Origin of the sequence: Aeromonas sp. 1805 (assembly GCF_013085525.1) — a bacterium.
GTDB lineage: Bacteria > Pseudomonadota > Gammaproteobacteria > Enterobacterales > Aeromonadaceae > Aeromonas > Aeromonas hydrophila.
In genome coordinates this window covers 1,962,844-2,018,645 of the sequence record NZ_CP038515.1, presented here as the reverse complement: position 1 = coordinate 2,018,645, position 55,802 = coordinate 1,962,844, and the positions used below count along the sequence as shown (strand labels likewise).

The 55,802-nt window shown below is 62.6% G+C and carries 55 protein-coding genes, 1 pseudogene and 1 riboswitch (2 of these 57 only partly in view); of the genes and pseudogenes, 30 read left to right on the top strand and 26 right to left on the bottom strand.

Annotated features, from left to right (window positions below; translation table 11 throughout):
* Positions 1-746, bottom strand: the 5' portion of a protein-coding gene (gene metA / locus E5E96_RS09630; RefSeq protein WP_171282029.1) for a homoserine O-succinyltransferase. It extends 208 nt beyond the left edge of the window; only the first 746 of its 954 coding nucleotides appear in the window; it begins with the start codon at positions 744-746; its stop codon lies off the left edge, out of view.
* 144 nt (positions 747-890) lie between these two features.
* On the opposite strand from metA, the gene E5E96_RS09625 reads away from it, so the two are divergent.
* The gene (locus E5E96_RS09625) at positions 891-2,129 is read left to right on the top strand and encodes a DUF3391 domain-containing protein (protein ID WP_016349264.1); all 1,239 of its coding nucleotides are present in this window, start codon (positions 891-893) and stop codon (positions 2,127-2,129) included.
* Positions 2,130-2,189: 60 nt separating this feature from the next.
* Entirely contained in the window at positions 2,190-3,347 is a 1,158-nt protein-coding gene (locus E5E96_RS09620) for a CinA family nicotinamide mononucleotide deamidase-related protein (RefSeq protein WP_171282028.1), read from the top strand.
* Positions 3,348-3,385: 38 nt separating this feature from the next.
* Here E5E96_RS09620 and E5E96_RS09615 read toward each other — a convergent pair whose 3' ends face one another.
* From E5E96_RS09615 to E5E96_RS09605, 3 genes are all read right to left on the bottom strand, one after another.
* A complete protein-coding gene (locus E5E96_RS09615) occupies positions 3,386-4,480 on the bottom strand; it encodes an ABC transporter permease (protein WP_011704459.1) in 1,095 nt (364 codons plus the stop codon).
* Positions 4,481-4,589: 109 nt separating this feature from the next.
* Complete coding sequence (locus E5E96_RS09610) at positions 4,590-5,519, bottom strand: ABC transporter ATP-binding protein (RefSeq protein WP_041217707.1); 930 nt, start codon at positions 5,517-5,519, stop codon at positions 4,590-4,592.
* Positions 5,512-6,486 carry an HlyD family secretion protein gene (locus E5E96_RS09605; RefSeq protein WP_171283221.1) on the bottom strand — a complete coding sequence of 325 codons (975 nt, stop codon included), beginning with the start codon at positions 6,484-6,486 and terminating at the stop codon, positions 5,512-5,514. The genes E5E96_RS09610 and E5E96_RS09605 overlap by 8 nt, the downstream gene beginning before the upstream one ends.
* Before the next feature lie 285 nt (positions 6,487-6,771).
* On the opposite strand from E5E96_RS09605, the gene E5E96_RS09600 reads away from it, so the two are divergent.
* From E5E96_RS09600 to E5E96_RS09590, 3 genes are all read left to right on the top strand, one after another.
* Entirely contained in the window at positions 6,772-8,442 is a 1,671-nt protein-coding gene (locus E5E96_RS09600; protein WP_367396509.1) for a DUF342 domain-containing protein, read from the top strand.
* Positions 8,443-8,546: 104 nt separating this feature from the next.
* Entirely contained in the window at positions 8,547-9,356 is an 810-nt protein-coding gene (gene yidA / locus E5E96_RS09595) for a sugar-phosphatase (protein ID WP_085734306.1), read from the top strand.
* A 361-nt stretch (positions 9,357-9,717) separates the two neighbouring features.
* Complete coding sequence (locus E5E96_RS09590; protein WP_139389310.1) at positions 9,718-10,488, top strand: gamma-glutamyl-gamma-aminobutyrate hydrolase family protein; 771 nt, start codon at positions 9,718-9,720, stop codon at positions 10,486-10,488.
* 7 nt (positions 10,489-10,495) lie between these two features.
* On the opposite strand, the gene E5E96_RS09585 is transcribed toward E5E96_RS09590, so the two are convergent.
* On the bottom strand, positions 10,496-10,909 hold the full coding sequence (locus E5E96_RS09585; protein WP_171282027.1) for a hypothetical protein: 414 nt from the start codon (positions 10,907-10,909) through the stop codon (positions 10,496-10,498).
* 115 nt (positions 10,910-11,024) lie between these two features.
* Here E5E96_RS09585 and E5E96_RS09580 point away from each other — a divergent pair, with 115 nt between their 5' ends.
* A complete protein-coding gene (locus E5E96_RS09580) occupies positions 11,025-12,551 on the top strand; it encodes a mechanosensitive ion channel family protein (protein ID WP_039212899.1) in 1,527 nt (508 codons plus the stop codon).
* A 41-nt stretch (positions 12,552-12,592) separates the two neighbouring features.
* Entirely contained in the window at positions 12,593-12,994 is a 402-nt protein-coding gene (locus tag E5E96_RS09575; protein WP_171282026.1) for an STY0301 family protein, read from the top strand.
* Between the two features lie 97 nt (positions 12,995-13,091).
* On the opposite strand, the gene E5E96_RS09570 is transcribed toward E5E96_RS09575, so the two are convergent.
* The 6 genes from E5E96_RS09570 to E5E96_RS09545 all read right to left on the bottom strand — a co-directional run bounded on the left by E5E96_RS09570 (position 13,092) and on the right by E5E96_RS09545 (position 17,916).
* Entirely contained in the window at positions 13,092-13,802 is a 711-nt protein-coding gene (locus E5E96_RS09570) for an HAD-IA family hydrolase (RefSeq protein WP_171282025.1), read from the bottom strand.
* Between the two features lie 40 nt (positions 13,803-13,842).
* Positions 13,843-14,820, bottom strand: coding sequence for a tyrosine recombinase XerC (gene xerC, locus E5E96_RS09565; RefSeq protein ID WP_301271281.1), 978 nt, complete (start codon positions 14,818-14,820; stop codon positions 13,843-13,845).
* Entirely contained in the window at positions 14,813-15,493 is a 681-nt protein-coding gene (locus tag E5E96_RS09560; protein ID WP_016349251.1) for a DUF484 family protein, read from the bottom strand. Before E5E96_RS09560 ends, xerC begins: the two co-directional genes overlap by 8 nt.
* A gap of 80 nt (positions 15,494-15,573) precedes the next feature.
* Positions 15,574-16,404: a diaminopimelate epimerase gene (gene dapF, locus E5E96_RS09555; protein WP_011704447.1), complete on the bottom strand. Its 831-nt coding sequence runs from the start codon at positions 16,402-16,404 to the stop codon at positions 15,574-15,576.
* Between the two features lie 65 nt (positions 16,405-16,469).
* Positions 16,470-17,720 carry a diaminopimelate decarboxylase gene (lysA, locus tag E5E96_RS09550; protein ID WP_042066089.1) on the bottom strand — a complete coding sequence of 417 codons (1,251 nt, stop codon included), beginning with the start codon at positions 17,718-17,720 and terminating at the stop codon, positions 16,470-16,472.
* Positions 17,707-17,916, bottom strand: coding sequence for a lipoprotein (locus E5E96_RS09545; protein WP_241876833.1), 210 nt, complete (start codon positions 17,914-17,916; stop codon positions 17,707-17,709). The genes lysA and E5E96_RS09545 overlap by 14 nt, the downstream gene beginning before the upstream one ends.
* A gap of 73 nt (positions 17,917-17,989) precedes the next feature.
* Here E5E96_RS09545 and cyaY point away from each other — a divergent pair, with 73 nt between their 5' ends.
* Positions 17,990-18,304, top strand: coding sequence for an iron donor protein CyaY (gene cyaY / locus E5E96_RS09540; RefSeq protein ID WP_011704445.1), 315 nt, complete (start codon positions 17,990-17,992; stop codon positions 18,302-18,304).
* Positions 18,305-18,318: 14 nt separating this feature from the next.
* Complete coding sequence (locus E5E96_RS09535) at positions 18,319-18,972, top strand: alpha/beta hydrolase (protein WP_171282024.1); 654 nt, start codon at positions 18,319-18,321, stop codon at positions 18,970-18,972.
* 123 nt (positions 18,973-19,095) lie between these two features.
* Here the strand turns inward: E5E96_RS09535 and E5E96_RS09530 are convergent, their stop codons facing one another.
* Positions 19,096-21,630 (bottom strand): class I adenylate cyclase, encoded by a 2,535-nt coding sequence (locus tag E5E96_RS09530; RefSeq protein WP_171282023.1) that lies wholly within the window; start codon positions 21,628-21,630, stop codon positions 19,096-19,098.
* Positions 21,631-21,953: 323 nt separating this feature from the next.
* Between E5E96_RS09530 and hemC the strand changes: the two genes are divergently transcribed.
* From hemC to E5E96_RS09510, 4 genes are read left to right on the top strand one after another with little or no spacing between them, the layout of a single operon-like run.
* Positions 21,954-22,883, top strand: coding sequence for a hydroxymethylbilane synthase (gene hemC, locus E5E96_RS09525; protein ID WP_171282022.1), 930 nt, complete (start codon positions 21,954-21,956; stop codon positions 22,881-22,883).
* A complete protein-coding gene (locus tag E5E96_RS09520; protein WP_171282021.1) occupies positions 22,880-23,614 on the top strand; it encodes a uroporphyrinogen-III synthase in 735 nt (244 codons plus the stop codon). The genes hemC and E5E96_RS09520 overlap by 4 nt, the downstream gene beginning before the upstream one ends.
* Entirely contained in the window at positions 23,611-24,684 is a 1,074-nt protein-coding gene (locus E5E96_RS09515) for a uroporphyrinogen-III C-methyltransferase (RefSeq protein ID WP_171282020.1), read from the top strand. The genes E5E96_RS09520 and E5E96_RS09515 overlap by 4 nt, the downstream gene beginning before the upstream one ends.
* Positions 24,685-24,694: 10 nt before the next feature.
* The gene (locus E5E96_RS09510; protein WP_158198135.1) at positions 24,695-25,858 is read left to right on the top strand and encodes a heme biosynthesis HemY N-terminal domain-containing protein; all 1,164 of its coding nucleotides are present in this window, start codon (positions 24,695-24,697) and stop codon (positions 25,856-25,858) included.
* Positions 25,859-26,014: 156 nt separating this feature from the next.
* Here the strand turns inward: E5E96_RS09510 and E5E96_RS09505 are convergent, their stop codons facing one another.
* Both E5E96_RS09505 and glpX read right to left on the bottom strand, forming a co-directional pair.
* Positions 26,015-26,266, bottom strand: coding sequence for a YkgJ family cysteine cluster protein (locus tag E5E96_RS09505; RefSeq protein WP_171282019.1), 252 nt, complete (start codon positions 26,264-26,266; stop codon positions 26,015-26,017).
* Between the two features lie 168 nt (positions 26,267-26,434).
* On the bottom strand, positions 26,435-27,445 hold the full coding sequence (gene glpX / locus E5E96_RS09500) for a class II fructose-bisphosphatase (RefSeq protein WP_171282018.1): 1,011 nt from the start codon (positions 27,443-27,445) through the stop codon (positions 26,435-26,437).
* A 220-nt stretch (positions 27,446-27,665) separates the two neighbouring features.
* On the opposite strand from glpX, the gene E5E96_RS09495 reads away from it, so the two are divergent.
* The 7 genes from E5E96_RS09495 to E5E96_RS09465 all read left to right on the top strand — a co-directional run bounded on the left by E5E96_RS09495 (position 27,666) and on the right by E5E96_RS09465 (position 35,191).
* Positions 27,666-28,730 (top strand): porin, encoded by a 1,065-nt coding sequence (locus E5E96_RS09495; RefSeq protein ID WP_171282017.1) that lies wholly within the window; start codon positions 27,666-27,668, stop codon positions 28,728-28,730.
* Between the two features lie 117 nt (positions 28,731-28,847).
* Entirely contained in the window at positions 28,848-29,759 is a 912-nt protein-coding gene (locus tag E5E96_RS09490) for an ABC transporter substrate-binding protein (protein WP_171282016.1), read from the top strand.
* Between the two features lie 227 nt (positions 29,760-29,986).
* Positions 29,987-32,029: a TonB-dependent siderophore receptor gene (locus tag E5E96_RS09485; RefSeq protein ID WP_171282015.1), complete on the top strand. Its 2,043-nt coding sequence runs from the start codon at positions 29,987-29,989 to the stop codon at positions 32,027-32,029.
* 65 nt (positions 32,030-32,094) lie between these two features.
* Positions 32,095-32,715, top strand: coding sequence for a PepSY-associated TM helix domain-containing protein (locus tag E5E96_RS09480; protein ID WP_171282014.1), 621 nt, complete (start codon positions 32,095-32,097; stop codon positions 32,713-32,715).
* A 176-nt stretch (positions 32,716-32,891) separates the two neighbouring features.
* A complete protein-coding gene (locus E5E96_RS09475) occupies positions 32,892-33,929 on the top strand; it encodes an acyltransferase (RefSeq protein ID WP_171282013.1) in 1,038 nt (345 codons plus the stop codon).
* A 129-nt stretch (positions 33,930-34,058) separates the two neighbouring features.
* Positions 34,059-34,631: a hypothetical protein gene (locus tag E5E96_RS09470; RefSeq protein WP_171282012.1), complete on the top strand. Its 573-nt coding sequence runs from the start codon at positions 34,059-34,061 to the stop codon at positions 34,629-34,631.
* A 125-nt stretch (positions 34,632-34,756) separates the two neighbouring features.
* Entirely contained in the window at positions 34,757-35,191 is a 435-nt protein-coding gene (locus E5E96_RS09465) for an N-acetyltransferase (RefSeq protein ID WP_171282011.1), read from the top strand.
* On the opposite strand, the gene E5E96_RS09460 is transcribed toward E5E96_RS09465, so the two are convergent.
* Positions 35,188-35,553: a helix-turn-helix domain-containing protein gene (locus tag E5E96_RS09460; RefSeq protein ID WP_171282010.1), complete on the bottom strand. Its 366-nt coding sequence runs from the start codon at positions 35,551-35,553 to the stop codon at positions 35,188-35,190. The genes E5E96_RS09465 and E5E96_RS09460 overlap by 4 nt on opposite strands.
* Positions 35,554-35,674: 121 nt before the next feature.
* On the opposite strand from E5E96_RS09460, the gene E5E96_RS09455 reads away from it, so the two are divergent.
* Positions 35,675-35,980: a monooxygenase gene (locus E5E96_RS09455; RefSeq protein WP_085734317.1), complete on the top strand. Its 306-nt coding sequence runs from the start codon at positions 35,675-35,677 to the stop codon at positions 35,978-35,980.
* Here the strand turns inward: E5E96_RS09455 and E5E96_RS09450 are convergent.
* The gene (locus E5E96_RS09450; protein WP_171283218.1) at positions 35,961-36,503 is read right to left on the bottom strand and encodes a GNAT family N-acetyltransferase; all 543 of its coding nucleotides are present in this window, start codon (positions 36,501-36,503) and stop codon (positions 35,961-35,963) included. The genes E5E96_RS09455 and E5E96_RS09450 overlap by 20 nt on opposite strands.
* Before the next feature lie 5 nt (positions 36,504-36,508).
* A complete protein-coding gene (locus tag E5E96_RS09445) occupies positions 36,509-37,129 on the bottom strand; it encodes an outer membrane beta-barrel protein (RefSeq protein ID WP_039212918.1) in 621 nt (206 codons plus the stop codon).
* 250 nt (positions 37,130-37,379) lie between these two features.
* Between E5E96_RS09445 and E5E96_RS09440 the strand changes: the two genes are divergently transcribed.
* The gene (locus tag E5E96_RS09440) at positions 37,380-38,018 is read left to right on the top strand and encodes an exopolysaccharide biosynthesis protein (protein WP_016349228.1); all 639 of its coding nucleotides are present in this window, start codon (positions 37,380-37,382) and stop codon (positions 38,016-38,018) included.
* 63 nt (positions 38,019-38,081) lie between these two features.
* Here the strand turns inward: E5E96_RS09440 and E5E96_RS09435 are convergent, their stop codons facing one another.
* Positions 38,082-39,356, bottom strand: a complete 1,275-nt coding sequence (locus E5E96_RS09435) for an amino acid permease (protein WP_024945675.1) — start codon at positions 39,354-39,356, stop codon at positions 38,082-38,084.
* Positions 39,357-39,813: 457 nt separating this feature from the next.
* On the bottom strand, positions 39,814-40,719 hold the full coding sequence (locus E5E96_RS09430) for a sensor domain-containing diguanylate cyclase (protein WP_171282009.1): 906 nt from the start codon (positions 40,717-40,719) through the stop codon (positions 39,814-39,816).
* Between the two features lie 370 nt (positions 40,720-41,089).
* On the opposite strand from E5E96_RS09430, the gene E5E96_RS09425 reads away from it, so the two are divergent.
* The 3 genes from E5E96_RS09425 (at position 41,090) to E5E96_RS09415 (ending at position 42,792) form a co-directional block, all read left to right on the top strand.
* Positions 41,090-41,407, top strand: a complete 318-nt coding sequence (locus tag E5E96_RS09425; RefSeq protein WP_158198148.1) for a hypothetical protein — start codon at positions 41,090-41,092, stop codon at positions 41,405-41,407.
* A gap of 112 nt (positions 41,408-41,519) precedes the next feature.
* Positions 41,520-41,933 (top strand): N-acetyltransferase, encoded by a 414-nt coding sequence (locus tag E5E96_RS09420; protein ID WP_171282008.1) that lies wholly within the window; start codon positions 41,520-41,522, stop codon positions 41,931-41,933.
* Between the two features lie 256 nt (positions 41,934-42,189).
* Entirely contained in the window at positions 42,190-42,792 is a 603-nt protein-coding gene (locus E5E96_RS09415) for a DUF642 domain-containing protein (protein ID WP_171282007.1), read from the top strand.
* Positions 42,793-42,890: 98 nt separating this feature from the next.
* Here the strand turns inward: E5E96_RS09415 and E5E96_RS09410 are convergent, their stop codons facing one another.
* Positions 42,891-43,472 (bottom strand): hypothetical protein, encoded by a 582-nt coding sequence (locus E5E96_RS09410; RefSeq protein WP_010635332.1) that lies wholly within the window; start codon positions 43,470-43,472, stop codon positions 42,891-42,893.
* A gap of 222 nt (positions 43,473-43,694) precedes the next feature.
* Here E5E96_RS09410 and E5E96_RS09405 point away from each other — a divergent pair, with 222 nt between their 5' ends.
* The 4 genes and pseudogenes from E5E96_RS09405 (at position 43,695) to E5E96_RS09390 (ending at position 47,025) form a co-directional block, all read left to right on the top strand.
* Positions 43,695-44,330, top strand: coding sequence for a Vat family streptogramin A O-acetyltransferase (locus E5E96_RS09405; RefSeq protein ID WP_171282006.1), 636 nt, complete (start codon positions 43,695-43,697; stop codon positions 44,328-44,330).
* 28 nt (positions 44,331-44,358) lie between these two features.
* Complete coding sequence (locus E5E96_RS09400; protein WP_171282005.1) at positions 44,359-44,775, top strand: GNAT family N-acetyltransferase; 417 nt, start codon at positions 44,359-44,361, stop codon at positions 44,773-44,775.
* Positions 44,775-45,089, top strand: a pseudogene (locus E5E96_RS09395) (GNAT family N-acetyltransferase); the annotation flags it as partial. The gene E5E96_RS09400 and the pseudogene E5E96_RS09395, both read left to right, overlap by 1 nt.
* Positions 45,090-45,222: 133 nt before the next feature.
* Positions 45,223-47,025: a tetratricopeptide repeat protein gene (locus E5E96_RS09390; RefSeq protein ID WP_171282004.1), complete on the top strand. Its 1,803-nt coding sequence runs from the start codon at positions 45,223-45,225 to the stop codon at positions 47,023-47,025.
* A gap of 544 nt (positions 47,026-47,569) precedes the next feature.
* Here E5E96_RS09390 and thiH read toward each other — a convergent pair.
* From thiH to thiC, 6 genes are all read right to left on the bottom strand, one after another.
* On the bottom strand, positions 47,570-48,784 hold the full coding sequence (gene thiH, locus E5E96_RS09385; protein ID WP_171283217.1) for a 2-iminoacetate synthase ThiH: 1,215 nt from the start codon (positions 48,782-48,784) through the stop codon (positions 47,570-47,572).
* Between the two features lie 17 nt (positions 48,785-48,801).
* Positions 48,802-49,569, bottom strand: coding sequence for a thiazole synthase (locus E5E96_RS09380; protein ID WP_171282003.1), 768 nt, complete (start codon positions 49,567-49,569; stop codon positions 48,802-48,804).
* A gap of 85 nt (positions 49,570-49,654) precedes the next feature.
* Positions 49,655-49,861, bottom strand: a complete 207-nt coding sequence (gene thiS, locus E5E96_RS09375) for a sulfur carrier protein ThiS (protein ID WP_171282002.1) — start codon at positions 49,859-49,861, stop codon at positions 49,655-49,657.
* On the bottom strand, positions 49,858-50,616 hold the full coding sequence (locus E5E96_RS09370) for a HesA/MoeB/ThiF family protein (RefSeq protein WP_171282001.1): 759 nt from the start codon (positions 50,614-50,616) through the stop codon (positions 49,858-49,860). Before E5E96_RS09370 ends, thiS begins: the two co-directional genes overlap by 4 nt.
* On the bottom strand, positions 50,606-52,213 hold the full coding sequence (gene thiE, locus E5E96_RS09365; RefSeq protein ID WP_171282000.1) for a thiamine phosphate synthase: 1,608 nt from the start codon (positions 52,211-52,213) through the stop codon (positions 50,606-50,608). Before thiE ends, E5E96_RS09370 begins: the two co-directional genes overlap by 11 nt.
* Positions 52,210-54,201 carry a phosphomethylpyrimidine synthase ThiC gene (gene thiC, locus E5E96_RS09360; protein ID WP_301271280.1) on the bottom strand — a complete coding sequence of 664 codons (1,992 nt, stop codon included), beginning with the start codon at positions 54,199-54,201 and terminating at the stop codon, positions 52,210-52,212. The genes thiE and thiC overlap by 4 nt, the downstream gene beginning before the upstream one ends.
* Positions 54,202-54,479: 278 nt before the next feature.
* Positions 54,480-54,593: riboswitch (TPP riboswitch) on the bottom strand.
* Between the two features lie 87 nt (positions 54,594-54,680).
* On the opposite strand from thiC, the gene E5E96_RS09355 reads away from it, so the two are divergent.
* Positions 54,681-55,802, top strand: partial view of an aryl-sulfate sulfotransferase gene (locus E5E96_RS09355; protein WP_171281999.1) — the 5' portion only. It continues 408 nt past the right edge of the window; only the first 1,122 of its 1,530 coding nucleotides appear in the window; it begins with the start codon at positions 54,681-54,683; its stop codon lies off the right edge, out of view.

Genomic DNA, 55,802 nt, shown 5'->3' with positions numbered 1-55,802 from the left:
CGCTGGTATTCGCCATCCAGGGTCAGCGCATCGTATTCCGGGTGACCGGTGACAAACACCTGACGACAATCCTTGGTGGCCGCCAGATAGACCCCGGCCTCTGCCGATTCGGCAAAGATCTGCAGATCGGTATGGGCGCGGATGAGATCCCCGTCGAACGCCGCATAGCGGGAGTGAGGCGCCACGAACTCGTCGTCGAAGCCGCGCAACAGCGGTTCGTGCTCGTCGAGCCGGTGGTGGCGATAGACCCCGGACAGCTTCTCGCCGTGGGTCTGCTTCTCCATGCCGTACAGGGCTTTCAGCGCCGCCTGCACCGCCCAGCAGAGGAACAGGGTGGAGGTCACGTGCTGATGTGACCACTCGATGATCTCGACGATGCGCGGCCAGTAGACCACCTCCTCGAACTCCACCAGCCCGAGCGGCGCCCCCGTGATGATCATGCCGTCGTAGTTGTTGCCACGCACCTGTTCGAAGTCGTGATAGAAGTTCTCCAGGTGCGCCTGGGGCGTGTTTTTCGACTCCCGATCGTCGATGCGCAGCAGATCCACGTCCACCTGCAACGGCGAGTTGGAGAGCATCCGCATCAGCTGGATCTCGGTTTCAATCTTCTTGGGCATCAGGTTGAGGATCAACACCCGCAGCGGGCGGATGTTCTGGGTGACGGCCCTGGATTCCGTCATCACGAAGATGTTCTCCTGCCCCAGCACTTCGGCGGCGGGTAACTGATCCGGGATCTTGATCGGCATGCTTACTCCCTGTACTGCATCGGTAAATATGTCTGGACATCCAGAAGCCTATAATAAAGCACCCACCCTGTCATCAGATACCTTTTGTATTCACCCCCACCTTTGACTAGCATACGGCTCAGTGTGTCTCTCGCATCCAAGACAATGACAGGTATCAAGATTTCAGTAGACCGGCTGCAAGTCGGCAATTACGTTTCTCTGCCACTTGGCTGGCGCGAACACCCCTTCCTGTTTTCCAGCTTCAAACTCAAGAATGAAGAGGAGATCGAGCTCATTCGCCGGCTCGGTCTCAAGCTAGTGACCATCATCCCCGACAAGAGCGATGCGCCGCCCAAGCCGCTGAACCAGATCCAGGCCCAGCCGGTGGAGGCGCCGGATACCTCCCAGCGTCAGGCCGAAATGCAGCTGGAGAAGGAGCGCCGCATCGAGCAGCTGCAGCAGTATCGCCGCGATCTGCAGCAGTGCGAGAAGCAGTTCCAGCAGTCACTGGCCCAGGTGCGCAACGTGATGAGCAAGATCCAGTCCCGCCCCCTCAATGCCATCGGCGAGGCGCAGGAGCTGATCAACGCCATGACCGAACAGCTGCTGTCGGTGGACGAGATGGTGCTGCACCTGGTCTCCGACAGCGAGGACGGCAACAACCTCTACTTCCACTCCCTCAACGTCAGCGTGCTCAGCATGCTGCTGGCCAAGGAGTGCAACATGTCGGCCGACGAGATCCGCCAGGTCGGCATGGGGGCCCTGTTCCACGACATCGGCAAGCTGAAGATCCCGAGCCAGATCCTGCGCAAGACCGAGCCGCTCACCAAGCCGGAGCAGAACCTGATGGCCCAGCACCCGCGCTACGGGCTGGATCTGCTCAATCTGGCCAAGGACTTCCCGGCCGAGGCGAAGGGCATAGTGCTGCACCACCACGAATACCTGGACGGCAGCGGGCCGGAGGGGCTCAAGAAGGGGCAGCTCGACCCGCTCACCCAGATTGTGTCGCTGATCAACGAGTACGATAACCTCTGCCACATGCAGGCCAAGGTGCCCTACTCGGCCCTGAGCGGCCTCTACAAGCAGCGCAAGGCCCAGTTCAATCCCGAGTATCTCAGCATGCTGATCCGGCTGATGGGGATCTACCCGCCCGGCAGCGTGGTGCAGCTCTCCAACGGCCAGGTGGGGCTGGTGATGTCGGTCAACGCCTCCCGCCTGCTCTACCCCTCGGTGCTGGTGTACGATCCGCGCATCCCGCGCCAGGAGGCGGCCATCATCGACCTGCAGCAGGCCGAATTGTCGATCGCCAAGGTGATCCATCCCAAACGGCTGCCGCCGGCGGTGTTTGAATACCTCAACCCGCGCACCCGCATCAGCTACTACTTCGAACACACCAAGCCCTGATCGACCCGGCCACCCAGGTGGCCGCCCCCCAGTCCAGCCGTCAGCCCCGAGGAGCCCGCCATGCGCATCGAGATCATCAGCACCGGAGACGAGATAGTGACGGGCCTGGTGGTAGACACCAACGCTGCCTGGCTCAGCGCCCTGCTGCTGGAGCAGGGCTGGCAGGTGCGCCGCCGCGTCACCGTGGGGGACAACCTCAAGGACTTGAAGGCCGTGCTGGCAGAGAGCGCCAGCCGCGCCGAGGTGGTACTGGTGTGCGGTGGGCTCGGCCCCACCGCCGATGATCTCACCGCCCAGGCGGCAGCCGAAGCCTTCGACCAGCCGCTCACCCTGTTCCCGGACTGGCTCGCCACCATCGAAGCGCGTTACGCCAGCCGCGGCAGGCCCATGCCCGCCAGCAACGCCAAGCAGGCCTGGCTGCCGCAGGGGTGCGAGATCCTCGACAACCCGGTCGGCACCGCCTGCGGCTTTGTGGTCACCCACACAGGCCATCAGGGCCCAAGCCGGCTCTTCTTCACCCCGGGCGTGCCGTTCGAATTCAAGCAGATGGTGCGCGAGCAGATCATGCCGTGCCTCAAGGTACTGGCTGGCGCGCAGACCGACACCGAACTGCGCCGTTTTTATACCTTCGGCATCTCCGAGTCGGCCCTCAGCGACATGCTGGATGCCGCGCCCTGGCCCGCCGGCATCGAGCTCGGCTACCGCTCCTCCATGCCGCTCATCGAGCTGAAGCTTATTGGCCACGGCGCCAGCACGGCGGACATGGACGCCGCCAAGGCGCGGCTGCTCGCCGCCATCGAGCCCTGGCTGGTAGGGCGGGGCGATGAGGAGCCGGCGCAGCAGATTCTGGATCTGTTGGGGGATAAACCGCTGACGCTGCTGGAGGGGGAGAGCCGGGGCGCCCTGCTGGCCATGTGCCACCCGCATCCGGCCCTGACGGCCGGCTTCAGCCACGCCCTGGCCCACGAGCTGGCGCAACTGGCGGCGCCCGCGGCCCCCCTCAGCCTGACCATAGGCAACTCGGGCCCGGACGGCGTGCCGCTGCTGCTCTGCGTCGACGGGCAGCTGCACGGCCAGACCCTCAAGGTCAGCCACCCGGATCCCGACAGCGGCCGCCGGATCCTCGCCTTCGCCGCCCTCGACATGCTGCGCCGCCAGCTGCAGGGGCTGCCGGTACTCGGCGACTACCGCACCCTGGCCCGCACCGCCAGCCGCTAACGGCCAGCCGCAGCCAGGTTCTCACCCCTCGCGGGGCATCAATCCAGACTCTTCTTGAAGCGATGGGCGGCCAGGGTCAGCACCAGCAGGGTGAACCCCGCCAGCCAGAGCACGTCAGGCAGCAGCTCGGAGAGCTCGCCACCGCGCAGCACTATGCCCCGGATCAGCCGCATGAAGTGGGTGGCCGGCAGCACCTCGGCAATCCACTGGGCCGGCAGCGGCATCCCCTCGTAGGGGAACATGAAGCCCGACAGCAGGATGGAGGGCAGCAGGATGAATACCGTCATCTGCATCGCCTGCAGCTGGGTCTGCGCCAGGGTGGAGATGAGCAGCCCCAGGGTCAGGCTGGCGGCGATAAACAACAGGGTCGCCAGCAGCACCTGGCTCAGGGCGCCGTTGATGGGCACGTCGAAGATGAAGTGGCCGAGCCCGAGGATGATGGCCACCTGGATCAGCCCCACCCCGATATAGGGCAGGATCTTGCCCAGCATCAGCTCCATCGAGCCGACCGGGGTAGTGATGAGCAGCTCCAGATTGCCGCGTTCCCGTTCGCGTACGATGGCCGCCGAGGTGAACATGATCATGGTCATGGTGAGGATCACCCCGAGCAGGCCGGGCACTATGTTGACCGCCGAACGGCGCGCCGGGTTGAAGTAGAGCACGGTCTCGAAGGTGGGGGGGGCCGTCTTGAGGTCGGGTTTCAGATCGGAGAGCGGCATGTTGCGAAGGCCGAGCAGGGCCCCGGCGATCATGGTGTCCGAGCCATCCACCAGCCACTGACCTGCCGTCTCGCCGGCGCTGAGCCGGCGGCTCAGATCGGCGGGCAGCACCAGCACGGCGCGCACCTCGCCCCGGGTCAGCGCCGCCTCGGCCTGCTGCACCCCGACATATTGCTGTTTGATGTGCACCACCTGGCTCGCCTTCACCGCCTCCACCAGCAGCCGGCCCGGCACGCTCTGGCTCATCTCCACCAACCCCACCGGGATCTGGCGCACATCGGTGTTGATGGCGTAACCGAACAGCAGCAGCTGGATCAACGGGATCATCACCACCATGCCAAACGTGAGCCGGTCCCGTGCCAGTTGCCTGAGTTCTTTCTGGGTAATAGCCCAGAGCCGTCGCAGACTGTTCATCGACTCACTCCCGTCGGGATCATCACCGCCACCGCACCGAAGGTCAGCCGGTCTCGTGCCAGTTGACTGAGTTCTTTCTGGGTAATGGCCCAGAGCCGTCGCAGACTGTTCATGCCCTCGGCTCCTGACCAGTACAGCTGACGAACACATCCTCCAGACTGGGCCTGACCAGCGCCAGACTAGCCCCGGCCAGCGCCGGGCAGGCCTGCTGCAGCCAGGCCACCGGCTCCGCCAGCTCCTTGTCCACCAGTACCCGCAAGCGCTGGCCGAGCTGGGCGGCGGAGCGCACCGGCGCCAGCTGCACCAGCTGCTGTTTGAGCAGCCGCAGATCGGCGGCCAGCACCTCCACCACCCGGGTGCTCATGGCATCCATCAGCGCCTGCGGCGCCCCCTGGGCGCGCACCCGGCCCGCCTCCATGATGGCGAGCTGATGGCAGCGCTCCGCCTCGTCCATGTAGTGGGTGGTCACCAGTATGGTGGTACCCCCTTCGCTCAGATCGAACAGCTTCTCCCAGAAATCGCGCCGGTTCTGCGGATCCACCGCCGAGGTGGGTTCGTCCAGCAGCAGCAGCGCCGGCCGGTGGATCACCGCCGCCGCCAGCGCCAGCCGCTGCTTCTGGCCGCCGCTCATGGCGCCAGCCCGCTGCCGGGCCAGCGGCGCCAGCTCATAGGTGGCCAGCAGCTCGTGCAGGCGGGCAGCCAGCACGGCGCCGCCCATGCCGTGGATCCGGCCCATGAATTCCAGGTTCTCCCAGGCGGTCAGCTCGTCATAGAGGGAGAACTTCTGGGTCATGTAACCGATCCGCCGGCGCAAGGTCTCGGCCTCGCGAGGGATGTGCAGCCCCAGCACCTCCACCTCCCCTGCCGAGGGGGTGAGCAGGCCGGTCAGCATGCGCAGAGTGGTGGATTTGCCGCAACCGTTGGGGCCGAGAAAACCGTGGATCTGCCCCTTGGGCACGCAGAGATCCAGCCCGTCCACCGCCAGAAAATCGCCGAAACGGCGGCTCACCCCCAGCGCCCGGATCGCCAGCTCACTCATGGCCCTCTCCCTGCGCGGCGGGTTCGGCCTGCAGCGGCAGGCCGCTCGGCAGCTCCTGCGCCCCCGCCGGCAGATCGATCTCGGCCAGATAGACCAGCCGGGCCCTGTCCTGCTCGTTGAGGGCGTAGTAGGGGGTAAAGGCGGGTTCTTTCGAGATCCAGCGCAGCCGGCCGGTGAAGGGCTCCGCCACCCCGTCCACCTGCACCCGCACCGGCTGACCGACCCGGTAACCGGCAAGGGAGGGCTCGGGCACATAGACCCGGGCATAAGGCGCCTCGTCCGCCTGAATGGCGGCCAGCACGGCGCCGACCGCAACGCGCTCACCGAGGTGATAGGGCAGGCTGTCGAGCCGGCCGCTGCGGGTGGCGACGATGGAGAGATCCGCCAGCTCCCGCTCGGCCAGCGCCACCTCGGCGGTGGCGGCCAGCAAGGCGGCCTGCGCTTCGTCGATATCTTCGCGCCGCACCCCGCGCGCCAGCTTGTCGAGCTGCTGGCGGGCGCCGTCCTGCTCGGCCAGGGCACTGTCGCGCTGGGCGCGGGCCTTGTCGAGATCCGCCGGGCTCACCAGCTTGCGGCGCACCAGCCGGTCGATCCGCTCAAAGTTGCGCTCGCTCTCCCTGACGCTGGCTTGCGCCTTGTCGAGGCTGGCGCGGGCGGCGGCGATGTCTTCCGGCCGCTCGCCATTGGTCAGCCGGGCGAGGGCGGCCCGCGCCTGTGCCTGTTGGGCCCTGGCGCGGGCCAGCACCGCCTGCTGACGCCGGTCATCGAGCCGGGCCAGCAGGGTGCCCTCTTCCACCCGGCTGCCCTCCGCCACCGGCAGGGCGCGGATGATCTCGCCGGCGGTGGCGGTCAGCAGCACCCGGTCTCGTTCCAGGGTGCCGAGGGCCGTGGTGGATGCCTGTGGCTGGCAGGCGCTAAGCAGGCCCGTCAGGGCCAGGGGCAGCAGACAATGACGCAAGGTCGACACTCCTCTCACGGTGGCGGATCCGCCCGGGGGCACTCCCTTCACCCGCCGGACGGCAGCCGATAGCGGCTGGCAGACGGGCTCATGGTGCCGTCAGCATACTCCCTGTTACTTTTCATTTCCTCGTCCCAGTTCACCCATTTGTGCTTAGCTCATTGACCAAAAAGGAGAAATGTCTGGATACTGCAGACCAGCACCATGTTGATGATTCGCATTTTTAACAAAATGCCGATTAACTGAAAACAAGCAGCCGTTCCAATTGGGATGCGGACGAAGGAAGGGATCCGGGTGTTAAGCAAAGAGTGGTTACTGTTGTCAGCCGATATGGAATACGCCTGCCTGCGCATCGCGCCCGGGCTGACCAACCCCATCTCGGAGAGCGATATCCAGACGCTGCTGCTGGCCTCCAACTGCCGCCGCTATCAACCGTTGACGGAGGGGATCAAGCAGGCCATCAGCCTGCTCAACACCCTGCTCAGCAACCCGACCGCCCCCCTGCCCGGTAATCCGGTGCCCATCGCCCAGCGCCACGATGCCAGCGTCCTGCTGGTGGTGGAGAAGGACCGGATGAGCGCCACCGCCCAGATCACCGCCGACTGGGGCGGCAAATACCTCACCAGTGAACAGCTGGAGCAGGCGATCCAGAGCAGCGAGATCAGTCAGGGGGTGCAGGCGCCGCTCATCGCCGCCGCCGTGCTGGCCGCCAAGGAGGCGACGCCGGGCACCCTGCTCAGGCTGCCGGTGGCGCAGGGCAAGGCCGCCGTCAACGGTCAGGACACCCGTTTCGAGCGACTGGTGGAGACCCCGGCCGAACGCATTCTCAAGCCTCAGGAGCTGGATCACGGCCGGGTCGACATGCGCGACCTCGGCACCATCCTCACCGTCAAGGCCGGCGCCCAGCTGATGCGCCGCCACCCCGCCACCCAGGGAGTGCCCGGTTTCACCGTCACCGGCCAGGAGCTGCCCGCCAAACATGGCAAGGACAGCCCCATGGTGGCCGGCGAGGGTACCTTCCTCTCGCCGGATGACCCCGATCTGCTGCTGGCCAGCCGCCCCGGCCTGCCGCGCCAGGAGAAAAACGGCATGAAGGTGGACGACGTGCTGAGCGTCAAGCAGGTGGATATCCGCCACGGCCACGTCATCTTCGAAGGGGCGCTGATCGTGGCGGGCGACGTCACCCCGGGCATGAAGATAAAGACCAGCGGCGACGTGGTGATCGGCGGCTTCGTCGAGGGGGGCTACATCGAATCGAGCGGCACCATCACGGTGCGCAACGGCATCATAGGGCGCAAGAGCGAACAGAGTGACGAGTTCCTCTGCCACCTCAACGCCCAGGGGGAGATCCACGCCAGCTACGCCCAGTACGCCAAGCTGGAGGCTGGCGGCGACATCCACATCCTGACCCAGCTCAGCCACTGCTACAGCCGCAGCGGCCAGGATCTCAAGGTGGGTGACAGCAGCATGCGCAAAGGCCACCTGCTGGGGGGCATCAGCATCGCCAACCGCCTCATCATGGCGCCGATCCTGGGGGCCTCGGCCCACAACCAGACCCGGCTGCAGATCCTCGGCGGCTACTTCACCCACAAGGAGCAGGAGCAGGCGCTGCGCCAGCGCAAGCAGGAGTGCCGGGAGCAGCTGGACAAGCTGCAGGACCTGCTGCTCAAGCTGCTGCAACTGCCGAGCGACAAGCGCAATCCCCAGACCCTGCAGAAGATCAAGCTGATCCGGACCCAGCGCCTCGAGGAGAGCAAGCTGCTGGATGAACAGCTGGAAGCGGCCCAGGAGGAGCTGCAGAAGCTGATGGCGGAGATGGACATCATCGCCACCCAGCACGCCTTCCCCGGGGTCGAGGTGGAGATGGCCCACCACCACTACCGGGTCGACATCGAACACGGCCCCATCCACTTTGCCATCCGTGAAGATCAGCTGCAGCTGACCCCCTACGAACCCCACAAGTGACGCAAGAGTGACCCGTCAGTCGTGATCCGGACGGCGAATTTCGCTACACTCGGCCTCCCATTGGCCCCATCGGGCGGGCCAGCCAGACCGCAGGATAGTGAGAGATGTACAAGCTGATCGCATTGGATATGGATGGCACCCTGTTGAACTCCCAGGGCCAGATTTCCCCCCGCACCCACGCGGCCATTGCCGCCGCCCGCGCCAGGGGCGTCACCGTCGTGCTGGCCTCGGGCCGGCCGCTGGAGGGGATGAGCCGCTATCTGGTGGAACTCGGCCTCACCGGTCAGGATGACTACGTCATCTGCTACAACGGTGCCCTGGTGCAGCAGGTGGCCGATCAGCGCATCATCCGCAGCCAGCTGCTCACCGGCAGCGATGCCAGCGCCATCGCCGCCCTGGCCGACGAGCTGGGCGTCAACGTGCACGGCTTCTCGGTGAGCCGGGGGCTCATCAGCCCCAGGGTCAGTCCCTACACCGAGCACGAATCCCGCCTCATCGACATGCCCATCAAGCTGCTGGACTTCGCCACCCTGCCCGCCGACGAGCAGATCCTCAAGGTGATGATGATCGATCCCGAGCCGCTGCTCTCCCCCGCCATCGCCAAGCTGCCGGCCGAGCTCTACCAGCGCTATACCGTGGTGCGCAGCGCCCCCTACTTCCTCGAGTTCATGAACAAGCAGAGCAACAAGGGGACCGGCGTCGCCGCCCTGGCCGAGCACCTGGGGCTGGATGCCTCCCAGGTCATCGCAGTGGGGGATGCGGGCAACGATCACCACATGATCGAGTACGCCGGGCTGGGGGTGGCCATGGGCAACGCCACCGACGACATCAAGGCGCTGGCCCAGCACACCACGGGGCGCAACGATGAAGACGGGGTCGCCCAGGTGATCGAGCGTTTCATTCTGAACGCCTGACGCGACCAGGGGCCTGCGGGCCCCTTTTGCTATCCGGCCGCCAGCGCCGCATGTTTAATATATCCACCACGACAACGCCCTTCTCTCTCCCCTTTCTCGCTGCAGGCCCCTTTAAATGGGACTCAAGCCAGTCGAGCGCAGAATATATTTAACATGTTGGCATCATTTCGTTTGACATATTGAACGGCCTTGGCAGACTGGGATCAGGATCCAGGCTGTCGTTGCCCAGGCTGACCGACGATTCTGGCTGTGCAACGCACCTCCGATCCCACGACCATGCCTTGAGGCATGCCCTTGCCCCGCTGACGACGGCAAGGGCCTGCCCAAGGCGCAGGACCGCTAAGGACAGCCAAGGTGAATCATGACTCGCAGCCCCCACACCCCGCGTAAACCCGTCGTACTGATGACCACGGGCGCCCAGCCCCGCAATGGCCACGCCTATCAGGTGATGACCCACAAATACATCAAGCCGCTGGTGGAGATCAGCGGTTGCGTGCCGCTGCTGGTGCCCACCTGCTGCGGCACCGAGGATCTGGCGCAATATCTGGATCTGGCGGATGGCGTCTATCTGAGCGGCGCCGGCTCCAACATAGATCCCGCCCTCTACGGCCAGGAGAACCTCACCCCGGAGAAGCAGCAAGACAGGGACCGGGATCTGTTCGATATCCCGCTGGTGCGCGCCGCCCTCGATCGCGGCCTGCCGATCCTCGGGATCTGCCGCGGCATGCAGGAGATCAACGTGGCGCTGGGGGGAGACATCCACCAGAAGGTCTACAGCGAGCCGGGTTATGACGATCATCGGGAGGATGCTGACGATCCGGTCGACGATCAGTATGGCGAGAGCCATCAGGTCGAACTGGTGCCGGGCAGCTGGCTGGCGGAGCTGATGGGACAACAGTCCATTCCGGTCAACTCGCTGCACGGCCAGGGGATCAAGACGCTGGCCAAGGGGCTGGAGCCGCTGGCCCATGCCGAAGACGGGCTGATCGAGGCGATCCACGCCCCCGCCCTCTCCCCCTTCCTGCTGGCGGTGCAGTGGCACCCGGAGTGGAAGGCGAGCGAGAACCCTCACTCCATCAAGATTTTCGAGGCCTTTGGCGACGCCTGCCGGGCCCGTCTGGCCGGCGTCTGACAGCCGGCTAGTCGCCGAACCCGCGCGCCTTGAGCTTGGGCAGCGCACCGCGATCCGGGCGCAGGGTTCGGCACACCTCCAGCCCCTTCAGCCCGCGCTGGATGTGATCCGGCGTGTGGCCAAACACCATGCCGTTGCTGCGATAGAGGGCGCTGTCGTCCAACTCGAACAGCTCGCCGCCGATCAACAGCTGCTCGCGGCCGTTGACCGTCTTGCCGCGCTTGAGCGGCAGCATCATGTCGCTCAGCACCTCGCCGTTGGCGCAGCCCTCACGCCAGCGCGCCTCGTCGGCGAAGGGGGTGATGGCGATCTCGCGCCAGGAGCCATCGCGAAACTCGACCCGATACTTGTCGGCCAGCTGATCACAGCCCGTCAGCAGCCAGGCCCCGGCAATCCAGACCATCTTGTTCAGCGTGCGCACTCGTACCACTCCCTCGTCAGACCGGCGCCCAGCATAAATAAATTGCCCCCGCCCCGCACCCATTTAGCGGGTTGAAACCAACTATGCTGGAAATAACCAATGATAAGGGGCTGCTATGTTTAGCGATAACCTCGTTGCGCTACCTACCCTGCTGTGGATTGGCGAACACCCGTTCTGGACCCTGTTGACCCTGTTCTTGCTCTTCACCCATTTCCTGCGCAGCCCCGGCCGTCGGCGGGAGCTGGTGAGCGAGCTCGGCTTCGTAATGATAAGCCTGGTGGTGATCCTGCTGATCCAGTTCGAGGGGGGCTGGTTTCGCCTACCGCTGCCCCACCACTGGCTGGTGGAGATCTCCAGCCTGCTGGCCGGGCTGGTGCTGGTGAAGATCTGGGGGATCCTGCTGTTCCAGTTTCTGCTGCCCCTGTGCCAGATCCGCATCCCGCGCATCATCGCCGACATCGTCATCACGGTCGGCTACATCGGCTGGTGCCTGTTCCGCCTCTACGCCTCCGGCATGGCCCTCGGCGAGATCGTCACCACCTCCGCCGTCATCACCGCCGTCATCGCCTTCTCCATGCAGGACACCCTGGGCAACCTGCTGGCCGGTGTCTCGATCCAGCTCGACAACTCCATCGCCATCGGTGACTGGCTGCAGGTGGAGACCACCCAGGGCCGGGTGGTGGAGATCAACTGGCGCGCCACCACCATCGAGACCCGCAACTGGGAGACGGTGGTGATCCCCAACAGCCACCTGCTCAAGCAGCGCTTCACCGTGCTCGGACGGCGGCAGAACGCCCCCCTGCAGTGGCGTCGCTGGGTCTGGTTCGACATCACCCTGGATACCCTGCCGACCCAGATCATCGCCCTGGTGGAACAATCCCTGCGGGAGACCCGCATCCGCCACGTCTCCGCCAGCCCGCAGCCTGACTGCCTGCTGATGAACGTGGAAAACGGCATCGCCCGCTACGCGGTGCGCTACTGGCTCACCGATCTGGCGGTGGACGATCCCACCGACTCGGCAGTGCGCACCCTGATCGATGCCGCCCTGCGCCGCAACGATCGGCGCCTGACGCCCCCCATCTTCAACGTCTTCATGACCACGGATCAGGATCACAAGGATCAGCGCCATAAGCGGCATACTGCCGAGCGCACCGACACCCTGCGCCGCCTGCCGCTGTTCGCCATGCTGCAGGAGGAGGAGCTGCTGCGGCTGGCGGATCAGGTCAAGTTCGCCCCCTTCGTCAACGGCGATCGGATGCTGAGCCAGGGGGAGGTCTCCGGCTGGCTGTTCGTGCTGGTAAAGGGAGATGCCCAGATGCTGGTGGAGGTGGAAGGGCGCGAGCTGCCGCTCGGCACCCTCAATGCCGGCGATTTCTTCGGCGAGCTGAGCCTGCTCACCGGCGAGCCCAGCCCGTTCACGGTGCGGGCCCTGGGGACCGTCGAAACCTATCGCATCAATCAGGCCATGTTCCAGGAGCTGGTGGCCCAGCGCGGCTCCCTGCTCGAGCCGCTCTACAAGGTGCTGAGCGCCCGTCAGCAGGAGCAGCAGGAGCTGCTGGCGCGGGAGGCGGAGGCCATGAAGCAGATCACCCCGCCACGGGATCTGCTGGACAAACTGATGGCGCTGTTTGGCGGTCGATGACGTAGCATGGCGGCTCAGGCTTTCTACCAGAGATGCATTTCATGCTGTTGACCGCACTGGCCCTGAGCGCCACCCTGCAATTTGACTGCCCCGCAACCATTGAAACCCGCCAGCAGCAGCTGGGGACCAGCCCGGGGTGGCAGGCCGTCACCCGCAACGATCTGGGGGAACAACACCAGCCCCTCAGCCACCGGCTGGACAACCTGGCCCTGTTCGACGGCGACCCCGATGAGCGAGCCCAGCTCAAGCCGGACAACGGCGACAGCGACGCGCTGCACTACTGGAGTCTGGATCGCCGCAACCCTCGCCCCTTCTATCTGGTCTGCCACTATCGGGAGACCGCCATCACCCTGCAGCACGCGCTGCCCGCCGGCATCAGCTACTGCCGGGTCAACCAGCCCGAGCCTTACGATCTACGCGGATTGATCTGCCGCAACGAGTGACAACTCCGGCACGACCCAACGATGGCTGCTGCCTACGGAGCATGATCGGCCGACAGGGAATGCATGTCGGCCGGAGCTGGTGGGAGTGGAGGCCTGATCAGAGCAGCAGTTCCGCCAGCTCGCCCAGCGCCGTCAGCTCCACGTCCGGCAGCAGTTGCAGTTGTCGCCAGGGCTGACCGCGCTCGTTGAGCCAGGCGGCCTTGAAGCCGTGCAGCCGAGCCCCCAGCACGTCGGTCTGTGGATGATCCCCCACGTGCAGGATCTGGCCGGGGGCCAGCTTGAGTGCCCTCTGCGCCTCTACGAACATGTCCGGCGCCGGCTTCATCCTGCTGCCGAGGCCAGCCTTGTAGACCAGGGTGAAGTATTCCGCGAGCCCAGCCCTGCTCAGATCCAGATTGCCGTTGGTGATGACCACCAGCGGGTAGCGCTCGGCCAGCCGGGCCAGCAGGGCGTGGGTTTCGCCGCTCACCTCGATCTTCGAGCGCTCGGCCAGAAAGCCGGCGAACACAGACTCTGCCTCACGCTCCGCCAACCCTTGCGCCATGCCCCCCGCCATCAGAGCGGCCTGAATGCCGTGCTGGCGCGCCAGACTGACGTCGTGGCGCAGTGCCGGCTGTTCCAGCAGCAGGTTGTGCTTGAGCGCCTGCCAGCGCGGCTTGTCCAGCATGGCGGTGGCCAGGTATTCGCTGCGCAGGTGGCTCAGCATCCACTGCTCGGCCCGCTCGATGGCCGGGCCGTTGTCATAGAGGGTATCGTCGAGGTCAAACGAGATGGCGGCCACCGGCTGCCAGCGGCGATAGAACTGCATGGTATCTCCTCTTGTCGAGGCCGGGCGTGCCCGGCCCTCCTCATTCGTCGTCCGGAGCCGCGGGATCCCGCTTCGCCCGCGGGTGGGCGCTGTCATACACCTTGGCCAGATGCTGGAAGTCGAGGTGGGTATAGATCTGGGTGGTGGAGAGATCGGCGTGACCCAGCAGCTCCTGCACCGCCCGCAGATCGCCGGAGGACTCCAGCATATGGGTGGCAAAGCTGTGGCGCAGCTTGTGGGGATGGACGTGGGCGTTGAGCGCCTGCTTGTTGCCCCAGCCGTCGAGCCGCTCCTGCACCGAGCGGGCCGACAGCCGCTGCTTGCGCTTGGAGACGAACAGCGCCTCTAGCTCATCGCCGGCCAGCAGGGGGCGCAGCTTGAGCCATTTGTGCAGCCACTCCACCGCCATCCGCCCCACCGGCAGCACCCGCTCCCGCGAGCCCTTGCCGGTCACCCTGAGCTGGCGCTCGTCGAGCTTCACGTCCGCCAGATTGAGCCCCACCAGCTCGGCCAGCCGCAGGCCGGAGGAGTACATCAGCTCCATGATGGCGCGATCCCGCACCGCCAGCGGATCCTGCTCGTCGGTGATGTTGAGCAACTGGTACATCTCGTCCACATCCAGGTTCTTGGGCAGCGGCCGCCCCTGTTTGGGGGTGACGATACCACGCGCCGGATTGGCGGTGAGCCGCCCCTGCCGCACCTGCCAGTCGCAGAAACTGCGCAGGGCGGAGACCTTGGTGGCCAGTGAACGGGGCGCCAGCCCCGCCTTGTGCATCCGGGCCACCAGACTGCGCACCTGACTCGCCTCGAGCCGGGCCCAGTCGTCGACCCCGAGCTTCACCAGCTCGGCGGTCATGGCTTCCAGATGGGCCTGGTAGTTGCTGCGGGTGTGCGGGCTGAGCTGGCGCTCGACCCGCAGGTATTCGATGAAGGCCGCCAATTCGTCGGCCAGCGCGGCCGGCAGGGGCTCGGCGGCTGGTGGCGCCTTGGCGGGGGATCTGGCCGGCGTCTTAGCCACGCGCCAGCTCGGGCAGACGCAGCTGCAGCAGGCGGCCAAGCTGGCCCAGCAGCAGGGTGTCGTTGTGGGGGGTGAAGTGGCTCGGATCCGAGCTGGCGAAGGCCAGCACGCCGAGATCGCCGAGCCGCATCAGCGCCACCGAGTTGACCAGCACGTCGTGGCCAAACAGCGCCTGCTTCTCGCTCTGATTGAGCCGGCCGAAGTAGTAATCCTGACCCGGCAGGCGCTGACCCAGCAGCTGCTCGAGCTGTCGGCCCTCCGCCATGAACTTCTGCTCGGGGCCGCTCAACTGGAATTTTTTCGGGCTGAGCCAGAGCCGCAGGCCGGTCAGCCGCAGCCGCTGCACGAACGCCTTGCCCATCACGGCGCTCACCTCGAACAGGCTCTGACAGCCGTACAGCTCGCCGTAGAGATCGGCATAGACCCGGAAGATCCGCTCGTTCTCGCTGGCGATCCCCATCAGCTCGGTGATCTCCTGCTCCAGCTGTTCGATGCGCTCGCGCTGTCTGTCCAGCTGGCGCTCCACCAGCGAGACGGTGCCCTTGCGTTCGTGAGGAATGCGGATCCGGTCCAGCATGGCCGCGTGGCGCTGGAAAAACTCGGGATAACGGGCCAGGTACTCCAGCACTGTGGCTTCATCCACCAGTGGTTCCTGCCGTTTGAGTTCGCTCATAACTTGGTTGGTCCATCCGAAAAAGGGGCACAAGGCCCCGACATTAGTGCTTGGCAGAGCGGGGGCCTCCCCGCCCGTGCCTATAACTCTATCTGACCGTCAAATACGTGCTCGGCCGGCCCGGTCATGTAGACCGGCTGACCCGGCCCCTTCCAGGCGATGGTCAGCTTGCCTCCCGGCAGGGTAACGGTGACCCGCTCCTTGAGCTTGCCCTGGCTGATGCCCACCACCACGGCTGCGCAGGCGCCGGTCCCGCAGGCCAGGGTCTCGCCCACCCCGCGTTCGAACACCCGCAGCTTGATCTCGCTGGCGTTGACCATCTCCATGAAGCCGACGTTGACCCGCTCGGGAAAGCGCTCGTGTCGCTCCATGATGGGACCCAGGGTCGCCACCGGCGCATCGGCCACCGAGGGCACCTCGATGACGCAGTGAGGATTGCCCATGGAGACGGCCCCGCACATCACAGTATGCTCCTGGGCCCGCAGCAGGTAGGTTTTTTCCGCCTTCTGGGCCCGGAACGGGATCTTGCCCGGCTCGAACTGGGGCACCCCCATGTTGACCGTGACCTGGTTCTCCCCTTCCAGTTGCAGCACGATGCGGCCGCGCGCCGTGCTCACCGCGATGCGATCCCGGTTGATCAGCCCCTTGAGGCGCACGAAGCGGGCGAAACAGCGGGCACCGTTGCCGCACTGCTCCACCTCGCTGCCATCGGCATTGAAGATGCGGTAGTGAAAGTCGAGCTCGGGATCATAAGGCGGCTCCACCAGCAGCAGCTGGTCGAAGCCGATGCCGAAGTGGCGATCCGCCAGCTTCTTGATGACCTCATTGCTGAAAAACACCTTCTGGGTGACGCCATCCACCACCATGAAGTCGTTCCCCAGCCCGTGCATCTTGGAAAAATCTATCAACATCGTGCGTTCCTGTACCCTTGTTCACGCTCTCACCTGGAGGAACGCTTAGAGAAATCCATTAACAATCAGGGCAGTAAATGCTCACCGCGCCAGAGATCGGCCAACTGCTCGCGCTCTCTGATGAGGAACGACTGCGCTCCGTCCACCAGCACTTCGGCGGCACGGGGACGGGTGTTGTAGTTGGAGGACATGGTAAAGCCATAGGCACCGGCGGAACGCACCGCCAGCAAGGAGCCCTCGGCGATCGCCAGGGTGCGCTCCTTGCCGAGGAAGTCACCGGTCTCGCAGACCGGGCCGACCACGTCGTACAGCGCCGGCTCGTGGGTCGTGCGGCTGTCCACCTCGATGATGTTCATCCAGGCGCCGTAGAGCGAAGGACGCAGCAGATCGTTCATGCCGGCGTCGATCAGCGCGAAGTTGCGGGTCTCGCCCGGCTTGAGGTACTCCACCCGGGTCAGCAGTACGCCGGCGTTGGCGACGATGGCGCGGCCCGGTTCGAACAACAGGGTCAGATCCCGGCCCGCCAGCTTCTGCTTGAGCGCCTCGGCATATTCGCTGGGATGGGGCGGCTGCTCGGCGCCGTAGTTGACCCCCAGGCCGCCACCCACGTCCAGGTGGTGAATGTGGATGCCTTCCGCCGCCAGGCCGTCGATCAGCCGCAGCAGCTTGTCGGCCGCCTCCATGAAGGGATTCAATTCAGTGAGTTGCGAGCCGATATGGCAATCCACCCCGACGATCTCGATGTTGGCCATGGCCGCCGCCTTGCGGTAGATGGCGGGCGCCTGCTCGATGGGAATGCCGAACTTGTTCTGCTTGAGGCCGGTGGAGATATAGGGATGGGTACCGGCGTCGATGTCCGGGTTGACCCGCACCGACACCCGGGCCTTCTTGCCCATGCCGCCCGCGACCCGGTTCAGACGCTCCAGCTCGGCTTCCGACTCCAGGTTGAAACAGAGGATCTCTTTATCCAGCGCGAGGCGCATCTCGGCTTCGCTCTTGGCCACCCCGGAGAAGACCACCTTGGCCGGATCGCCGCCCGCCGCCAGCACCCGCGACAGCTCGCCACCGGAGACGATGTCAAAGCCAGAGCCAAGGCGTGCCAGCAGGTTGAGCAGCGCCAGGTTGGAGTTGGCCTTGACCGCATAGCAGATGAGATGGGGGATGTCGCCCGCCGCCTTGTCGAAGGCGTGCCAGTGGCGTTCAAGGGTGGCGCGGGAGTAGACGTACAGCGGGGTGCCGTACTGCTCGGCAAGTTGTTGCAGCGAGGTGTGTTCGGCCTGAAGCTGGCCGTCGGCGTCGTAGTTAAAGTGATCCAAGGGGGCGGTTCCTTCCTAAATTATTGCGGCGCGGCCTCTGGGGCAGCCTCGGCGGTCGCAGGCGTCTGTGCTTGCGGTGTACTCTGGGTCTGGGGCTGCTCGGGGGCGGCATGTAGAGCGGTCCCGTCAGGCCACACGCGGCCAAACCAAGAGACAGAAGAGTGGCAAGCAGACACTTGGTAAGCTGGGTAATCATAATGGTTCGCTGCGAAAAAATTTTTGGCCCTCTATAATCGCACTCACATTGTTAAAAGCAACAGGATAAACCGATGAAGGATCACGAGTATCACGCCCTGACCGACGCCTTTTTCCAATATGTGGAGGACACCGTCGACGCAGGATATCCGGATATTGACTGTGAGCGTGCCGGCGGGGTCTTGACCCTGTCGTTCGAGAACAAGACCAAGGTCATCATCAACAAGCAGGAACCCCTGCACCAGATCTGGGTCGCCACCCGCGAGAACGGCTTCCACTTCGAGCTGCAAGGGGAAAGCTGGATCGACAACCGCTTCGGTCACGAGCTCAAGACGCTGCTGAGCAAGGCCTGCACCACCCAGGCGGGCGAACCCGTCCAGTTCCCATGATGGTGCAGCCCGCCATGATCGATCTGCATCCTGAAGGCGCCCGTCACGCGGTGATCTGGCTGCACGGGCTGGGGGATTCCGGCGCCGGCCTCGCCCCGCTGGTGGATGCGCTGGCGCTGCCCGCCGACCTGCCGGTGCGTCATCTGCTGCCCGATGCGCCGGAGCGCGCCATCACCATCAACATGGGCTACAAGATGCGCGGCTGGTACGACATCAAGAGCTTCGACAACCCGGCGGATCGCGCCGTGGAGTCCCACGTCAGGGAGTCCGCGGCCCGCATCGCCGCGCTGATCGAGCAGCTGGTGGCCGAGGGCTTCGCCCCCGAGCACATCGTGCTGGCCGGCTTCTCCCAGGGGGGCGTGATTGCCTCCTTCACCGCCCTGCGCCTGTCGCAGCAACTGGCGGGCCTGCTCTGCATGTCCACCTACCTGGCGGCGCCCGACGCCCTGCTCGGCGAGATGAGCGAGGCTGCCCGCAGCCTGCCCATCTGCTACATGCACGGCATCTATGACGACGTGGTGAGCCTCTCCATGGGCTGGGATGCCAAGAACCGGCTGGAGGCGGCCGGGCTCTCCCCCGAGTGGCACGAGTACCCGATGCGCCACGAGATCTGCCGCACGCAGCTCGACGACATCCGTCAGTGGCTGCTGGCCCGCCTCGCGGGCTGAGCCAATCGCGGATAGCCAAACGGCCTGCAGATGCAGGCCGTTTTCATTCGATATGAGCGATGATCCTGTGCAGCAGGGGGCCCAGACCAGGGCGCTTGCGCGCACGCCGGACCGGCCCCTGCCCTACCCCGCGCCTGCGGCGGAGCCGAGCTCGCGCCCCTGACCAGCGTCGCGCAGCTGGCCCTGGCTGCGGTAGGGGATCACTTCCAGCTCGCCGTTGATCTGCACTATCTCGTAGTACTGGGGCAGGTTGAAGTTGCTGAACTGGCCCGCGTCGCTGAAGCGCTCGTGGCTGGAGGTGTAGAAGCGGTTCACCCCCTGCACCAGCTCATCCTTGTTGCCGGCGAAGTGCTGGTAGATCTCCACCCGGTTCGCCTCATCCAGGATATATATGTTGGTGCCCGCATCCCGGGTATCGAAGAAGAACTGCACCAGCCCCTCGCTGGCGTAGGCGTCGACGATACCGGGCAGATGCTGGCTGTGAGTCTTGTCGAGCCGCAGCGGCAGGTGATCCAGCTTGTTGTGGGAGATGTGGCGATAGAAGTCGACCGCGTTCTCCAGCTTCTTGACCGACACCCCGCGCCGCTCGAAGAAGATGCCGTACTTCTCGCGGCCGAGCGCCAGCGTCTTGACCAGCTGCTGCTTGTCGCGGGCCAGACGCAGCTCGATGCACTCGGCCACCAGCTGCTGGAAGCGGGTTCGCACCAGAGAGCGGAAGTGCTGGCTGTAGCAGAACACCTCGATCATCTCGGGGGCGGCGGCATCCTGATGCATCTTGCCGAGGATGGTGGTGAGAGCATCCACCACCGCCTCGTCTCCCTGGAAGTGCAGGGTACGGATCTCGCTCCAGGAGTTGCGATAGACCAGGTCTACCGAACCCACCAGGCACTCCTGGTTGCGGCCGAACGAGAAGACGTCGGCGGCGTTGGCGTCGAATTCGATCACCTGGCCCACCCAGTGACTCGTCGGGTCCGTCTCCAGGTTGAGGAAGATGGAGAGCTGGCGAATTTCGCACGGCCGGCTGAGGGCCAGGTTGGTGGCGCGGGGATACTTGACCGGGAAGGTGCCGGACAGATCGCGACAGAACTGGTGCAGGTTGTCGATGTGCAGATCCGAGCCCTGGTTGAACAGGTGCACCCGGGACTGGGGCGTCAGCAGGCCGTTGAAGTAGGCCCACGACACCAGCTTGCTGATGTAGCCGTTATATTCGAGCGGCGCCCGACCGATGATGTCTGCCGGCTCCAGCGAATGTTTGTAGAGATACCAGCCGGCACGGTTCAAGCGGCCGTGCGGCACCTGCACGAAGCTGAGATCCGGCTCGCTCAAGTCCGGCGCAATCTTGAGGTTGATGCGCTGCACCTTGCCCGGCAGGCTCTCGAATGCGGCATAGAGCTTGCGCGACAGGATGCCGATGTCTTCCGGGTTGATCGACTCGCTGATGTTGTTGCGCCGGGCGAACTGGATCAGGTTGCGGTAGCTCTGCATCAGAGCTTCCAGCAGCTCGGCGTGAGCCACCTTGACGTCCTCGACCTTCCACTCCTGGCGGTGATCCAGATGATGCAACCGCTCCTGACTCCAGCCCCAGTAGGCCACCAGCTGGGTCATCTGCTCGCGGCGCCAGGCCGGGGAGTGCTCCTCCTTCGGGTGGCTGAGACCGTCACACACCTTCAGATAGAAGCAGCGGCGCACCAGATCGAGCCGCTGCATGTCGCCGATGGACTTGAGGTAGTTGGTCACCTTGTCCAGCATCAAGCAGTAGTTGTCGAGCCGGTAGTGCATCCCCTCGTTGTGCTGGAACCAGTCGCGGCTGGTCACCGACAACAGACGGGTGTTGGGATACTCGTGGGAGTAGGCCTCCATCAGCACCGACTTGAGCACCGCCTTGTAGGGGGAGTCGATGCCCTTGTAGAGCTGCCAGAGGGCGGAGCCGAAGTACTCCTCGGCCGGAATGCGGTTGAAGCCACCGAGATCGAGCCAGTCATCCTGGCTCAGCTTGCCGTGGGCAAACAGGCCGTTGACGTAGTCGTCGTAGTGGTCGTCATACTCGCTGGGCACCAGATACCAGAGCAGCCGCTTGCCCGCGATCAGCATGGCGCTGCGATAGAACTCGTCGAGCAGCAGCAGGTGCTGGGCGCTGCCGCAGCTCTCACCCTGCATCTGGGCATCGTTGCGCTGGCGGAACTTGTCCTCGGGGATCAGGAAGAAGTTGAGATCGACCCCCCGCTGCTCGGCCCACTTGGAGAGTTGCTGGCACTTGAGATCCAGCAGCTCGAGCCGCTCCTGCGACAAACCGGCCACGTGGCAGACCCAGATGTCGAGATCCGAGTGGCAGCACTGACCGATGGACGAGGTGCTGCCCATGGAGTAGAGCCCCTGGATCGACTTGTCATGGGTGGTGAGGCCGTTCAGGCAGTTGGCGTTCTGGCACAGATCCTCGATGAAGGCCTGCTGGGCGTCATTGGCGGTAAAACTCCAGATGCCGTGCGGCACATCCCCCGCCACATAACCGGGCAGCAGGGGGTGATTGAAGTGCAGCATGACGGGTAGCAGCTGAAAAACCTGCTGCCCGTAGCGACTCATGAGACCTAGCGCCCGTTGCGTCTTGAGACGATTGAGTTCGTCGTAGCGCGCCACCAGCGTGTCGAGTTTTACCAGCAATGCCCTGCCTATACCGAGGTAAGAAATGACGCACCAAAACGGGGAGACGTCAAAAAAGTGTGATCATGTTAACAATGCAAACAGCGGTGGTAAACAAGCCCGCACACAATCGCCGGATTATTTATGACAAGTCACTAAACAGTATCATTGGAAAGCAATAAAGATTTGTAATTTCAACAGATTAACCAGCAAGCCAGACTTAATAAAAATCATTTTCAGCGGCCGTTTTTGAGCTTGAGCCCGCTTTTGCGGGCTGCGCCATGAAAGCCCCTGCAAAGGGTGGTAAGATCGTTTTCCTTCTAAAGATGAAACAACTGATTGATATGGCAGCCCGAACCCTGAAAATTGCCACTCGCAAGAGCCCCTTGGCCCTGTGGCAGGCCAACTTCGTCAAAGACCGGCTGGAAGCCCTGTACCCCGAGTTGCAGGTCGAGCTGGTGCCCATGAGCACTCAGGGTGACAAGATCCTGGATACCCCTCTCGCCAAGGTGGGCGGCAAGGGGTTGTTCGTCAAGGAGCTGGAAACCGCCATGCTGGAGGGACGGGCCGACATCGCCGTGCACTCCATGAAAGACGTGCCGGTGGAGTTCCCCGAGGGGCTCAGTCTGCACACCATCTGCGAGCGCGAAGATCCGCGCGATGCCTTTGTTTCCAACCGCTTCGGCCAGATTGATGAGCTGCCGCAGGGGGCCGTGGTCGGCACCTCCAGCCTGCGTCGTCAGTGCCAGCTGCGCGCGGCACGCCCGGATCTGGTGATCCGCGACCTGCGCGGCAACGTCAACACCCGTCTCGCCAAGCTGGACGCCGGTGAATACGACGCCATCATCCTCGCCGCCGCCGGCCTGAAACGGCTGGAGATGGCACACCGCATCACCGCCTTCATCGAGCCGGAGCAGAGCCTGCCCGCCAACGGTCAAGGCGCGGTCGGCATCGAATGCCGCCTCGACGATCACGAGCTGCACGCCCTGCTGGCCCCGCTCGAACACCCCGAGACCCGGATCCGGGTGCTGACCGAGCGTGCCATGAACCGCGCCCTGCAAGGGGGCTGTCAGGTCCCCATCGGGGCCTACGCTCTGGTGCAGGGGGAAGAAGTGTGGCTGCGCGGCCTGGTGGGCAGCCCGGATGGCAGCCGTGTCATTCGCGACGAGATCCGCGGTCCGCTGGCCGACGGCGAGGCCCTCGGTCACACCCTGGCCCAGCGTCTGCTGGCCGATGGTGCCGATGTCATCCTGGCCGAGGTCTACCGGGCATGATCCCGCTGGTGGTGCGTCCGGCCGCCCAGGCCGCCGAGCTGGCCGCACTGCTGCGCCAGCACGGCCACGCACCGCTCTGCTGCCCGCTGCTGGAAACCGTGGCGGGCAGCGAACTGCACCGCCTGCCCGAACTGCTGCCCCAGGCTGACATCGTCATCGCCGTCAGCGTGCATGCAGTTCATTTCACTCATCATTTTCTGTTGCAAACTGGTCAGACCTGGCCAAATATTGACTACTTTGCGGTCGGCCAGGCCAGCGCGGATGCCTTCGCCGAGGTGGGCATCCAGGCCTTCAGCCCGGACGATCCGCGCAGCGAAGGGCTGCTGGCCCTGCCCGGCCTGCAACAGGTGAACGGCAAGCAGGTGCTGATCCTGCGCGGCAATGGCGGCCGGGATCTCATCGCCCGGACGCTGGCCTCACGCGGCGCACTGGTGCACTATTGTGCGGCCTATGAGCGCCACTACCCCGCACTGGACGGGGACGCATTGACTTGCCACTGGCAGGCGGCCGGGCTCGACAGCCTGCTCGTCACCAGCGGTGAACTGCTGCAACGGCTGCTGGAACTGGTCCCGGACCAACAGCTGCCCTGGCTGCGCGACTGCCTGCTGGTGGTGCCCAGCCCGCGGGTGGCCGAGATGGCCGCGGCGGCGGGCTTTACCCATATCACGATTGCCCAGGGTGCATCCAACCAGGCCCTGACGGCCGCTCTGGAACTGAGGAAGATGGAATGACTGAACAGCAAGAAGTCCAGCCGAGTGCCGCGGCCTCCGTGGCCGACAACAAGCAACCCGGCCAGAAGGTCAACAACAAGAAGGGCAGCTCGGGTGCTGTGGTCGGCGGCATCGCCATCCTGCTGGCCCTCGGCCTGACCGGCGGCCTCTATCTGCACGGCCACAAGAGTACGGTGGCCCAGCAGGGCGAGCTGAACCAGCTCAAGCTGCAACTGGCCGAGGCCATGAACAAGCTTGACCAGAGCAACAGCAAGGATGGCGAGCAGCTGGCCGCCCTCGGCAAGCAGCAGCAACTGCTGCAGGACGAGCTCAAGGGGTTGCAGACCCGGGTGCTGGATCTCAACGACAAGCGCCCCAACGACTGGATGCTGGCCGAATCCGAATACCTGGTGCGGATGGCCGGTCGCAAGCTGTGGCTGGAACACGACCTCGTCTCCGCCATCACACTGCTCGGCAATGCCGACGAGCGCATCAAGGCGCTCAACGATCCCAGCCTGATGCCCATCCGCAAAGCGCTGGCCGAAGACATCGCCCAGCTCAAGGGGATGCCGCGCATCGACCGCGAAGGGCTGACCCTGAAGCTGGCCGCCCTCTCCGATCAGATCGAGCTGCTGCCGCTCTCCACCGTCAGCATGCCGGAAGCCAAGAGCGAGCCTGATCAGGCCGTCAGCACCAACCCGGACGAGTGGGAGAGCAATCTCAAGAAGAACTGGGTCAAGTTCACCGAGAACTTCATCACCATCCGCCGTCGTGACGGCGCGGTGGAGGCCCTGCTCTCCCCGCAGCAGGAGATCTTCCTGCGCGAGAACCTCAAGACCAAGCTGCTGCAGGCCCAGCTCGCCGTCTACCGCGAGCAGCAAGCCCTCTATGACGACAGCCTGGACAAGGCCCAGCGCTGGCTGACCCAGTATTTCGACACCGACAACAGCGCCACCCACTACATGCAGTCCGAGCTGGACAAGCTCAAGGGGGAGCAGATCCAGTTCAACTATCCGGATCGCTTCAAGACCCAGGCCATGCTGGAAGAGGTGCTGACCGAGCGCCTGCAGCGCATTCTGGCCAGCAACTGAGGAGGGCACCATGATTCGTCTGATTGTACTGGTGGCCGCCATGGTGGCCGGCCTCATCTTCGGCCCGCAGGCCTCCGGCAACAAGGGCTATGTGCTGATCTCGCTGGGCAACTACACGGTTGAATCTTCGGTCACCAGTGCGGTGATCCTGGCGGTGCTGTTCTACGGTGCCCTGCTCATCGTCGAGTGGCTGCTGGGCCGGGTATTCGGCCTGCGCCGCAAGACCCTGGGCTGGTACGGCTCGCGCCGGCGCCGCAAGGCCAACCAGCAGACCGTGGCCGCCACCCTGGCCATGGCCGAGGGGCACTACAGCCAGGCCGAGAAGCTGATGCTCAAGGGCGCCAGCAACAGCGATACCCCGCTGCTCAACTACCTGAGCGCCGCCAAGGCGGCCCAGGCCCGTGGTGATGACGTGCGCCGGGACCAATACCTGCAAAAGGCGCAGGAGGAGAATCCCAAGGCCGAGCTGGCGCTGACCCTGACCCAGACCCAGCTGCAGATCGAGCAGGGCCAGTACGACACCGCGCTGGCCATGCTGGAGTCCGTCTATGCCCTCAACCCGCGCCACCCCATGGTGCTGGACCAGCTGCGCCAGGTGCACCTGGCCCGCGAGGACTGGGCTGCCCTCATCGACCTCATTCCGGTGCTGCACAAGGTGGGCAAGCTGACCCCCAAACAGGAAGAGGATCTGCTGCAGCAGGCCTGGCGTGGTCGCCTCGACGCCGCCAGCGGCGCCCTCGAGACCCTGCGCCCGATCTGGCAGGAGCTGCCGCGCAAGCTGCGCCAGGATCCGGATCTGCTGGCCGCCTATGGCGATCGCCTGCGCCAGCTGGGGGCCGACAATGAAGCCGCCGAGCTGTGGCTGGATGCACTGCGCAAGCAGGTCTCGCCCCAGCTGCTGGCCCGTCTGCCCAAGCTCAGGCTCGACAGCTACCAGCCGATGCTGACCTTGCTACAGAAGATCCAGGATCAGCCTGGCGTCGACGCGGCGCTGGCCCAGGTCTACCTGCTGGCCGGTCAGCTGGACGACGCCCAGCGCCTGCTGGAGCAGGAGGTAGCGAAGGCGCCGAACGCCGCCGTCTACCACGCCCTCGGTCAGGTGATGGACAAGCGCCGCCTCACCAACAAGGCAAACGAGTACTACCGCCAGGCATTGCAGCTGGCCGACGTCTGACGCCCGTTCGTCACGAAATAAAAAGAGGCCGCAGTTGCGGCCTCTTTTTATTGGGATTGTTCCGAATGGCTGCTCTCCCTTCTCCCCTCGTGGGAGAAGGGTCGGGGATGAGGGGGAAACCAGCAACCACTCTCTCCCTGTGGGAGAGGGTCAGCCTCAGGCCGTCAGCCGCTCCAGTTCACCGATGAGCCAGATAGCCTCCTCCCGGTGATAGCCGCACACCTCCTGCATGGGACGAAAACCGCCACACACCGCTGGCCGCTCGGGTTGGCCGAAGATCTTGCAGCCCAGCCGCGCATCGAGCTGCACGCAGGGCACGCCGGCCGGTTTGCCGTCGGGCATGCCGGGAATGGCACTGCTGATACTGGGGGCGATGCAGCAGGCACCGCAACCTTGACGACATTCCATGTGATGCTTTCCTCGGCAGGGCGAACCAGTTTAGCAAAGGGCGGGGATTTTCCTCACTGTTATCCCGGCCCCGCCATGAAATAGTCCCCTTGCAAGCAGACAACAAAAAGCCCGACAGTGTCGGGCTTTTCAGGCGGTACCATGGGGGTTGCCCCGCGCGCATCCTGATTAGAGGATGATGTCGCGCACCACGCTGTCTTTGCGATCCAGGAAGTGAATCGACTTGATGCGACGGATAGTCCGCGATTTGCCACGGATCAGCAGGGTCTCGGTGGTCGCCATGACGCCGTCGCTGGTGATGCCGTCCAGCAGATCACCCTTGGTGATACCGGTGGCCGAGAAGATGACGTTGTCATTCTTGGCCAGGTCTTCCAGCTTGAGCACCTTGCTCACGTCGATGCCGAGCGCCTCGCAGCGGGCAATTTCCTGCTCGCCAAACGCACGCACTTCCGGGCTGTCACCCTTGACCTGATGACGGGGCACCAGGCGGGCCTGCATGTCACCGTCCAGCGCACGGATCACCGCCGCCGAGATCACCCCTTCCGGTGCGCCACCGATGCCATACAGCATGTCCACTTCGCTGTCCGGCAGACAGGTGAGGATGGAGGCAGCCACGTCGCCGTCAGGAATGGCGAACACTCGCACACCCAGCCCCTGCATCTCCTTGATCGCCTTGTCGTGGCGCGGCTTGGCCAGGGTGATCACGGTCAGGCGGGAGAGCGGCTTGCCAAGCGCCTTGGCCACGGCCTTGAGGTTCAGCTCGAGGGCCTGATCGAGGTCGATGGCACCCTTGGCCTTGGGACCCACGATCAGCTTCTCCATGTACATGTCGGGGGCCTTGAGGAAGGAACCCTTGTCGCCGACGGCCAGCACGGCCAGGGCATTGGCCTGACCCATGGCGGTCATGCGGGTACCCTCGATGGGATCGACCGCGATGTCCACCGCGTCGCCCAGACCCGTACCCACCTTCTCGCCGATGTAGAGCATGGGGGCTTCGTCAATTTCACCCTCGCCGATCACAATCTCACCATCGATCTGGATCTGATTGAGGATATGGCGCATGGCCGCAACGGCCGCCCCATCGGCGATATTCTTGTCACCACGTCCGAGCCACTTGTAGCCAGCCAGTGCAGCCGCTTCCGTCACTCGGGAAAACTCGATTGCCAGTTCACGTCTCATCGCATATCCAACCTTTGGAGCTCGAAAACGGGCGGCATTCTACCACAAGGGCAAACCTTTGCGCGCAAAAGTGGCGGTTCGTCACACAAAACACGGCCCTTTCACCAATTTGACATCAAACCGCCACCGACACTTCACGAGAGTGTCACCCCGCTGTCATCCCCCCTGCCTAGCATGGCCCCCGTCTTTTACAACAAAGCTTGCAACACAAGGGATTAAGATGAAAAAGCTGACTGTAGTGGCACTGGCTCTCACCGCGGCCTTCCAGGCTCACGCCGTTGAAGTTTACAAGAATGACACCACCACCCTGGATCTGTACGGCCGCATCTACGCCGGCCAGTTCTTCGGTGACAAGAAGGAAGGGGTCGACAGCACCCATCCGAACGGCACCCAGGAGTACAGCGACAAGCAGGGCGCCAACCAGTTCGTCCGCTTCGGCGCCAAGGTCGACAGCCAGATCAACAGCCAACTGAAGGCGCTGGCCCAGTACGAAGTGCAGATGTACATCAACGACAGCGAGAAGACCATCAGCGAGAACTCCGACAACCTGCGCACCCGTCTGGCGTTCGCCGGTGTTGGCGCCGACTGGGGCAACATCACCTTCGGTCGCCAGAAAGGGGCCCCGGGTTTCCTGGCTGACTGGACCGACGTGTCTCTCTCCGACGGTTACGGCAACGACGCGCTGGGCGCCAAGACCGACACCTTCGCCACCAACCGTGCCGGTTCCGTGCTGAAGTACTCCGGTCTGTTCAACGGCTTCCAGGTAGACACCAGCTACAAGTTCGACGGCGGTGACACCGAAGAGACCACCAGCAAGGACAGCGATGCCGCCTACGGCGCCGCCGTGGCCTACACCTTCCCGTTCAACTTGGCGCTGGGCACCGCCTACAACGTGGGGATCCGCGACAAGAACGGGGAAGAGGATGCCAAGCTGTGGCTGCTCTCCACCAAGTACGACAACAAGGCCGTCTACGCCGCCCTGAGCTATGCGGACGGCACCGACTTCCTGGCCACCGGCAAGGATCACACCGGCTGGGAAGGGGCGCTGGGCTACAACTTCGAGAACGGCTTCGGCCTGATGGCGCTGTGGAACAAGCAGAAGGTCGAGCAGGACGGCAAGGCCGACTATGACTCCATCGACTACTACACCCTGGGCGCCCAGTACAAGTTCAACAAGAACCTGCGCGTCATCGGCGAGTACCGCATCAACAACCTCGACAGCAAAGAGAGCGGCAAGCTCAACGTCAAGGATGACTTCCAGCTGGCGGCCCGCTACGACTTCTAAGTCGGGCCCCTCTGCACTGCGCGCGCCGGCTGATGCCGGCGCGCTCTTTTGCATCCGCGTCGGCGTGCCCTGCTCCCCATGATCTAGGCTCAACAGAACCACGACGAGGAGATCATCATGCCGCTACGCCTGCTCATCTGCTGCTGTCTGCTCTGCGCCCTGCCCGTCCAGGCGCTGACCATTGCCATGGTGCTGTGGCGCGGCGAGACCGATGCCGAGCGCGGCTTTCGCGACGAGCTGAACCGGCTCGGTCATCACCCCACCTTCGTCACCTTCAACGCCAATCAGGACAGAACCGCGCTGGCCACCCTGCTGCGCCAGCAACTGCTGCCCTCCCTCGCCGACTACAACTACATCTACTGCTTCGGCACCACCGCCACGGCCATGGTCAAGAGCCTGGTGGGCAACCGCAAACCATTGATTTTCAGCATAGTGTCCGACCCCGTCGGGGCCGGCTTCCTGTCCGACGACAAGACGGAAAACCAGATGGTGGCCGGCACCAGCAACATGGTGCCGATGGCACTGCAGCTCGCCAACGCCCGCCGCTATCTGCCCGCCGGCAAGGGGCTGCTGCTGCCGTTCAACCCGCGCGAGCAGAACACCCTGCTGACCGGCGAGCTGCTGCTGCGCGAAGCCCGTCGCTACCAGTGGGAGCTCACCACCTGGCGCATCGCGCCGGACAAGCGGCGGCTGGCCAGCGAACTCAAGCGGCTGCAGCACGACGCCAAAGAGAGCATCGTGTTTCTCGCCGCCGACAGCTACCTGCTCTCCATCGCCCCCGAACTGCTGGCCGCCCTCAACGAGGCGGGCATCCCCACCATCTGCAGCGCCGAGCTCTATGTCGAGCACGGCTGCACCGTTGGCACCATCAGCAGCTATCGGGCCCTCGGCCAGATGGCGGCCAACATCATCCATCGCAACCTGCAGGGCACCCCGCTGCAGGATATCCCGCTGCAGACCGACCCGATGCCGCGGCTAGTACTGGGCAAGCAGCTGGCCGGGATCGCCCCCTCCGCCGCCGACCACTGAGCCCTCATCCCCTTTCTTCCCTCCTCCCGTCACCTTGCCGACAGGGCGCCCTGTCGGCGCTGGCGAGCCATCCGATACCCAGTCCCATCGCCAAAACATGTTTCTATTGCACAGCTAATGAAAATCAATATCATTAGCATCCTCCCGGATGGGAGAAAACAAAATAATTACAAATAAATCAACAAGTTCAGACCATCAGGTCGCTTCTTCAAGAGTCAACACGCAACATGCACACACCTCACCACCCGCGCACTCTGCTGAGTGTCGCCCTGCTGGCCCTGAGCGCCGGCGCACACGCCGAAGACGAGACCATGACAGTGGTCGGCAAACGCAGCCAACATGAAGAGGTCGCCACCGCGACCCGTACCAACACCCCGGCCAAGCTGGTGCCGCAGGCCATCGACAGCGTCAAGGCCAGCGAGCTGACCGCCTTCGGCCAGCCCACCCTGAGCGAGGCCCTGACCGGCATCCCCGGCGTCAACGCCAGCGGTGACACCCGCTTCGACGGCGTCAACATCCGCGGCTTCAGCGCCAGCAATGACTTCTATCTGGACGGTTTTCGCGACGACATGCAGTACACCCGCGACCTTGGCAACACCGAGCGGGTCGAAGTGCTCAAGGGACCGGCGGCGGTGCTCTACGGCCGTGGTAGCACCGGCGGCATCGTCAACCGGGTCAGCAAGAAGCCGCATAAGGGGCTGGAGTCCAGCGTCAGCGCCCAAGTCGGCAGCTTCGACAGCCGTCGACTGGCCGCCGACCTGAGCGGCGAAGCGGGTGAACAGGTGCAGGTGCGCCTCAACCTGGCCCAAGAGGACAAAGAGAGCTTTCGCAACGGCGTGACCAGCAAGCGCACCCTGCTGGCCCCCTCCGTCAACTGGGAGATCAGCGACAAGCTGAACTGGCTGCTGCAGTACGAGCGCAACGAGCACGACCGCACCCCGGATCGCGGCATCCCCGGCGTCAATGGCCGCCCCGCCGACGTGCCAAAGGAGTATGTCTACAGCGATACCCGCCGCGACTTCATCGACGACGTGGCCCAGTCCACCCGCTCCCGCCTCACCTGGGACATCAACGATCAGTGGCAACTGCGCCAGCAGCTGGGCTACACCAGCCTCGACAGCCAGTTCGACAACACCTATGTCACCAGCGTGAAGGGGGATCAGGTGACCCGCTCCCGCTGGCAGCAGGATCTCAAGGCCAACAGCCTGATCAGCAACACCGAGGCCGAAGGCCAGCTGCAGACCGGCCCCGTCGAGCACCGTCTGCTGGTGGGCTTCGAGCAGAACTGGCAGGAGCGCACCCCCAAGCTCTACCAGAACGCCACCGCGATCCCGGCCGGCAACCTCTATGATCCGGGCTCCCTGCCCACCTACGACGGCGCCATGAAGCTCTCCAGCGACGCCAACCACAAGGTGCGTGGCTACGGCCTCTATGTGCAGGATCAGCTCAGTCTGGGCGACTGGCACCTGCTGGCGGGTCTGCGCCGCGACGACTTCACCGTCACCAGCCGTCGCAACGACCTCAACAAGGAGGAGACCGTCTCGGTCACCAGCCTGAGTCCGCGCCTGGGCCTGGTGTGGAACCCGATCGAGGAGCACGCCTTCTACACCTCCTACAGCAAGACCTTCACCCCGGTGGGCGGCGAGCTTATCGGCATCACCCCGGGCGACAAGAACAACAACCTGGATCCCCAGCACACCCGGCTGTACGAGGGCGGCGTGAAGAGCGACTGGCTGGATGGCCGCCTGGCGACCACCCTCTCCCTCTACCGGCTGGAGATGTACAACAAGCGCAGCAAGGATCCGCTGGATCCCACCAAGGTGATCCTCACCGGTCTGCAGCGCACCGAGGGGATCGAGCTGAGCGCCCGCGCCCAGCTGACTGACGAGTTCTACCTGCGCGGCGGCATCGCCATCCAGGATGCCGAGCAGGTCAAGGCGGACGCCGATCTGCAAGGCAAGCGGCCGATGAACGTCTCCCGCCAGAACGGCGAGCTGTTCGCCGGCTATCAGAGCGGCAAGCAGGGCTGGTTCGGCGAGACCGGGGTGACCGCGGTGGGCGATCGCTTCGCCGACAACGCCAACACCACTACCCTGCCCGGTTACGCCCGCTTCGATGCCCGTGCCGGCTACCGCTGGCAGCAGTGGGAAACCCAGCTGAGCGTGGAGAACCTGACCGATCACGACTACTTCGTCAGCGCCACCAGCGCCTCCCAGATCATGCCGGGCACACCCCGTCAGCTGCATCTGAGCGCCGCCTACCGCTTCTGATCCCCGCCTTTTCCCGATCCCTCTGGCCAGCTTCCGCTGGCCAGATTTTTATGAAGCACCGAGCGATGAAACGCAGAAAACTCCCCCTGCACAACAACAAGTGGGTGCGCCGCATCCACGCCTGGGCCGGCTTTGCCACCCTCACCCTGATGCTGCTCTACGGCCTCACCGGCCTCTGGCTGCAACACAGGGCCGTGCTGCCGCTGCCCGGCCCCCACACCGATAAGTCCAGCGAAGAGATAGTGTTGAGCGCACCGCTGAGCAGCCCGGATGAGCTGAAAAGCCTGCTGCAACAACGCTATCCAGCAGGGTTCGAGGAGAGGCGCGTCCAGCTCACCCCGCCCCAGACCCTGCCCACCCCCGACGGCCCGCTCACCCTGCCGGCCCGCTGGGAGATGCGCGGCGTCACCCTGAGCGAAAGCGTGGCCGCCAGCTATGTGGCCGGCACCCTGCTGGTGCGCACCGAACTGCAGCAGGCCAACTTCGCCGCCAGCCTCAACCGGCTGCACCGTGGCATGGGCACCGGCCTGCCGTGGCAGCTGGTGGGGGATCTGGCAGCGCTGGCCATGCTGCTGCTGGCCCTCACCAGCCTGCTGATGTGGAACAAGCTGCACGGCCCGGCCGCGCGCGGCATCGCCCTGCTGCTGCTGGGCGCCCTGGTCACCGTGCTGGTGGCCCTGCTCTAGCGCGTTTACCGACGGCAAAACGGGATCTGCCTCTCGGCGGCGGTAACCTTGCCCGCACCTCGGGTAACAAAGGGTAACCGGCCGCCGATGGGGGTCACAGTTGCCGGCCTGGCGGCTGGATGAGGATCGCCTGCGGCTGCTAGGGTGCGCCCTCAACCCAAGCGGCAAGAGGCAGCATGCGCATCTCCAGCATCGAATGCGGACGGGTGGTGGCCATCATGGCGGTGATGGCCATTCACCTCTCCCCCTTCAGCAACCCCTTCGATCCCACCCTGTGGGACGGCACCCTCTACTTCTGGCTCGGGGGCATCATCAACCAGCTCTGCCGCTTCGCAGTGCCGCTGTTCTTCCTCTGCGCCGGCTACTTTCTGCAACCCGCTCTCGCCGCAGGCCGCCCCCTGACGGTGGCGCTGCGCTACTGCCGCCCGCTGCTGGGACTCTGGCTGGCGTGGAGCCTGCTCTACGTGCTGATCCCCTTCAACCCGCTCGCGGCGGTGAGCGAGGGCTACCTGCCGGCCATGGCGAGCCAGTGGCAGATGCAGCTGGGGGATCCGCTCAACGCCTGGTGGGTAGGCGGCATGATCCACCTCTGGTTCCTGCCCGCCCTGATGCTGGCGGTGCTGATCCTGGCGCTCTGCCAACAGGCCCGCCTGCCCCGGCTGGCCCTGCTGCTGGGCGTCCTGCTCTACGGGCTGGCCCTGCTCGGCGGCTCCTATGGCCCGCCGCTGCTGGGGGGCGAGTGGGCCCTGCTGACCCGCAACGGCCCCTTCTTCTCGCTGCTGTTCGTGGCCCTTGGCGCCGAGCTGCGCCTGCGCGCCTGGCAGCCGGATGCCAGGCACTGCGCCCTGCTGATGGTGGCAGGGATGGGGCTCTACGCCCTGGAGGCCGCAGGGCTGCTGCACTTTGCCGCCGTGCCCCTCAACCGCCACGACTTCCTGCTCGGCTCCCTGCCCTGGGCGCTGGGGCTGTTCGGCCTGCTGCTGGCCAACCCGGGCTGGGGCCGAGGCAGCTGGCTCGAACACCAGGCCCCCAAGGTGCTGGGCCTCTACTGTCTGCACATGATGCTGGTGGTGTGGCTGATGATCTTCGGCCCGCAGGGCAAGCAGGCGTGGTGGGAGCTGCTGAAGGTGCCGGCGCTGTTGGCGCTCTCCCTGCTCGGCTACCGGTTGCTGGCGCTGGGGGCGGCCAGTCGCTGGCTGCTGCGGGCCCGCTGAAGGGAACAGGGGATGGGAGGGAGGCCGATCCCTCCCCACTCAAGCCTGAATGGAGGGTTCAATTTTTATTCATCGCAGATAGATAAACTCCGGGACTCCTTAAACGCGACACCCAGGAGTCACGACCGTATGAAGTTGCTCACCAAGATGCTGTTCACCAAGCAATCCGGCCTTGTCCTCGTTCTGCTCGCCGCCAGCGGCTCCCTCAGCGCCGCCCAGATCGCCAACAACAACATCACCGAAGCCGAGATCAAGGCCGCGCAGGATGCCTGGGGCAAGGCCCTGATCCAGATCAGCGACGACTACCGCAGCGGCGGCATCGACAAGGCCAGCGCCACCGCTACCGCCGTGCTCGACGGCGCCTACGGCTACCACCATGGCCCCGTGCTGTTCAAACCGACCCTGGCCGGCGGCGAACAGACCTTCCGCATCAATCAGGAAGGGGCGCTGGCCTACTTCGTCGGCAACAATCAGGCCTATCCCGCCGACACCGGCTTCGCCCTCAAGAACTGGCAGAGTTACAACTACGACAACGCCGCCGTCTACATCAACGGCGACATGGCCCTCACCATGGGCAAGGTGCACCTGACCGACCGGGACAACAAGCAGACCACGGTCGACAAGACCTGGGGCTTCAAGAAGGGGGACGACGGCAAGGTGCGCATCGTGCTGCACCACTCATCCCTCCCCTACGCCGGCTAACGGCAACAGGCGACCTGCGGGTCGCCTGTTTTGTTATGGGGGTAGCAGTTTGGCCACTCACCGGGTGACGACCGGGCCTGTGCTGTTACCATGCCTCCCTTGTGATGATTCCAGACGAGACACCCATGCAGATCCGCCCCTTCACCCCGGCCGACACCGAGGCCGTCCTCGCCATCTGGCTGGAGGCCTCCCTGCAGGCCCACTACTTCATCGAGCCCGCCTACTGGCACGCCAACCTGGCGCCGATGCGGGAGATCTATCTGCCCGCCGCCGACAGCCAGCTGCTCTGCTTGGGTGAACAGGTGCTGGGCTTCTACTCCCTGCACCAGGGCTCCCTGGCCGCCCTCTTCGTGGCCCCCGCGCGGCAGGGGCAAGGGCTGGGCAAGGCCCTGCTCGAGCACGCCAAACAGCAGTTGCCAACCCTGCGGCTGCAGGTCTATCAGCAGAACCGGGCCGCGTGCGACTTCTATCGCGCGCAAGGGTTTCAGGTGGCGGCAGAGGGCGTGGATCCTCACACCGGCTGCGCCGAGTGGGTGATGGTCTGGCCGGCGCGGGATTAACTGGGCTCGCCTAGATGGGGCTCGTCGCGGGCCGCCCCCGCTTCACTCTGCGCCAGCAGATCGCCGTGGCTCAGCGCGAAGTCGTGCATCTGCTGAAGCAGGGGGAGCAGGGCGATACCGAGCGGGCTCAGGCTGTACTCCACCCGGGGCGGCACGTCGGGGTAGAGGGTGCGGATGATGACGCCGTCGCTCTCCAGCTCCTTGAGCTGGGCGGTGAGCACCTTCTGGCTCACCTCGGGCAGGCTGCGGCGCAGGTCGCCAAAGCGCAGGGTCTGCACGCGCAGATGAAACAGGATGGCCGGTTTCCATTTGCCGGCCAGCAGGCGCAGCACCCGGTAGGCGGGACAGGGCAGTGAGGACAAGGGAAGGCTCGCAAGTGGTTACTTTGCGGTAACTATGCCACGAAAATGTGCCTTCTTGCAGCCAAGATGCCGGCTTCCTATGATGCGGGCTTAGTCATTCAACGCCCACGAGAGGTTCACCATGCCCAGCCTGCTGCAGATCCATTTCAACTTCCCCGCCGAGCTGATGGGGCCGGCCCTCACCGCCGCGGCCATGCCGCTGGCCGAGTCCATCACCAAGGAGCCCGGCTTCATCTCCAAGATCTGGACCGAGAACCCACGCACCGGCGAGGCGGGCGGCATCTATCTGTTCGAGGATGAGGCGAGCGCCCTCGCCTACGCCACCATGCACGAGCAACGGGTGCTCGCCATGGGCGCCAGCGCGGTGCAGTTCAAGCTGTTCGACGTCAACGAACCGCTCAGCCGCCTCACCCGTGGTCTGGTGTGATCCCCTCAAGCGACAAGCGGTAGCAACTATCCTGCTGCCAGACAAAGCCCAGCCGCCGAAACAACCGCTGGCTGGGCAGATTGTCCGGCTCGATATCCGCCACTAGGGTGGCGATGCCGAGCTGGCGGGCATAGGCGATCAGGGCCGTCAGCGCCTCTGCCATCCATCCCTCTCCCCAGTGGCTGCGAGCCAGCATGCAGCCCACCTCTGCCTGGCGCAGACCGGCATCCCCCGCAAAGCTGTGCAGGCCGCAGGTGCCGATCAGGCGGCCGCTGTCGCGCGCCACCAGCCCCCACTCCAGCGATTCGCCGGCGGCCAGCAACCGCGCGACGCTCGCCAGCATCTGCGCCACGGTGGCGAGGGAGGGAAACGGCGGCTCGCCGACGAAACGCATGACCTCGGAGTCCCCGTAGATGGCGAACAGATCGGCACTGTCCCCGGCATCCAATGCCCGCAGCAGCAGCCGCGGGGTCGACAGCGAGGGCAGTGTACGAGGCAGGGGTGGCAAGGCGCCGCAGTGCAAGGGGCTCAAAACCGCAGGGTCAGGCCGATATTGGCCTGCCACTGGGTCACCAGCTCGCCGCGCACCTTGAACACGCACTGGTCCGGGTTGCACAGAAACTGGCTGTTGTCGTTGACCAGCGAGCCATAACCGCGCACCTCGGCCCGCAGTGCCAGATGCTCGGTCAGGCGCGGCTGCACCCCGAGCGCCAGCGACATGGAGGGGGCGACGTCGCTGTCGTAGGCGGCAAAGCGGGTCGCCCCGATACCGGCGCCGATATAGGGGGCCATCAGGTTGTCCGACAGGGTGAGCGCCCCGGCAAAGTGGAGGGTGTCCACCGTCAACCGATCCGGCTGATCGGGGGAGAGGCGGGTGGACTGGTGGCTGTAGAGCAGCTCTATCATGCCGGGGTCATCCACCTCCTTGCTGATGAACAGGCCCCAACTGCCGGAGCGCTCCCCCTGCAAGGACTCCAGCCGGGTGGCGACGGGCGTCGGTTTGGGGTCGTCATTGGCCTCGAAGTCGATGGCCGAGCTGTAGCCGAAGAACGGCGTCACCTGCCAGCCGAGGGCGGCCTCCCCCTCGGCGCTCCAGGCCTGCCCCAGCGGCAACAACAGTCCCATCATCATGATCCCTGCTCGTTTCATCACGGCTCCTCCGTGCGCTGCATCAGTGCCCGTCAAGCATATCAGAGCCCACTGGCCCCCATCCTAAACCCGACCTGTATCAAGCGATTTTCAGCGGGGCGATCACACTCTGTCGCCACCACCGGCAGCCTGCCGGCAAACGGCACATCCGCGCCTGCGGTTATTCATCCCGGATTAACCTGTGCCACGTATGCTGGCGCGCAATCGGCTCATGGTGAGCCGGTTCAACTCACCAGAAGGACATCAGGGAATGGTTGCCGCGCAACTCAACGACCCCCAGAACAAGCTCTCCGATACCCTGCGGGCCACCGCCCACGCCATCGAGGAGAGCCATATCAGCCTGCGCCAGATGCTGGCCCTGGTCGGCGAACAGGGCATGCTGCTGTTTTGCGTGCTGCTCACCGTGCCCTTCCTGCTGCCGGTCTCCATCCCAGGCGTCAGCACCCCGTTTGGCCTGTTGATCCTGTTCATCGGCATCGGCATCACCCTCAACCGGGTGCCCTGGCTGCCCGCCATCCTGATGGAGCGCCGCTTCGCCGCCGAGCAGCTCAAGCCGACCCTGCACAAGGGGGCGGATCTGCTGGCCCGCATCGATCGCTTCATCCGCCCGCGCCTGCTGCTGTTGACCGGCAGCAGTACCATCAACCGCTGCAACGGCCTGCTGATCATGCTGGCGGCCCTGCTGCTGATGCTGCCGCTCGGGGCCATCCCCTTCACCAACGCCATGCCGGCCTGGGCCATTCTGCTGCTGGCCATCGGCATGCTGCAGCGCGACGGCCTGTTCGTTGCCAGCGGCTACCTGCTGGTGAGCGCAACCCTGGTCTGGTTCAGCGCCCTGGCCATCGGCCTGCTGATGGCCGGCCAGAGCGTCTCCACCCTGCTCGGCTAACGGCAACACCAAGAAAAAGGGCGACCCATGGGTCGCCCTTTTTGACTTGTGCGGGATCCGCCGTCACAGCAGATCGTAGATAAGGGCCGAGATGGCCAGCAGCCCGATCACCAGCACGAAGAGGGTACTCGCCCCGCGATAACGCTTGAGGGCGGGCAGACGATAGATGGAACAGGCCGGCAGCAGGAACAGGATCACCGCGATGAGCGGCCCGCTCACCTTCTCGATGATCTCCAGCACGTTCGGGTTCAAGTAGGTAATCACCCCGGTCACCACGAACAGGATGACCGACGAGACCCGTGCGATGGTCGCTTCACGCAGCGACAGCCCCAGCCCCTGACAGGCACCGTTCACCATGCTCACCGTCCCCTCGCTCACCCCCATGGAGGTGCCGAGGAAGGATTTGGACATGGCCAGAATGGCGATGAGCGGCCCCACGTAGGCGATCAGCGGATTGGAGAACTTGTTCGCCAGCGCCGACAGCACCGAAATATTGTCGATGCGGGCCTGCGCCATCTCGGCCTGACTCAGGCTCATCACGCAGCTCACCACGAAGAACAGCACGCTGCCGCAAATCAGCAGGCTGCTGCACTTGATAATGCGCTTGGCGCGCTGGTCGGCGCTCGCCTGACAGCGCTTCTTCTGCGCCGCACTGAAGGAGGAGATGATGGGCGCGTGGCTGAACGAGAACACCATCACCGGCACGATCAGCCAGAGGGATTTCCAGAATGCCGGATCGCGCCAGTCCACCCCCTGACTCTCGCTGAAGTAGGAGAGGCTCCACTGGGGCAGCAGATAGATGGAGAGGCCGATGAGGAAGGCAACCATGGGCAGGGCCAGCACGCTGATGGCCGACACCACGATCTGCTTGCCTGCCAGCAGCACCAGGTGCAGCCCCAGCATCACCCCCAGCACCAGCAAGCCGCGCGGGATCTCGGCATTGCCCAGCTGATGCACCACAAAGCTCTGGATCGCGTTGGTGATGGAGATGCTGTAGACCAGAATGATGGGGTAGAAGGCCATCAGGTAGACCAGCATCAGCAGCTTGCCCGCCCGCGCACCGAAGTGCTCTTCCACCACGTGGGTAATATCCCCTTCCCGATGGGAGCTGGATAATACGAAACGACTCAACGCCCGATGGGAATAATAAGAAAGCGGAAATGCCATCAATAATATAAATAGCAAAATAACCGGCGAATTACTGCCAACGGTAATTGGGAGAAACAGTGTACCGGCACCGACCGCAGTGGCATATAAGCCCATGGTCCATACCGAATCACTTTTCTCCCATTTCAACTTTGATGCGGGATTACTCTTTTCAGCAATAGCAACACTCATTGCGATATACACCTTATTAATCTGTCATCTTTTATTTTATTGGCCCGTGTAATTAGGCTGGTGATATGCAGCGGCATATCGACCGGATCGTAGAAAAAACAAGCCCGCCTGCGATCAACATGATCACCAAGAGGAAACGGGGATGCCACGCTACCATCGTTGAAATCGCCATAAAGGTCAAGGTTAATAATTCATGACTGTTTGAATCGGATTGTTTCAAAAGGAAATAAGATGTGTCATTTCGGCCTCAAGATAATCAATTCAGCTCCGTCTGATAACATAACGACAAAACCTCGGTGAGTTGTTCAACAGCTTGAATAAGACCAGAGAGTGCCCTGTTAATATTAACAGCATCAGTTCGTCAATATCAGCAAAATATATGCTTGCTCGCATGACTCATTGATAGCCGGTTCATTCTGGATATGCCAAAGACAATCAAGCGATGGCCTGCCATTACTCAGCCATTTCGACGGCGGGCCACCGGGCAGTGAGCGACCCGGTTGCGGCCGGCCCGTTTGGCCCGATAGAGCCACTCGTCGGCGCGGGCCAGCGCCTGGTTGATCTCCTCCCCCGGCTGCACCAGGGTGGTGCCCAGGCTGACAGTAAAGGCGACCGGATCCGCCGGCAGGGCCGCCACGGCCGCCCGGATCCGCTCCGCCAACACCAGCAGATCCGGCTCGCTCAGGCCGGGCAGCAGGATCAGGAACTCCTCGCCGCCGCTGCGCACAAACAGATCGTCCGCCCTCAACTGGTCTGCCACGCAGTTGCAGAAGCGCTGCAGCGCCCGGTCACCCTGCTGATGGCCGAAGCGATCGTTGATCTGCTTGAAATGGTCGATGTCCAGCATCACCAGGCCGCAGCACGCGCTGCCGAGCCGTTGTTGCTGGCAATGCTCGAAAAAGAAGCGCCGGTTGTAGAGGCCGGTCAACTGATCGGTCTCGCTCTGCTGCTTGAGCCGCTGCTGCAGCTCGTATTGGCGGGTAATGCTGCGGGTCACCCAGGCCACCGCCCGCTTGCCGTCGTAGCGGGAGGGCAGCGGCGCAATCTTGCCCTCGAAGCGCTGCGGGCCCTGCGGTCCAACCCCGGCATTGATGCCATCGACTTCAACCGCAGCCAGTTCATACTCCACCACCTGCACCTGGCCCGAATCCAGCGCCAGAGCAATTTGCTCCATCACCCATTGCGCCATGATCTCGGGCAGCACATCGGCCAGCCGCTTGCCCGCCAGCGGGTTGCCATCCTGGTAGGATTGCTGCTCCATCCCGCCGATGTATTCGATGTAGTAGCCATCCTCGCTCAGGATGAAGACGGGATCGGGCAGCTGGGCCATCACTTCATATAGTTGTTTGACCGAGAGAGCCATGCCATTTCCTTTAAATCTGATTACCAACAGCCAAGATCAGACTGCCGCCTGCTCTGGTTATCGTACCGCGACAGGCTCCGTGCGGGTATTTAATTCAATCATCAGTAAGCATTTATCAAATAACTCAGTCACCTAAGCTGTCTTTACACGCCAAACCATGCCTTGTACCGGCGAAATTCTCTACGGCTCACACCCCGATGCAGGTGCTGCTCACCGATATTCATCCTACCTCACAGACAGTCGCTGCGCCCGTTGTCTGCGACGCTCGCATCCATTAGGCTGACCTTCCTGAGTCTGCCACTGACGGCCGGCTCACCGACCATCAGCCCCCGGCCAGACAGGCGCCGGCCCCCGGAAAAGGATCGTCCAGATGAAGAGAGCCATAGTGAAAGCCCGCTTCGATGCCATCAGCATCGAGGGAGAACAGCTGACCGTGAAGATTGCCATCCGCGCCCCCGAGCCGGACCCCAAGTCCGCCGGCGGTGACTGGCGCTGCAAGGTGAAGCTGGACGGCCTTGGCAACAAGACCTTCATCTATGGCGTCGATGCCCTGCAGGCCCTCAGCCTCGCCCTCAAGTTCGTGGAGAGCGAGCTGCGTGCCTTCACCGATGCGGGCTGGCACTTCTACCTGCCCGGCAGTCCCGATCACCCGGTCGACATGGCCGCCTGCTACTTCCCGCAGTTGTGATGCCGGGTTGCCCGCCCGGCAGGCTGATAACCATTGAGGTCGGGCAACCACTTGACCGCATTGAGTCTTAACGGTTATGGATAGAGGCCCTTTACCCGGCTCTGGAGAGACCATGCACCTGACCCCACCACAACCCCCTGCCGAGCAGGATGTCGACGCACTGCGCATCGGCCTGTCGGGCTACAACATCGGCAAGGCCGGCACCCACCTGCGCGAGCACATCGCCAGTTTTATCAAGGATGAAGCGGGCAAGGTGCATGGCGGCATCACCGCCGACCTCAAGTGGGGTTGGCTGCACGTGGACTGGCTCTGGATTGACGAGCGCATCCGCCAGGATGGCTGGGGCGGCCGCCTGCTCGCCACCATGGAGCAGTACGCCCGAAGCAAGGGCATCAACAACTTTCATCTGGAAACCACCAGCTTCCAGGCGCTGCCCTTCTATCAGAAGCAGGGTTACCAGGTCTTTGGCGAGCTGCCGGACATGCCGCCTGGGCATACCACCTATTTTCTGAAGAAGATGGAATAGGCCAGAGCACCTCGGCATAGGTCTGCGCACAATATATTTTAAAATAACTGAATACGCCGCATAAAAATTGCGGCGTTACTATATGCCAATTTATTAATGGCAGTCGTGATTAAAACGAATATTGACACAACACCCTACAATGAATTTCATTGTATGCAACCACCTAATGGCCTCCCCTTATCAAGCCCCATATGGGCACATGACATCTGTATTGCCCGTTTTAAAATAACATTTTTAAAACAAAGAGGATTTATCTATGAAAAATTACCTGTTAATACTTGCCATAACTTTTAGCAATATTATTTATGCCAACGAATGTGACCAATTGCTAGTCAACGGCAGTTTTGAAAACTCACCAGCCAGACCTTCCATTTGGGAAACCTTGCCCGGGAATGACGAGATCAGTCTCCCTGGGTGGAAAACCTTGGGTGAGGGCGTTGAGTGGTCTTCTCATGTATCCGCGTCGGGTGGCAGCAAGATCTACACCCCAGATGGCGATTATGTGATTGATCTAAATAACTATTATTCAAAAACCGGGGGCGGCATCGAACAGTCATTTCCAACCAAGATTGGCGCCAAGTATCTAGTTACATTTTATGCTGGCACCCAAAAAAACTATAACCGGGATGGGACAGCCAAACTGAACGTCATGATCGGTGATGAGCACTATATTTATAACTTGAAGACAGAACGCAGCGATGCCATTGACTGGACTTATTTCTCATTCTCTTTTGTCGCAAGCCAAGCAAGTACAACCATAAAATTCACCACAGATACCAACTCACTGGAACACTTTACCGTCCTTGATGATGTCAATGTTGTTCCACTCAACAAACCTCGCGCCATTCTCGTCAACTAATATGCCTTGGCATTCACATAGCCGAGTAATCAAGTTTCCTTAAGACAGGGAAGCCAGGAGCAATCATGCAAGTTTGCTCCTGCAACCCTTTCTAGCTATCAGTGGCTGGCGGAGCGACTGCCGCTCCAGAGCAGCTCACCGCTGCGCAGCTCCATCAGGGTCATCGACAGCCGATAGCGGCTGCCCTCGGCCACCAGATCCCCGTACAGCATGTAGCCGGCGCCGGTCTGGCGGCCGAGCCGCACCAGGGAGGCCGGATTCATCCTGCCCTGCTGATACTCAAGCTGACCGGTGATGGCCGCCACCTGACCCGGGTCGACAAAGCGAAAACCGCTCTTGCTCTGGATGCGCTTGCTCATGGCCGCCGCCATGGCGCGGGTGTCCACCGGCTCGCCGGTGCCGTTCTGGGGCGGAGTGAGCAGCAGCACCGGCTGGCCGGTTTGCGCCAGCTCGCGCACCTCGGGGGCCTGCACAAAGGCATCGGCCATGGCCAGCGCCAGCCCGGTCGGCGCCACCGGTTTGGGCAGCGGCGCCCCGGCATCCGGCTTGGTCACCGGCTTGTCCGGCTGACTTACTGGCTGGTCCGGTTCACTGACAGGAGCCTGAGTGCCACCGTAGGGATTGACCGCACAACCGCCCAGCAGCAGGGCACCCACCATCAACAAGGAACGCAGCTTCATCTTTTCTCTCCGCCAGAAGTCCGTAAACGGGCATCAACCACCACCCGCATGGCGGAGCCCCTGCCCCGCATCCTCCTTATGCTAGAGACAAACCCCGGCGGGGTCGATGCGCTCACCACCACCGGGCGACAGAGACTGGCGAAGCGGAGGGCACAAAAGGGTGGCCAGGCTCCACCCGATTCCGTTAGGGTAGCCTGAGACCCGATTCCAGAGGTGTTCCCCATGCACGGACCCGATCCCGCCAATCCCCACCCCATGAACGGCTTCCCCCAGGTGTGCTTTATCAAGAACACCATCAAGGGGGCCAATATCGAGGTGGGTGGCTACACCTATTACGACGACCCGGAGGATTCGGCGGGCTTCGAGCGCAACGTCCTCTACCACTTCCCCTTCGTCGGCGACAAGCTGATCATCGGCAAGTTCTGCGCCATCGCCCGCGGGGTGAAGTTCATCATGAACGGCGCCAATCACCAGACCTCCGGTTTCTCCACCTACCCCTTCTTTATCTTCGGCAACGGCTGGGAGAGCGCAGCCCCCGCCCCGGGCAGCATGCCCTACAAGGGCGATACCGTCATCGGCCACGATGTCTGGATTGGCTATGATGCCCTGCTTATGCCGGGGGTAAAGGTCGGCAACGGCGCCATTATCGCCGCCCGCTCCGTGGTTACCGGTGACGTGCCTGCCTATGCCGTGGTCGGCGGCAACCCCGCCAAGGTGATCCGCTACCGCTTCGACGATGACACCATCGCCCGTCTCAACGCCATCGCCTGGTGGGACTGGCCGGTGGAGCAGATCAGCCGCAACCTGCCGCTTATCAGCGGCGGTGAGATAGCCGCGCTGGAAGCGGCAATCCCCTAGAGACAACCACCATCAAGCAGGAAGCACTATGCAACTAACCCCACCCCAACCGCCTCAGGATGATGAGATCGAAGCGCTGCGCATTGGTCTCTCGGGCTTCAACAAGGATCGCGCCAGCACCCATCTGCGCGAGCGGATCGCCAGCTTTATCAAGGATGAAGAGGGCAAGGTACACGGCGGCATCATTGCCGACATCAAGTGGGGCTGGCTGCACGTCGACTGGCTCTGGATCGACGAAAGCATCCGCCGCGATGGCTGCGGCGGCCGCCTGCTCGGCGCCATGGAGCAGTACGCCCAAAGCAAGGGCATCACCAACTACCATCTGGAAACCACCAGTTTTCAGGCCCTCCCCTTCTACCAGAAACAGGGTTACGAAGTCTTTGGCCAGCAGCCCGATATGCCGCCGGGGCATATCAGTTACTTCCTGAAAAAGCAGGATAAGTGATGCTATTCCAGCGTCTTGCCAACGCTCAACTCGTGATCCGCCCGTTCGAACCGGCCGATACCGATGAGTTTGTCCGCGCGGCCCACGAATCGATCGAGACGGTCGGCCAATGGATGAGCTGGTGCTCCCGTTCATTTACCCGGGTGAGCGCGCTGGAGTGGTTTACCAGCTGCGAGCAGGATTGTGCGGCGGGACGCGCCTTTGACATGGGCATCTTCTGCGCCACCACCGGCCAACTGCTGGGTGGCGCAGGTGTTAACCAGCTGTCGCCCCATCATCGCTACGGCAATATCGGCTATTGGGTACGCCAATCCTCAAACTCCCTACAAAGTAAACATTGCAATAACTCACACTTTCCCACATAAAGGATTCATTACACCAAGAATAAATATTAACATTGTTCAAGAACATTAATAACGCACTATTCAGCCTGACACGTGGAATTATATGAACATCCCAGAGCAATCTTCAGAAATAAATGAACTAATTAAAAAGTCTGAGCAAGGTGATGCAGAGGCACAGTTTAGTCTTGGATGGAGATACAGCATTGGTAAAGGAGTTCAACAGAATTATGAAGAGGCTGCCAAGTGGTATCTAAAGGCCGCAGAGCAGGACCATATGTATGCTCAAAATAATCTCGGCGTAGCTTATAATATTGGTCAGGGGGTTCCCCAAAATTACGATGAGGCGACTAGATGGTATCGGAAGTCGGCTGAACAAGGAAACGCAGTTGCACAGGGTAACCTTGGCCGAGCATATGAAGATGGTAAGGGAGTTCAACAAAACTACGATGAAGCGCTCTACTGGTATCGTAAAGGGGCGGAGCAAGACGATCCTGATTCCCTATTTTATCTTGGCCTGATGTACTCTAATGGCCTTGGCGTTCCCACAAGCAAAGAAGAAGCTGCCATTTGGTATCGTAAGGCAGCTGATAAGGGTCATCATGGTGCACAGAATAACCTTGGTGTGATTTACCAATATGGCCCAACTGGAATTAAAAATTATAAAGAGGCTGCAACTTGGTATCGCAAGGCAGCAAAACAAGGAAATGCTATCGCGCAGTGCAACCTTGCCTTGATGTACCAGAATGGTCGCGGCGTAATAAAAAGCTTCAAGGAAGCCATAAAATGGTTTAACAAAGCTGCAGAAAAAAATAATGCAAGAGCACTATATAACCTCGGCCTAATATATTTAAATGATAGTTATAAGGGCAAAAACAAAGCCAAGGCCATTGAGTTATTCAAAAGAATATGTAACGACCCTGAATATGGTTCAAAGTCTATCGAGCAAATAGATAAAATTGAAAGAGAGACAATATCTTCAGAAATCACAGAAATACGACGACAGCTTTTGTCAAAGTTAATTGCTGATACTAACAAGCAACCGACCATGACCCATTACACTTCTTTATCCGTGGGAAATCGATTGTTAAAGGAGAAAAGTCCATTACGACTAGGACATCTTAATGCAGTTAATGACCCCAATGAAGGGAAATTACTTTGGCGAGCCATAGGTCATGAACCTATAGAAGCAAACCCTGTTTTTGTTGGTTGTTTTCTACCCGATAGCGACAGTCTTAATATGTGGCGCTTTTATAGCAAAAACCATCTAAATGATGATGCTTGCGGTTGTGCCATAACCTTCAATATTAACGATTTCTTTGATTATAGGCTGCTTAATAAAACAACAGAAAAAGCAGATCACAACAAATATACTTCATATAATAATGAAGATAGTGGTTCAGATGAAAGCGCCGCATTCTATCGTGTTATTTACATTGACAAGAATGGCTATCCTGTAAATGATGTAAAATGCGAACTGTATAACATTATTGACAAGTTGACACGTGCTGCAAAGGCATTTATAGGTGATTCACCAACAAATGAAAAATATCAATCCTTGGCGAAGCTTCTAGGCCCAATACCCTATTTAATTAAAGATTCAGATTATAAGGATGAACAAGAACACCGAATTATAATTACACATCTTAGCTATGGTGCAGAGGAGATAAAGGCTATCGATCCTGACCTAGAACATAACATCCCACCAAAACTATACCTTGAACTATACAGGGATAATCATTTAAAACCAATTAATTATGTAACCCTAGGCCCCAAAGCCCCTTATAAAGAGATGATGGCCCCTTATTGGCATCATCAATTAGCAATAAAATATAGCCAAGAGTTAAATGAACGCCCAGATGACCGCGAAAAGTTCCATATAAGGGCATCTAGATGTGCTTATAAGTAATCACCAATGGAATATATCAGTAGCTGTATAGTTCGGGGTTTTTGATGGAGTCCTCTTATATAGACCTAGTGATCACATGACACCGGCCTCAACCGCCCCCCTCTTATTCGCTGAGACGAACCCGCTTGTCCAGGCCGCGAGACAGGATGTCGAGCGAGCGGCGCCGGGCCATGGGCCAAATCGGAAAAGGGTGAGCGCAGCTCGACCCGATTTGGCGCGAGAACAGGGATGTTCGAAGCGGACTTTGGCCGAAGCCATGGATGGCGAAGGCCAAAGGCCCGTCGCCGCGTGCCGTCGGACAAGTGGGTGAGCCTAAGGAACCCGACGAAGTCGGGCGAATAAGCGGGGGTGGCCGCTCGACTGGTGACTTTTCTTTGGCCTCGCATCCTGCTCGGCGAAGCCGTGCCATCGACTATCCCCTCGGACGATTACGCCTGACGGCTAATCGACCCTACGATTGCACGGCGCAGCCGTGCCTGCTCGCCACAGGCACGGAGTCTGGCCGGACGCCCAGATACGACAGGCAAAGGGGGCGTGGCCGCCCCTATCGGCCCAAGAAGGGTTCCCAGTCCTTGAACACCGGCTGCAACCCCGCCTGCCGCACGGCGGCGGCCACTTCCCCCACCGGGCGATCGTCATGGATGGCGAACTGCTCCAGCTCCTCTTTATCCCCCTCGGCATAGCCACCCGGCTGGGTGCGCGATTCGGCCGACATCTGGGTAATGCCAAGGCGCACCGCACCGTTGCGAAACGTAGCGGACTCGCGAGTGGAGAGGGACAAGTCCAGCGTGGGCGAGAAAAGTCGCCAGGCGCAGATAAGCTGGGCCAGTTGGCGATCCGACATGACTACGGCAGGCTCCAGCCCACCGGTGCAGGGACGCAGACGCGGGAAGGAGAGCGAGTAGCGGCTCTGCCAGTGGTGACGCTCAAGCCAGCTCAGATGCTCGGCGACAAAGTAGCTGTCGGCGCGCCAGTCCGAGGAGAGACCGATCAGCGCCCCCAAGCCGATTTTGTCGATACCGGCGCGGCCCAGCCGATCCGGCGTGGCAAGGCGCCATGCGATATCCCGCTTGTTGCCGCGCAGGTGGTGGCGGGCGTAGGTGGGGGCGTGGTAGGTCTCCTGATAGACCATGACGGCGTCGAGGCCGAGGGTCTTCAGCTCGGCATATTCGGCTTGCGAGAGGGGCTGTACCTCCATCCCCACCGTGCTGAAGTGGCGGCGGATGATGGGCATCACCTCACGAAAATAGGCGAGCCCCACCTTGTGCTCGTGCTCGCCGGTCACCAGCAGCACGCTGTCGAAACCGCGTGCCTTGATGGCCAGACACTCGCGCTCAATCTCTTCGCTATTCAAGGTCTTGCGCTTGAGGCGGTTGCTCATGGAGAAGCCGCAGTAGGTGCAGTCGTTGGCGCACAGGTTCGACAGATAGAGCGGCACATAGAAGCCGATGGTGTTGCCAAAGCGCTGGCGGGTGAGCCGCTCGGCCTCGGCTGCCATCTGCGGCAGGCACGCTTCGGCGGCAGGGGAAATCAGCGCCATAAAATCGGCCAGGGTACGGCGGGGTGCACTCAGCGCCCGAGCCACATCGGCGGCGGTCTTGGCGCGGATCTGCATGCCGATATCGTCCCACTCCAGCTCCTGCCAATGGTCGAGAAAGGAAGGCTCCTTAGCCCTCACCCCCAGCCCCTCTCCCAGAGGGAGAGGGGGGCTATCACTCGGGCGTGCGTGGAGTTGTGCAACAGGCTCGGAGCGACCCATAGCACCAGCATCATGGCTCATAACGCCCCCAGAAAATCGGTGAGCGGGCTGGAGGCTTGCGCCTGCAGGGCGCGGGCGCCGAGACCTGCCTCATAGGCACTGCGCCCGGCGGTGCAGGCCAGTGCAAAGGCGCGGCCCATGGCGACCGGATCGCCGCTCACCGCGATGGCAGTGTTGACCAGCACGGCATCGGCGCCCAGTTCAAAGGCGGCGGCGGCGTGGCTTGGCGCACCTATGCCCGCATCCACCACCACAGGCACATTGGCCTGCTCGACGATGATGGAGAGAAACTCCCGGGTCACCAGCCCCTGATTGGAACCGATGGGGGCGCCGAGCGGCATCACGGCGGCGCAGCCCACCTCTTCCAGCCGCTTGCAGAGCACCGGGTCGGCGCCGCAGTAGGGCAGTACCACAAAGCCCTCTTTCACCAGCTGCTCGGCGGCTTTCAGCGTCTCGATGGGGTCGGGCAGCAGATAGCGCGGGTCGGGGTGGATCTCCAGCTTGAGCCAGTTGGTCCCCAGCGCCTCGCGGGCGAGGTGGGCGGCAAATACCGCCTCGGCGGCGGTCTTGGCGCCGGAGGTGTTGGGCAGCAGCTTGACCCCGAGTTGCAGCAAGGGGCTGAGGATATCGTCGTGGGCCTTGCCGGGTTCGAGCCGCTTGATGGCCATGGTGACCAGCTGGGAGCCGCTCGCCGCTATGGCGGCGGCCATCAGATCCGGGCGGGCAAACTTGCCGGTGCCGGTAAAGAGGAGCGAAGAGAAGGTGTGATCGGCAATTTTGAGCATGTCAGCCTCCGGCCACTGCGATAAGAAGAGATGAGGCTCCGCCGCAAGGCAGAGCACGCGAAAATGGGACTGCGAGCATCATGGGTCAGCCTCCCGCTATGGCGGTAAAGAGGTGAAGTTCGTCCCCGTCATTGAGACGGGTATCGGTCCAGCGGACACGGGGCAGCACGGCGCCGTTAAGGGCCACCGCCACGCCCTGGGGGTTGACCCCTTGCGCCGCTAGCAGGTCGGCCACGCTCTGCCCTGTCGCCAACGGCTGGGCTTTATCATTGAGTCGGATGGTCAAGGTCATGGGGTGATCTCCTTGCGCTGCCCGCAAACCGGGCAATCGGGGTCGGGAGCCAGAGTAAGGGTCTGCCACTGATGGGTTAGCGCATCGAAGCGGCGCAATGTGCCGGCCACCGGGCTCGTCATCCCGAGCAGCAGCTTCAGTGCCTCCAGCGCCTGCAAAGAGCCCATCACCCCGACCAGCGGGCCGGTGACGCCGCTGGTCTCGCAGCTCTGGCTCACCTTGGTATCCAGCGGATAGAGGCAGGCGTAGCAGGCGTGATCCGCACTTGTACGCGCCATCAGCTGCCCCTGCCAACCCACCGCGGCGGCACAGATCCAGGGCTTGCCCTGAGCCACGCAGGCGGCGTTGATAGCCTGGCGGGTGGCGAGGTTGTCGCAGCAGTCGATCACCAGATCCACCTCGGCCACAAACTCCGGCAGGCTGGCGGTATCGAGCCGCTGGTTGATGGCAATCAGCTCCACCAGCGGGTTGTGGGCAGCCAAGCGCTCGCGGGCCAGCTCCGCCTTGGAGTGGTTGACTGCCTCGGAGTCAAACAGGATCTGGCGCGGCAGATTGCTGGAATCGACCGTATCGCCATCGGCCAGCCACAAGGTGCCCACCCCGGCGCCAGCCAGATAGAGGGCCAGCGGCGAGCCGAGCCCGCCCAAGCCCACGATCAGCACAGACTTATCTTTCAACCGTGCCTGCCCTTCCTCACCCACTTCCGCCAGCATCAGCTGGCGGCCGTATCTGAGGTATTCCGCATCAGAGAGCATGTTCAGCCTCCCGTATAATGGTGGCCGAACGCGGCTCATCCCCCGTCCCCACGGCCGCGAGCAACCGCTCGGTCGCCCCCTGCCAGTCGTCACTGGCGGTGATGGCCGAGACCAGCGCGATACTGCCGACCCCGCTCGCCTTGACTGCCGCCACCCGCTCCTCGCTGATGCCGCCGATGGCCACCGTCGGCCAGTCGCACATCAGGGCGCGGTAGCGTTGCAGCCGCACCAGCCCCTGCGGGCGCGAAGGCATCGCCTTGGTGTTGGTCGGGAAGATATGGCCGAGCGCGATATAGGAAGGGGCCAGCTCGCGCGCCCGCATCAGCTCGAAGTAGCCGTGGGTGGAGATGCCAAGGCGCAGCCCCGCCGCCTGAATGGCGGCGAGATCGGCGGTCTCCATATCCTCCTGCCCCAGATGCACGCCCCAGGCACCCGCCTCGATGGCCTGCTGCCAGTAGTCGTTGATAAAGAGTCGCGCCCCATGACGGCGACCGAGCGCTACCGCATCGCGAATGGCCGGTGCCACCTGAGCGGCGGGCAGATTCTTGATCCGCAGCTGGATGGTCTTGACCCCCTGCCCCAGCAGGCGGCGCAGCCACTTGACCGAATCGACCACCGGATAGAGCCCGAGGTTGTGTTCGGTCGGCGCGAAGGGGCCATCCGGCAGGCGGGCACTGCTTGTCTCATACAATCCGAAGCGGCGATCGAGTGTTGAGCCCGCCAGCACGGCGCGGGGGAAGTGGGCAAGATCGGCTGGCCAGCCGAGATGGGCAATGGGGCCGGGGCCTGCCCCCACCCCCTGCGCCGCCGCCAACCCCTGTTGCAGGTAGGCACGAGCGAGGGTGATGGCGTCTTCCACCGGATAATCCTGCGCCACCACTGCGGCAATGGCGCTGGCGTAACAGCAGCCGGTGCCATGGCCATGGCGGGTATCGAGGCGCGGCGCCGCCAGCCAGAATTCGCGGGTCTCGTCCTGGTAGTAGTCGAGACAGAGCTCACCGCTCCACTCCAGATGCCCCCCCTTCACCAGCACGGCGCGGGCGCCGAGTTCACGCAGGCGGCGGGTGGCAAGGCGCACCAGCTCGGGACTGCTGACCGGCAAGCCGGTCAGGGCTTCCAGTTCGGGACCGTTGGGGGTGATGAGCGACAGACGTGGCAACAGCTGCTCGCGCACCGCCGCCAGCATATTGGGCTCCGCCATCGGGGTGCCGGTGCTGGCGATGGCCACCGGGTCGTAGACCACGAAGGGAGCCTCGATGGCTGCCAGTCGGCGGGCCAGCACCTCCACATGGAGCCGGGTCGGCAGCAGGCCGATCTTGATGGCAGCGGGCGGCAGATCGACGCCGAGGGCGTCGATCTGGGCGGTGAAGGTCTGCATCAGCACGGGGTCGACCATCTTCACCGCCACCGAGTTCTGGGCTGTGATGGCGGAGATAACCGAACAGCCGTGCACACCGAGATCGTGCATCGTGTGCAGGTCGGCCTGAATGCCGGCACCGCCGCCGGAGTCGGAACCCGCTATCGTCCAGACCACAGGTCGCGAGTCGGTAACGGGCGGCAGGTCGGCGGGGCTGACAGCCCCGCTTGCGCTGCTCACGCCTCCTCCCCTGCGGCCTGTTTCAGCGCCGCCGCCTGATGGTAGAGCTCGCCACCGGTCTCCTTGAAGGTTTCCGCCATCCGGGCCATGCCGCTCTCCACCTGAGCCACCACCTGCTCCTGCTGGCCATCCATGCCGACCAGCTGGATCTCCACGGCCTCCAGCTTTGCGGCATAGTCACGCACATCCTGGGTGATCTTCATGGAGCAGAACTTGGGCCCGCACATGGAGCAGAAGTGGGCCACCTTGCCGGACTCCTGCGGCAGGGTCTCGTCGTGGTAGGCACGGGCGGTGTCGGGATCCAGCGCCAGATTGAACTGATCCTCCCAGCGGAACTCGAAGCGCGCCTTGGACATGGCGTTGTCGCGGATCTGGGCGCCCGGATGCCCCTTGGCCAGATCGGCGGCGTGAGCGGCGATCTTGTAGGTAATCAGCCCCTGCTTCACGTCTTCCTTGTTGGGCAGGCCCAGATGCTCCTTGGGCGTCACGTAGCAGAGCATGGCGCAGCCGTACCAGCCGATCATGGCGGCACCGATGCCGGAGGTGAAGTGATCGTAACCCGGCGCGATGTCGGTGGTGAGCGGGCCCAGGGTGTAGAACGGCGCCTCGTGGCAGTGCTCCAGCTGCTCGGTCATGTTGCGCTCGATCATGTGCATCGGCACGTGACCCGGCCCCTCGATCATCACCTGCACGTCGTACTCCCACGCGATCTTGGTCAGCTCGCCCAGAGTGCGCAGCTCGGCGAACTGGGCCTCGTCGTTGGCGTCGTAGACGGAACCCGGACGCAGACCATCGCCCAGCGACAACGCCACATCATAGGCGGCGCAGATCTCGCAGATTTCGCGAAAGTGCTGGTAAAGGAAGTTCTCCTTGTGATGGGACAGGCACCACTTGGCCATGATGCTGCCGCCGCGCGAGACGATGCCGGTGAGGCGTTTGGCGGTCATCGGCACGAAGCGCAGCAGGACGCCGGCGTGGATGGTGAAGTAGTCCACCCCCTGCTCGGCCTGCTCCAGCAAGGTGTCACGGAACAGCTCCCAGGTGAGGTCTTCGGCGATGCCGTTGGTCTTCTCCAGCGCCTGATAGATGGGCACGGTACCGATGGGCACCGGGCTGTTGCGCAGGATCCACTCGCGGGTCTCGTGGATGTAACGGCCGGTGGAGAGATCCATGACGGTGTCGGCGCCCCAGCGGGTCGACCAGACCAGCTTCTCCACTTCCTCCTCGATGCTGGAGGTGACCGCCGAGTTGCCGATGTTGGCGTTGATCTTCACCAGGAAGTTGCGGCCGATGATCATCGGCTCCGCTTCCGGGTGGTTGATGTTGCTGGGGATGATGGCGCGACCGGCGGCCACCTCATCGCGCACGAATTCGGGAGTGATGCTCTGGGGCAGGCGGGCACCGAAATCGCGGCCCGTATGCTGGGTGCGCAACAGCTCGGAGCGCACCCGCTCGCGCCCCATGTTCTCGCGAATGGCGATGAATTCCATCTCGGGAGTAACGATGCCGGCACGGGCGTAGTGGAGCTGGGTCACCCGGCAACCCGGCTTGGCGCAACGCGGCTTGGGCAGATGCTCGAAGCGCAGGTGATCCAGCCCCTCGTCGGCCAGACGCTCCTGAGTGAAGGTGGAGCTGAGCCCCGGCAGGGCGTCGGTGTCATCCCGCTCCAGCACCCAGTTTTCCCGCAGGCGCGGCAGGCCCCGGCGCACGTCGATGGCGACCCCCTCCTCCCCGTAACGGCCCGAGGTGTCGTAGACCGGCACCGGCTCGTTGGGCTCGAACCGGGGGTCTTCTTTGGTGCCGCCGACGAAGGTATCGGCCAGCTGGATCTCCCGCAGCGGGACACGAATATCGGCGCGGGAGCCTTCGATAAAGATGCGGCGGGAGTTGGGATGAGCCATCCCCTTGAGGCTGTCGATAAAGGCCTGGGCGCTGGAGCGCTGCTCGCGGCGGCTGGATTTGGTGGTATCAGAAACATTGGTAGACATAGCAAAACTCACATTAACTGGTTGAAGTTATGGGTGTTTGCTTGTCTGGAGTTCGAGGAGAAGATGAACTTGCGGCGGGGTGTGCTCGGGGGAGTGAGTCGGGCATGGAGTCTTCCCGGCTCTGCCATCCCGGTGTTTCCCTAGTCTGGAAACCCGGCGCCCTATGGACAACCGGACGGGACAGCCTCCCCCTCTGTGCGCCTGAACCATCGCGGGCAAAACCCTTGATGGGTGGGGCCCTGCTCCTGCTGAGCGAGGGTTTGCCCCGGCGCGGTAACCCGCAAGTTACCCTTGTTTCCCTTCGCAGGTCTTAACCTGATCAGGTTCCACGGATCCCGAATTAACGGTCTCAGCTTAGCGTCGTTCGACGGTCAGCACTCCGACAAGATGTGCGCCAGTATATACGGCCTGTTTATTTACTCAACCATGAATTTTTCACTACAATGGGACAATTCATTAACACAGGGATGGTGTTTATCATGAGCATGAAAAAATCACTTTTGTTCACCTTCGTCTGTTTCGGCCTATATGGTTGCAACGGCAGCAGCGACAATAGCAAGACATTGGCCGAACAGCTCAGCTATGATCCAGCCACGCAAGTAACGGAAAATGACATCCATGATTCCGTTTTTATTTCTGCTCTGGATCTCACTGGATTAGACAGCAACAATATTAAGAATATCTCGTTCACTATAAAACCTAAAATCGGCAGCTACGCCAAACCGGTAACAGCCACTTATGACTGGCAATATATTGCGACCAATGGTTTGTATGATATGCCAAATAGAAGGTTCCAGCTCCCCGTTTTCGGTCTATATAGTGCCTATACCAATGACGTCACAGTCAACATTCAGTTTATTGATGACAGTCACTATGTTTTTCAAAAACATATTACCACCTCAGCCTATATCGACAGCGCCGGGGTCTATGACAACGTTGGCATCAGCATCAAACCAACTGCCACACCAACCTATAGCTATTTTTATATAAAAAGTCGTTTAAAGACTCCTATTATCATGGATATTGATGGCAATGTCCGCTGGGATGCAGGTATAACGCAAGACTCCATGTCCACTATTTTCCAAGGAGATAAATTTCTCACTGGGAATGTAAAAGGCATAAATATAGACTCACTGTCTCTTTATGGTAAAAAATCTTCTATATCCATCAATGGAACCAATATGGGGAACGATGCCTATTTCCATCACAATATCGACTCAGGAAAACAGGGAATATTGATTGAGCTGGATGGTACCACGGATGGTGCATTGAAAATAGAATCCTTCCTCAGTGAAATAGACAGTAACGGCAAAGTCATCAAAGAGTGGGATTTAGGAAAGATATTCTCTGAATACATGTTGCAAGAGGGGGATGATCCCAGCAACTTTGTCAGAGATGGCGTGGACTGGTTCCACATGAACGCGGCCACCTACGACCCGGCCGACGATACTCTGGTGATCTCAAGTCGGGAGAATTTTGTCGTCAAACTGGACTACACCACCGGCAAGCTGATCTGGTTGCTGGGAGACGAGACCAAACACTGGTACTCCTACCCTTCCCTGCAAAAGCTTGCGCTATCACTCTCCTCTGGGCAGACTCCG

Excerpts from the sequence above, each read along its gene's own strand:
- E5E96_RS09625 (WP_016349264.1), top strand. The coding sequence starts at position 891 with ATGACAGGTATCAAGATTTCAGTAGACCGGCTGCAAGTCGGCAATTAC.
- E5E96_RS09620 (WP_171282028.1), top strand. The coding sequence starts at position 2,190 with ATGCGCATCGAGATCATCAGCACCGGAGACGAGATAGTGACGGGCCTG.
- E5E96_RS09615 (WP_011704459.1), bottom strand. The coding sequence starts at position 4,480 with ATGAACAGTCTGCGACGGCTCTGGGCTATTACCCAGAAAGAACTCAGG.
- E5E96_RS09610 (WP_041217707.1), bottom strand. The coding sequence starts at position 5,519 with ATGAGTGAGCTGGCGATCCGGGCGCTGGGGGTGAGCCGCCGTTTCGGC.
- yidA (WP_085734306.1), top strand. The coding sequence starts at position 8,547 with ATGTACAAGCTGATCGCATTGGATATGGATGGCACCCTGTTGAACTCC.
- E5E96_RS09590 (WP_139389310.1), top strand. The coding sequence starts at position 9,718 with ATGACTCGCAGCCCCCACACCCCGCGTAAACCCGTCGTACTGATGACC.
- E5E96_RS09580 (WP_039212899.1), top strand. The coding sequence starts at position 11,025 with ATGTTTAGCGATAACCTCGTTGCGCTACCTACCCTGCTGTGGATTGGC.
- E5E96_RS09575 (WP_171282026.1), top strand. The coding sequence starts at position 12,593 with ATGCTGTTGACCGCACTGGCCCTGAGCGCCACCCTGCAATTTGACTGC.
- E5E96_RS09570 (WP_171282025.1), bottom strand. The coding sequence starts at position 13,802 with ATGCAGTTCTATCGCCGCTGGCAGCCGGTGGCCGCCATCTCGTTTGAC.
- E5E96_RS09560 (WP_016349251.1), bottom strand. The coding sequence starts at position 15,493 with ATGAGCGAACTCAAACGGCAGGAACCACTGGTGGATGAAGCCACAGTG.
- dapF (WP_011704447.1), bottom strand. The coding sequence starts at position 16,404 with ATGTTGATAGATTTTTCCAAGATGCACGGGCTGGGGAACGACTTCATG.
- E5E96_RS09545 (WP_241876833.1), bottom strand. The coding sequence starts at position 17,916 with ATGATTACCCAGCTTACCAAGTGTCTGCTTGCCACTCTTCTGTCTCTT.
- cyaY (WP_011704445.1), top strand. The coding sequence starts at position 17,990 with ATGAAGGATCACGAGTATCACGCCCTGACCGACGCCTTTTTCCAATAT.
- E5E96_RS09535 (WP_171282024.1), top strand. The coding sequence starts at position 18,319 with ATGATCGATCTGCATCCTGAAGGCGCCCGTCACGCGGTGATCTGGCTG.
- hemC (WP_171282022.1), top strand. The coding sequence starts at position 21,954 with ATGGCAGCCCGAACCCTGAAAATTGCCACTCGCAAGAGCCCCTTGGCC.
- E5E96_RS09520 (WP_171282021.1), top strand. The coding sequence starts at position 22,880 with ATGATCCCGCTGGTGGTGCGTCCGGCCGCCCAGGCCGCCGAGCTGGCC.
- E5E96_RS09515 (WP_171282020.1), top strand. The coding sequence starts at position 23,611 with ATGACTGAACAGCAAGAAGTCCAGCCGAGTGCCGCGGCCTCCGTGGCC.
- E5E96_RS09510 (WP_158198135.1), top strand. The coding sequence starts at position 24,695 with ATGATTCGTCTGATTGTACTGGTGGCCGCCATGGTGGCCGGCCTCATC.
- E5E96_RS09505 (WP_171282019.1), bottom strand. The coding sequence starts at position 26,266 with ATGGAATGTCGTCAAGGTTGCGGTGCCTGCTGCATCGCCCCCAGTATC.
- glpX (WP_171282018.1), bottom strand. The coding sequence starts at position 27,445 with ATGAGACGTGAACTGGCAATCGAGTTTTCCCGAGTGACGGAAGCGGCT.
- E5E96_RS09495 (WP_171282017.1), top strand. The coding sequence starts at position 27,666 with ATGAAAAAGCTGACTGTAGTGGCACTGGCTCTCACCGCGGCCTTCCAG.
- E5E96_RS09490 (WP_171282016.1), top strand. The coding sequence starts at position 28,848 with ATGCCGCTACGCCTGCTCATCTGCTGCTGTCTGCTCTGCGCCCTGCCC.
- E5E96_RS09485 (WP_171282015.1), top strand. The coding sequence starts at position 29,987 with ATGCACACACCTCACCACCCGCGCACTCTGCTGAGTGTCGCCCTGCTG.
- E5E96_RS09480 (WP_171282014.1), top strand. The coding sequence starts at position 32,095 with ATGAAACGCAGAAAACTCCCCCTGCACAACAACAAGTGGGTGCGCCGC.
- E5E96_RS09475 (WP_171282013.1), top strand. The coding sequence starts at position 32,892 with ATGCGCATCTCCAGCATCGAATGCGGACGGGTGGTGGCCATCATGGCG.
- E5E96_RS09470 (WP_171282012.1), top strand. The coding sequence starts at position 34,059 with ATGAAGTTGCTCACCAAGATGCTGTTCACCAAGCAATCCGGCCTTGTC.
- E5E96_RS09465 (WP_171282011.1), top strand. The coding sequence starts at position 34,757 with ATGCAGATCCGCCCCTTCACCCCGGCCGACACCGAGGCCGTCCTCGCC.
- E5E96_RS09455 (WP_085734317.1), top strand. The coding sequence starts at position 35,675 with ATGCCCAGCCTGCTGCAGATCCATTTCAACTTCCCCGCCGAGCTGATG.
- E5E96_RS09445 (WP_039212918.1), bottom strand. The coding sequence starts at position 37,129 with ATGAAACGAGCAGGGATCATGATGATGGGACTGTTGTTGCCGCTGGGG.
- E5E96_RS09440 (WP_016349228.1), top strand. The coding sequence starts at position 37,380 with ATGGTTGCCGCGCAACTCAACGACCCCCAGAACAAGCTCTCCGATACC.
- E5E96_RS09435 (WP_024945675.1), bottom strand. The coding sequence starts at position 39,356 with ATGAGTGTTGCTATTGCTGAAAAGAGTAATCCCGCATCAAAGTTGAAA.
- E5E96_RS09430 (WP_171282009.1), bottom strand. The coding sequence starts at position 40,719 with ATGGCTCTCTCGGTCAAACAACTATATGAAGTGATGGCCCAGCTGCCC.
- E5E96_RS09425 (WP_158198148.1), top strand. The coding sequence starts at position 41,090 with ATGAAGAGAGCCATAGTGAAAGCCCGCTTCGATGCCATCAGCATCGAG.
- E5E96_RS09420 (WP_171282008.1), top strand. The coding sequence starts at position 41,520 with ATGCACCTGACCCCACCACAACCCCCTGCCGAGCAGGATGTCGACGCA.
- E5E96_RS09415 (WP_171282007.1), top strand. The coding sequence starts at position 42,190 with ATGAAAAATTACCTGTTAATACTTGCCATAACTTTTAGCAATATTATT.
- E5E96_RS09410 (WP_010635332.1), bottom strand. The coding sequence starts at position 43,472 with ATGAAGCTGCGTTCCTTGTTGATGGTGGGTGCCCTGCTGCTGGGCGGT.
- E5E96_RS09405 (WP_171282006.1), top strand. The coding sequence starts at position 43,695 with ATGCACGGACCCGATCCCGCCAATCCCCACCCCATGAACGGCTTCCCC.
- E5E96_RS09400 (WP_171282005.1), top strand. The coding sequence starts at position 44,359 with ATGCAACTAACCCCACCCCAACCGCCTCAGGATGATGAGATCGAAGCG.
- E5E96_RS09390 (WP_171282004.1), top strand. The coding sequence starts at position 45,223 with ATGAACATCCCAGAGCAATCTTCAGAAATAAATGAACTAATTAAAAAG.
- thiH (WP_171283217.1), bottom strand. The coding sequence starts at position 48,784 with ATGGGTCGCTCCGAGCCTGTTGCACAACTCCACGCACGCCCGAGTGAT.
- E5E96_RS09380 (WP_171282003.1), bottom strand. The coding sequence starts at position 49,569 with ATGCTCAAAATTGCCGATCACACCTTCTCTTCGCTCCTCTTTACCGGC.
- thiS (WP_171282002.1), bottom strand. The coding sequence starts at position 49,861 with ATGACCTTGACCATCCGACTCAATGATAAAGCCCAGCCGTTGGCGACA.
- E5E96_RS09370 (WP_171282001.1), bottom strand. The coding sequence starts at position 50,616 with ATGCTCTCTGATGCGGAATACCTCAGATACGGCCGCCAGCTGATGCTG.
- thiC (WP_301271280.1), bottom strand. The coding sequence starts at position 54,201 with ATGTCTACCAATGTTTCTGATACCACCAAATCCAGCCGCCGCGAGCAG.